Below are 56,394 nucleotides of genomic sequence, written 5' to 3' on the forward strand. Positions count from 1 at the left end.
TTCTGTGATCAATACAGATGGATGGAGAGGCTATGATGGTTTAGTTGATATTGGTTTTGACAAACATTTAAGAGTGAATCATGGGAACAACGAATTTGCATGCGGGGAGCGTCATATTAACGGCATAGAATCATTCTGGGGATATGCTAAAAAGCGACTCGTCAAGTTTAATGGAATTGACAAAAAGATGTTTTATTTGCATCTTAAAGAAACGGAGTATCGCTTCAATCATCGGAACGGTAATTTATATCTCGATTTGCTTAAATTACTCCGTAACAATCCTCTTTAACTTCCTAAGCCCCTAATACAAATTTTAAAGGCTTTGAATCAAGAGGAAGCTGGTTTAAAGCCTTATCCGCATAACAAGAATGAGTTAAATAATAATTTAGGAAAAAGGCATGGATGGTTTATCACTTAACTCAATTTATTACACATCTGAACATCTAGCTTTTGCAGATAGTGTTAAACGTTTTGTTGAAAAAGAAATTTCACCCTATGTAAATGAATGGGATGAAGCAGGCACTTTTCCGCGAGAACTTTATCAAAAGGCTGCTAGCTTTGGTTTACTTGGTTTAGGTTTCGATGCAGAACATGGTGGAATTCCTGAAGCTGATGCATTTCATGTATTGCTTGCTGCAATTGAGATGGCAAAAGCAGCATCGGGTGGGGTTCATATTTCATTGATGATTCATAGCATTGGTACTCCACCGATTCATCACTTTGCACGTCCTGAGATTCGTGATGAAGTTATGCCGCAAATTATTGCAGGTGAAAAAATTTCAGCCCTAGCGATTACTGAACCGAGTGGTGGTTCCGACGTTGCCGCTTTAAAAACAAAAGCGGTTCGTGACGGGGATTATTATATTGTGAGTGGCGAGAAAACCTTTATTACTTCAGGTATTCGAGCTGATTATTATACGGTTGCAGTACGTACAGATCCGAATGGACAAGGTCCAAAAGGGATCTCGATGCTTTTGATGGATGCGCATAGCGAAGGGATTACAAAATCACCTTTAAAAAAGATGGGATGGTGGGCTTCTGATACAGCACACCTACATTTTGATGAAGTGAGGGTACCAGTAAGTCATTTGCTCGGTCAGGAAAATGCTGGTTTTAAAGTGATTATGAATAACTTTAATATGGAGCGTTTTTGGCTAGGAGCGATAGCCTATGGTTATGCATTGGTTTGCTATGAAGAAGCTTTGGAATGGGCACAACAACGTAAAACCTTTGGTAAGCGCTTAATTGATCATCAAGTGGTACGTCATAAACTTGTCGATATGGCTACGCAACTTACAGCTACTCGTGCTTTGTTGGAAGATACTGCATATCGTATGGGAAAAAAGGAACTGCAAGGTAGTGAACTCATTGCACAGATATCAATGCTTAAGAACGTTGCTACTCGTACGATGCAATTCTGTGCTGATGCTGCGGTACAGACCTTGGGTGGTATGGGTTTTATGCGAGGTATGAAGTCCGAACGCATTTATCGTGAAGTGAAGGTGAATATGATTGGTGGTGGTGCCGAAGAAATTATGAAGGATTTGATTAGTAAGCAGTTGCAATATTAATTGGTAAAAAAGGGGGTGATCACTAATTCATCCCCTTTTTAAATTATGTGGATTCAATCCACTCATGATTTAAAATCGCCCAACGCTCATGATCTTTCCATTCTTTACCACCAACGCGTAAATATTGGCGTGAAAACCCTTCTTTAACAAAGCCTGCTCCTGCCACAAGGTGAATGGAGGGGGAGTTTTCAGGTTGGATATTCGCTTCTAGTCGATGCAGGTTCAGTGTTTGAAAAGCTTCTTGTAAAATAAGTTGAAGCCCATGTCGCATATATCCAAGACCTATATATGGATAAAAGGCTTCATAGCCTATATAAGCAGAATGAAAGTGACCTCGAATGATATTCGATATATTAAAGGTTCCTACAATTGTATGGTTTTCAGTTAAACAGACAAAATAACGATATTCTTGCTGTAGGTATTGTTCAAAATCTGTAGGAGGATATGTCCATGGTTGATGTAGATGAACACTATTTTGGTAGGCTTTTTTGATTTCAGCTAAATCACTGAGTTGAGGCTTACGTAAATAGATCTGACTCATTTCAAAGCCATTTCCCAAACCATTTCAGTCAATTCATCAATTTTCACTTTACCTTCTGGTCGGTACCATGTGACTGTCCAAGAAATAGAACCACCGACTAAACGTCGCCAAATAAACGCATCATGTTTGACTTTGCCTTGAGTACGTAATTTTTCAATCACATCAAGCCAGACTTGCTCATATTCATTACGCATTTTCAAAAGGTATTCTTGTTTTTCTTTAGAAAGCGCAAACCATTCATGTACCAGTACTGCCATTGCCGCACCAGTATCACCAGTAATTGAAATCAATTCAGCTCTAATTAAATCACGCAATTGTTGTTCAGGATCATTTGAACGTTCAGCCGCTTCTTTAAGCCGTGCAAAGTTATAAATAATGGTTTGCTCCATCACAGTAGCTAGAATGTCATCTTTACTTTTGAAGTGATGGAAGAGACTACCTGATTGAATACCAATAAATTCACCAAGTTGGCGAACCGTGGTTTTATCATATCCTTGCTTATAAAACAGATAGGCGGCACCTAAGAGCAAACGTCCACGTGGGCTATCGTCAAAACATACGATTTTTGGTATTTGCTCAATTGAAGTTGCGATCATGCCTGTCCGTCTATCCCGTTTAATCAAAGTGTATTGTAACAAAATTCATTTCATGAATTGTCTTATCTTTTTATAACAAGCATTTGCTTGATTTTGTCTGTTTTTGCTAATACAGCATATCATTCTGCACTTTACAAACCAAGCACTTGCTTGGTAATGTTGTGTTGTTTTTAATAATAATGAGAAAGCTCATGACAAGCGTCAAGCAGGATGACCAAAAGTTAGTAAAAATTGGATGTGCTTCTGGGTTTTGGGGCGATACCAATACAGCTGCTTTTCAGTTGGTGCATTTGAGTGATATTGATTATCTGGTCTTTGATTATCTATCTGAAATTACTATGTCAATCATGGCTAAAGCAATGATGACTGATCCTAATCATGGTTATGCATTGGATTTTGTTAGTCGTGTGATGTCTCCACTGATTAATAAAATTGCTGAAAAGAAAATCAAAGTAATCAGTAATGCAGGTGGGGTAAATCCCTTAGCTTGTCGTGATGCTTTACAAAAAATCATTGATGAAAAGGGCTTAGATTTAAAAGTAGCTGTGGTACTTGGTGATGATGTATTGCCAAAGCACACCGAACTGCAGCAAAAAAATATCAAAGAAATGTTTAATGGTGAGCCTTTGCCTGCACATGTGGCGAGCAGTAATGCCTATTTAGGTGCTGTTGCTATTCGTGACGCTTTGGATTTGGGTGCAGATATTGTGATTACAGGTCGGGTGGTCGATTCGGCGGTTGTGCTTGCACCCTTATTGCATGAATACAAATGGTCACTGGATGATTATGACAAGTTGGCACAGGGCTCATTGGCAGGGCATGTGATTGAATGTGGTGCTCAATGTACAGGTGGGAACTTTACCGATTGGCGTTTAGTACAAGGCTTTGACAACATGGGCTTTCCAATTGTAGAAGTCAGTGCAGATTCCTCTTTTGTTGTGACTAAACCACAAGGTACAGGTGGTTTAGTGTCGACTGCAACGGTCGCAGAGCAAATCGTTTATGAAATAGGTAATCCACAAGCCTATTTACTTCCTGATGTAACAGCTGATTTTAGTCAAGTCTATTTAGAACAAGTGGGTGATGATCGAGTTAAAGTCACAGGTGCAACAGGTCGAGCACCAACTCAACAATATAAAGTGAGTGCCACTTATGCCGATGGTTATCGTGTTTTAGTCAGTTTCTTAATCGCAGGTCGCGAAGCGCCTGAGAAAGCACAAACCATTGCCAATGCCATTATCAATAAATGTGAGCGTGTATTGGCTTTACGTTCTGTTCCTCCATTTACAGAAAAATCGATCGAAATTTTAGGTATTGAAAGCACCTATGGGGCACATGCACGCATTAAAGAAAGCCGTGAAGTCGTGGTCAAAATTGCAGTCAAACATATGTTTAAAGAAGCATGTATGTTCTTCGCTTCGGAAATCGCACAAGCTTCTACAGGTATGGCACCTGCATTAGCGGGCATTGTCGGTGGTCGTCCTAAAGCTTCTGCAGTCGTGAAATTGTTCTCTTTCCTGATTGATAAAGATCAAATCAAGGTTGAAGTTGATTTTGCTGGTCAGCGACATCCTGTTGAGATTCCTACTGGCTCAGCTACACAGAATTTCGCTCCCCATCCAACTGGTGAAGTCGCAACTTATCAAGGCGATGAAATCGAAGTGCCTTTGATTGAGATTGCTCATGCTCGTAGTGGAGATAAAGGTAACCATAGCAATATTGGTGTGATTGCGCGTAAAGCAGAATATTTGCCGTGGATTCGAGCGGCGCTCACTGAAGCAAATGTTTCAGACTATATGCTGCATGTTTTAGATCCAGAAAAGTCAAAGGTCATTCGTTATGAATTACCTGCGATGAATGCACTGAATTTTATGTTGGAAAATGCCTTAGGTGGCGGTGGGATCGCAAGTTTACGCATTGATCCCCAAGGTAAGGCTTTTGCACAGCAATTGTTAGATATGCCAGTCAAAGTACCAGCGAAATTGTTAGAAAAATAAGTAAGGGATGTAAATCAAATGGGTTATCAATCAATTTTCAGAGCAGATGCATTTGACGACAAAGTGATTATCGTCACAGGTGGCGGCTCAGGTATTGGACGCTGTACAGCACATGAGCTGGCATCTCTAGGTGCTCAAGTTGTGATTACAGGTCGAAAAATTGAAAAGTTAGAAAAAACTGCAGCAGAAATTAGCGAAGATGGTGGAAAAGTCCATTTTATCGTTTGTGATAACCGTGATGAAGAACAAGTCAAAAGCATGATTGCTGAAGTCATTGAAAAATTTGGCAAGCTCGATGGTTTAGTGAATAACGCAGGTGGGCAATTTCCTTCGGCATTGGAAAATATTTCTGCTAATGGCTTTGATGCTGTAGTTCGCAATAACTTGTATTCTACATTCTATTTAATGCGTGAAGCCTATAACCAATGGATGGCTAAACATGGGGGCAGCATCGTCAACATGACTGCAGATATGTGGGGCGGTATGCCAGGTATGGGACATTCAGGTGCAGCACGCTCAGGTGTGGATAACCTGACTAAAACGGCTTCAGTAGAATGGGGTAAATCGGGTGTGCGCATCAATGCAGTTGCGCCAGGATGGATTATTTCATCAGGTATGGACAACTACAGTGGTGACTTTGCCAAAGTGATCATTCCAAGTTTGGCAGGTAATGTTCCGTTAAAACGTATGGGTACAGAATCTGAAATTTCTTCAGCAATTTGTTATTTGCTTTCTGATGCAGCGGCTTTTGTTTCAGGGGTAACTTTACGTATTGATGGTGCTGCATCTCAGGGAACACGCATGTATCCATTGGCAGATGCAACCAATAGCCAGTCTTTTAATGGTTTCCATCGTGCTTTTATTCCAGAAATTTTTAAAGACAAAGCTGGAGAATAAGAAGAATGACCATTCTCCAATCTGAAATTGCAGTCGGTAGTGAGCAATATCAACAAAACCGTGAAGCTTTGTTGAATCAAATTGCGGAAGTACGTGCAGTACAGCAAAAGAGTATTGATAAATCTTATGTGGCTAAACCAAAGTTTGATAAGAAAGGTAAAATTTTGCCGCACGAACGTGTGCGCTTACTATTGGATGCGGATTCACCTTTTGTCGAGTTATGTGGCTTAGTCGGCTACAACATGCATGATGATAAAGATGGTTCAGAAGCAGGTGGCGGTATTATTGCGGGTTTGGGCTTTGTTAGTGGTGTACGATGCCTAGTCTCTGCTAGCAATAGTGCGATCAAAGGTGGAACTATGTCACCGATGGGTGTACAGAAAACCTTACGCTTACAGAAAATCGCACTTGAACAAAAACTACCGATTGTTACTTTAACGGAAAGTGGTGGGGCAAATCTTAATTATGCCGCTGAAGTATTTACCTATGGCGGTATGACCTTTGCCAATCAAGCACGGATGTCTGCGGCAGGGATTCCACAAATTTCGGTGGTACATGGTAATGCCACAGCAGGTGGAGCATATCAGCCTGGTCTGTCTGACTATGTGATCGCGGTCCGTAAGCAAACAGAAATGTTATTGGCTGGTCCCCCATTATTGTTAGCAGCAACAGGTGAGGTGGCAACGGCTGAGGAACTCGGTGGTGCTGAAATGCATACACAGGTTTCTGGTGTAGCTGAATATTTAGCTGAAAATGATGCTGATGGAATTCGACTTGCTCGTGAGATTTTAGAGCATTTGAATTGGAAGGAACAAACCACTAGTCTAAATCAAAACTACAAAGAACCGCGTTTCGCGCCTGAAGAGTTGCTTGGCATTATTCCCAAAGATCCAAAGCAACCTTTTGATATGAAAGAGGTTGTAGCTCGTATTGTTGATGATTCAGATTTCCTTGAGTTTAAACAGGAATACGATGCTTTAACCATATGTGGTTGGGCGAAAATGGGTGGCGTACATATTGGCATTATTACCAACAATGGACCTATCACACCACAAGGTGCGGTCAAAGCAGCACAATTTATTCATCTGTGTGAGCAGACCAAACGACCACTTTTATTCCTGCATAACACTACAGGTTTTATGGTGGGAACAGATGCTGAACAGAACGGCATCATTAAGCATGGTTCGAAATTAATCCAAGCAGTTGCGAATGCGACTGTACCGAAAATCTCGATTATTGTGGCTGGTTCCTACGGTGCAGGCAACTATGCGATGTGTGGGCGTAGTCTCTCTCCAAGTTTTATCTTTGCATGGCCAAATTCACATGTTGCGGTAATGGGGGCAGCACAAGCGGGGAAAGTGTTGCGTATCGTCGCAGAAGGTAAACAGAAAGCTTCTGGAATGGAACCGAATCCACAAATGTTGGATTTCCTAGAGCAAAGCACTGCGATGAAATTAGAACAACAATCAACCGCTTTATTTAATACAGCAATGTTGCATGACGATGGGATTATCGATCCAAGAGATACGCGTAAAGTCCTGATCTTCTTGCTACAAACCATTTATGAAGCACAACAACGTGAACTCAATTCAACACGTTTTGGTGTATCGAGATTTTAAGCAATCTCCCCTAGCCCCTCTTTAAAAAGATTGGGAACTCCTCCCTTTGAAAAAGGGAGGTAGGGAGGGATTTAAGAATATGTAATTTTTAAGGAAAAAAATGAAATTTACCGCAGAGCATGAAGCATTACGTCGTACCGCACGTCAGTTTGTAGAAAACGAACTAAATCCATTTATTCCAGAATGGGAAGCAGCGGGACGCTTTCCGATTCATGACGTGTTTAAGAAAATGGCAGATTTAGGTTTGCTGGGTATTTGTAAGCCAGAAGAAAATGGCGGTTTGGGTTTGGATTATTCATATAACCTTGTTGTCGCTGAAGAATTAGGGCGTGCAGCATGTGGTGGTGTGCCACTGGCGATCGGTGTGCAAACCGATATGGCGACACCTGCACTTGCTCGTTTTGGTAGCAAAGAATTAAGAGAAGAATTTTTGAATCCTGCGATTCGTGGTGAATATGTGGCATCAATTGCAGTATCAGAAGTGCATGCAGGTTCAGACTTAGCAGCAATCAAAACCACTGCGAAAAAAGATGGTGATGATTATGTGATTAATGGCAGCAAAATGTGGATCACCAATTCATTGCAAGCTGATTTCTTCTGTTTACTTGCCAATACTTCAGATGACAAACCTCATGTCAATAAATCCATGATTATTGTGCCTGCGAAGACTGCGGGTATCAGTTTTTCAGAGCCGCTGAATAAATTGGGTATGCGTTCAACCACAACTGCTCAGGTCTATTTCGATAATGTTCGAGTGCCGCAGCGTTATTTGGTTGGTGCAGAAGGCATGGGTTTCATGATGCAAATGATGCAGTTCCAAGAAGAACGTATGTGGGCATGTGCCAATGCAGTAGGTGGTTTAGAAAAAGTCATACAACAAACGATTGATTACGCTAAAGAACGTACTACTTTTGGTCAGCCCTTGATTAATAACCAATATGTACATTTCCGCTTCGCCGAGTTAATGACTGAAGTTGAAGCATTAAAGGCGCTGACTTATCAAGCTTGTGAACAGCATATTGCTGGGGAAAATGTCACGATGTTAGCTTCAATGGCAAAACTCAAATCAGGGCGTCTCACTCGTGAAGTCGCTGATACTTGTCTGCAGTATTGGGGCGGCAATGGCTTTATGTGGGATAACCCTGCTTCTCAACTTTATCGTGATGGTCGCCTTGGTTCAATTGGTGGTGGAGCCGATGAAATTATGCTCGGGATTATTTGCAAGTTGATGGATATTCTGCCGAAGAAACAGAAAAACTAGCTACGTTGCTCTTGCAGCGTTAAAAATTGGCTCTAAATGCTCAAATATGAGCAAGGAAATAGCGAAATATATTTCGTCCTTGCGCAAGATATTCTGCGCATTTTCGCCAATTTTATGCCTTGCAATAGCTGCCTCGCCATACGTTTTTCTTATTGGATTTAGGACTTATAAAAATGCTAAATAATTTACAAGTGGATGAAAGTATCCAACTTGAACTACAAGGCAGTATTTTAACGATTTGGCTTAATCGACCTGAAAGTCGCAATGCCATGAGTCTCAATATGGTTAATGCGATTCAACAGGTCTTTACCCAAATAGCAGATGATGTATCGATTCGTGCTGTGATTTTACGTGGTAAAGGCGGACATTTCTGTGCAGGCGGTGACATCAAAGATATGGCAGCACTCCGTGAAGAGGCGGCGAATGTGGGTAGCTTACAGCCTTATGTTGATTTTAACCGTCGTTTCGGTGCCATGATTGAACAAGTTGATCAAGCGCCACAAACCGTGGTTGTGATATTAGAAGGTGCGGTATTAGGTGGAGGTTTTGGCTTGGCCTGTGTTTCTGATGTCTCGATTAGTCGTGACAATGCTCAGTTTGGCTTACCTGAAACAGGCTTAGGTGTTTTGCCAGCGCAAATTGCACCTTTTGTAGTGAAACGCATTGGACTAACTCAAGCGCGTCGTTTGGCATTGTTAGGTTCTCGTTTCAATGGTGAGACTGCTCAGAAGTTAGGTGTAGTACATGATGTAGTGCATGATGAAAATGAGCTTGAGCAGCTACTGAGCGATACAGTTCAACAAATCAAACGTGCTGCACCATTAGCCTCTCGCAATACTAAAGCTTTATTACATCGTACTTTGAATGAACCTTTAGATTCTCTACTCGATGATGCTGCACAGCAATTTGCGCAAGCTGTCGGTGGAGTAGAAGGTCAAGAAGGTACGATGGCATTTATTCAAAAACGTTTACCAACTTGGACTGAGCAATGATGAAATTTTCAAAAGTTTTAGTCGCAAATCGTGGTGAAATCGCAGTTCGAGTGATGCAAACAGCGAAAGCGATGGGCTATCAGACAGTTGCTGTATATTCAGATGCAGATGCGAATGCTCGCCATGTTCAAGTGGCTGATGAAGCTGTATACATTGGTGCATCTAAAGTCTCTGAGTCTTATTTGTCGATCACCAATATTATCGAAGCCTGCAAAAAGACAGGTGCCGATGCTGTTCATCCTGGTTATGGATTTTTATCTGAAAATACTGATTTCGCCCAAGCTTGTAGTGATTATGGCATCACTTTTATTGGTCCAAATGCCGCTGCGATTCATTTGATGGGTAGTAAGCGTTTGTCAAAAATTGCCATGATTGAGGCGGGTGTACCTTGTGTACCGGGTTATGAAGGTGATCGACAAGATATCGAATATTTAGCTGAACAAGCAGAAAAAATTGGTTTCCCTTTGATGGTGAAGGCATCTGCTGGTGGTGGTGGGCGTGGTATGCGTTTGGTTCACCAGTCTGCTGATTTACTCGAAGCTTTAAAAACAGCGCGTTCAGAAGCCGAAAATGCATTTGGTTCAGGTGAGCTGATTATTGAAAAAGCAGTGATTGCACCTCGTCATGTGGAAATTCAAGTATTTGGTGATACGCATGGCAATTACGTTTATTTATTTGAACGAGACTGTTCAATTCAGCGCCGTCATCAGAAAGTAGTCGAAGAAGCACCTTGTCCCGTGATGACACCTGAATTACGTCAGCAAATGGGCGAGGCTGCAGTTGCTGCCGCCAAAGCTTGCGACTATATCGGTGCAGGTACGGTTGAATTCTTACTTGATCACTCAGGTGAGTTTTATTTCCTTGAAATGAATACTCGTTTACAGGTTGAGCATCCAGTAACAGAAATGATCACGGGCCTCGATTTAGTTGAATGGCAACTCCGTGTCGCAAATGGTGAAACTTTACCTCTACAGCAGCATGAACTCACTTTAAATGGACATGCAATTGAAGTGCGTTTATATGCAGAAGATCCACGACAGGATTTTTTGCCTCAAACTGGAAAGGTACTCAATTGGAAACCTGCAGGCTCTGATGGAATGTTATCAAATGTTCGGATTGATCATGGTATGTTAGAACAGGGTGAAATTAGTCCGTTTTATGATCCAATGGTGGCGAAGATAATTGCTTATGGTAAAACTCGTCAGGATGCGATTCGTCTGTTAGCGCGCGCAGTAAATGATTGTGTGCTATTGGGTGTGAACAGCAATAAACAGTTTTTGGTGAATTTATTACGTCATCCGATTGTCGTGGCAGGTGATACCAATACCGCATTTATTCAACAACATTTTCAAGATGATGTCAGCCTACATCAACAAGGGCCAAGTTTGGAAAATCTTGCGGTTGCTGCAGCATTGTTCACTCAACTGAACCAAGCGAAAGTTTCATGGCAAACAGGTATTTCTGTGCCTTTCCCATTAAAACTAAAATGTGCTGATCAACAGCTATTACTTCATGTCCAAACAGATCATGATCAACTGATCGCTATGCTATGTGATCAGCAAGTCAAGATTAAGATTCTAGCGATTCAAGATACACAGATCATTTATGATGTAGATGGTATACGCCGTAAATTGAGTTATGTACTTGATCAAAATCAGCTTTATTTAGATACAGCGAATGGCAATCTCATAATAGAGAATAGCACTTACGCAGAACCTGAAGCGGTTGAAGTTATCGGTGACGGAAAGATTCGAGCGCCAATGGATGGTGCAATTGTGAATCTATTGGTCAACGCTGGTGATACCGTTACCAAAGGTCAAACTTTATTGATCTTGGAGGCGATGAAAATCCAGCAACAGATTAAATCTGATGTGGATGGTGTTGTTGATGAGCTCATTGGTCAAGTCGGTCAACAAGTGAAAAAACGACAATTGTTATTAAATGTCGCAGTTGCTTAAAGCTTATTAATTAAAAAGCTAGGTTTGACCTAGCTTTTTAATAATTTTTCTACAGTATTGAGTGAGCTTCTCGAATTTCCTTTTAATTCTTGTGTTGCAAACTCTGCCAAAGCTTGTTCATGTGCCAATAAATATTGCAGAAAGGTTTGAGTCTGAACATCAGCGTGTTGATTCATTCTCACAAACGTTTCCATAAACGGTTTGGTGCCCTGTTTTAGTAAATGCATCGCAACTTTCCATGGAAGCTTTGCCATCGCAATCCCTGATGCTTTGGCTTGTAATTTAATATGTGGTCGAATCTTTGCGGTATGACCATTTTCAATTAGAAAATTTTGTAACTTATGTAAAGTTTGAGTTTCTAATTGAGCCAAGACATTCCATTTATATTGTTGTTCAGCCGAGCGGGTATGCTTTGCTGCATTTAGAAAAATCAATTCACCTAAGATTTCAGATTCAAGTGCAGTATTTAAGTCATGTTTCAGTTTTGGGTAATTCACTCCATTGATTTCCAAAAAAGAAGTTTTTCGTGAGTTTTACTTTTACCTCAATATAGGTGAAAAAATTAGATGCTGAAATAGTCGCCATTTGTATATCAGATGGCATCACAATTAAGGAAACAGATTCGATCGCAAGCTTTCAAGACGTTGTTGATATTGCCTTTGCCATTCAGTTTCGGAAAGCTGAGACTTAAGCAGTTGCATTTCTTGTTGCAGTTGTTTGAGTGCCTGTTGATATTGATCCACTTTCTGTTGCTGCTGTTGTTCACGTTGTTGCTTAAATTGCAGGTCTAATTGCTCTTGTTGTGTGAGATAGCGTTGTTGTAATTCTTGTTTTAGACGTTGAGTTTCAGCAGTCGGTTGTCTCTCATCAAGTAGCTGAACAGCTTGTTCATAACGAGCGAAATTATCCTCTTGCTTCATTAATCGAGGATATTCTTGTTGAAGCGTTTCTAATGCAGCCAATCGTTGTTCGGGACTCAATTTTGTATTTTGTTTAAGTTCCGCATAAGCAAAACGATAATCCGCATATTCACGTTCTTGTCCAAAACCTAAAGCCGCTTCGTCTTTGCCTAGCATCTGTTCTCTAAGTTTCCAAATTGCATCAAAGCGTTCTTTAGGGGGTAGCGCCGTTGATAATACTGTAGTTTGCATTTGCTGTTCATATTGCGGCATACGCTTCAATAAATTTTGCACAGTTTGAGCGAATTTTTGATCAGGATAGGCATTAAGCGCTTTTGTTAATGCAGCATTGCAGTCATCTAAATGGCAACTGGCTCGGTATTGATTTAAAAACTGGTTAATATTGCCTGGATTTTTTTGCAAAGCCTGTAACTGTGTCTGTAATGATTGTTGCAATATCTCATCCTTACTTATGTTTTGCATATCATTTGAATTAGACACAGTGTGATTGGAGGACTGTTCATTTTTGGTTTGTTGCGTAGCAGCGGAAGAGGTGGTGCTCTTCCAAACTGCAAACGCAATTAAGACCAATAGAACAATAAGGCATGTGATCCATAGTCTTTTATTCATAATACTTCCTACTTAGGGACCGTAGTTAAAATGTCCCATCACAGGGAAGTGATCTGATAAATCCCAAGTCATATAAAGCGGATCTGCGGTAGAACGTAAAATACGAACATCATTGCGAGATTGAATAGGCTGACGATGTGTATTTGAAGAAACGACATAATCTAAATATTCAACCGTTGTTCCACCCGAACCAGCTGCGCCAGCTAGTTTGTTGACACGTGGGTCAAAAGTTGAAGCAGTGTAACCAGTACTGATTGGTGCAGTTGCATTAAGATTGGTCAGCATATCTTGATAATCTTGCGGCCATAAGAATTTATTTACATTAAAGTCACCACCCATTAATACCGCATCGAAGCTAGGAATATTCTGCTGATTAATTAATTGACGGATTTGTTTAAATTGGACTTGTCGTAATGCACGTGCTTCATCTGTATCGAAGGAAGCCGTGTGGGTGGATGTTACGTGATAAGCTTTTCCATTTTTGATGATCTCAGCATAAATTACACCTTTGTCAGCAAAACAATCTGTTCCTGTACAATCTGGATAAATCATTTCAGCTGTTTTTACGATTGGATATCGACTTAAAACAAGGACACCACTGTCATATAAGTTATAGCCTGAACCAACTGGAACATGGGTTTGATATGGATATTGTTGGGCTAGTTGATTCAGCATACTAGTCCGTGATGATGAAAATGCTTCTTGAAGCAAAATGACATCATATCCATTTAAATGATTTGGTAACTCTGCTAGGCGTTCGCTAATTTTGCTTGCAACCATAGGCAATCCATAAATATTGTATGACAGTACTTTTAATTCATCTGCGCTATTGGATACAGGTTCTTGCACTGTGTTTTGGTGAATTGTGTAGTGGAAATCATCATACCCACCCGTATATTCAGCTTTGACCGCAGCCTGAGCAGATAAGCCTGCATAAGTTGTATTAATTCGATGAATTGCACGATCAGAATACCATGGCGATGTCGTGGTTGCTGTTTGGATACCATGCTTAATCGTACTACCTGTCCAAGTTCCTGTCATGGTTTGTTTGAGCGTTACTTGTGAATTTCCACTCGTTACAACAGTGTCAAAATTATAGGTTTTACCTGATTTTATGCCTGAGTATCGATTCATTCGCAGCACGCGTTTAGTCTCATAGGGTGCGATTTGAGTCGCTTCCTGAGCCCACTCATTTCCAGCTTGTAAAATATGCGTTCCAGTTTGAGTGATTTGTACAGATACCGTTTGAGGTGTTGTATTCGTGACAAATACATAAGAATCAGCATATGCATTTTGTGCAGATACGCCACCTGCTAAAAGCATAACCCCAGCGGCAAATTTAAAGCTGTCCAGCTTCATCGTTCTTCTCCGTTAAATTTAATTATTTGTGAACAAACTCCTTTTCATAATCATTTAAATTTTCGTTTTTGAATATTTTTTGGGTTATGATTTGTTCGAAAATAATCATAATTGAAAAATATTTATAATTCATTTAATTTTTTTTACCATTCAATTGAATTTGTATGATTTATCTTGTTGTTTAAGCATATTAAAAACTGGATAAGTAGGGTTTGTTCTGAATAGTTGGGTTATTTGCAATACTTCAAAAAAGAAAATTATAGAATGTGGATTTTCGAAATTAAAAAAGCTCTGACAAATTGATCATTCATCAGAGCTTAATTTATGCGTTATGAATTATGCTTGATCAGCTTCTATGATTGCTGCGCTTGCTTGCTTAAGGCTATATAACAATTGACCAAGTAATACGTCTTTGTTGCTTAAAGTCACCATAACCATTGGGTGGTGGGGGGCAGGGATTGAGGTCAGGATCGCCTTACCATTTTCTGCATCTAAAGTAATACTTTGACAGCCAGTAAGTTGAATCTCTTTTAAAAAGGCACTCACCATAGCCAGAATAGAACTACTCACCGCAGCAAGCTTAGTACTATTATATGGATTCTTCTTGTAAACTGATGCCAATTCAAAACCATCTGTAGAGCAGAGCATAATATAATCAATGCCACGAATATTCATCAATATGTCATTGGCTTGAGCTTTAGCCAAATGGATCAACTCCTTTGGCGCTGTACGTTGTTGACTTGGAATGCTGAACATAATTCTTCTCTTTCAAAATGATTAATTCGTTGCTCTCAGATTGACTTCTAATGCTGCAATCAGTGATTCAATCATCAGCAGAATGTGTTCTTGTTTTCGGGCATCAATAAAAAACAGAGGATATTGATACTCATTTTGAATTAACCAATCTCGATAAATTGAAATCGGTTGCCCTTTATTTTCATCAACATGCGTGATGCCGATCGAAATATTTTGTGTATAGTCTTTAAAAGTATCTAAATAGCCTTCTAGCTCCTCTAGAGGAACTTTACTATTATGATCAACCAAGATAATTACACCCAAAGCACCTTGGCAAATAACTGGCCAAATGAAATCGAATCGTGCTTGTCCAGGTGTTCCATAAAGTCCAATTTTAACACCGTCATCTAAAGTAATTTCACCATAATCAATGCCAACAGTTGTTTGCATTTTATTATGTGCCTGACTGTCTGTATTAAATGCTTCGGTTGCAAGCACAGGAATTTCGGAGAGAGATTTAATCGCTTCAGTTTTACCTGCACCCATGCTTCCTGCAAATACAATTTTATATTGTTGAAGAATCATAGAATTCCTTATAGCCCAAATCGGCGTCGGATTTTGCCGAAAAACTTATTTAAAAAGCCTTGTTGTTCGTTAGAGGCTTTGGTTTCCTCTAATTTTAAATAATGACTTTCTGACGCTGGGATAACACCGCCATTATTTGAAATAATGCATGCGGAAATAAATTGTTGAACCGTTTGAATAGGGAGTTTGAGTTGTGTAGCAACCTGTGAAAGTTGAGCTCCTTGTATAAAACATGCTGAAAGTAAAAGTGCAATTTTTCGATCTGTGCTTTGATGTGGTTGAGGCCAATACTCAATTTTGTAATATTCGTTTTCTTTAGGCGATAGCTTTTGGAATTCAGAAGAATGCCAAAAAAGATTCCATAACCAGTCTTGTAAGTCATATTCGACTTTACGAGAAACCTTAGTAAAATCAGATGTAGTAGCAAATTTATAGTTAAAACTATGATTTGTTTGTGTATTTAATCGAGTTGGCTCTAACCATGCAATTTGGCTACGCGTATCAATGATGGCTAAAGTGCCATGATCATCAAAGATGTGTAATCTTGCATTTTCTGGATTAAACATTTCAGCAAGAAATTTTTCATTTATTGCATCATGTTCTATCTTCAATTCATTTTTGGTTTGTTGTGGTTGGTGACTAGCCAAATAACTTAATAATCGATGTTGAATCCAGTTGTTTAGTGCATCCCCTTGCTGAAATGGCAGATAAAGTGTGTTGTTTTCTTCTATCGTTGATGAATCGTGATGTCCTTTAGATACTTTTAAGCAGGGTAATTGTTTTTCTTTAATAATTCGTTGGATACCTTCAGTATCAAAAAAATTTTCATTTATTAGTAGCAAGTCTATATTTGGATCGGCGATGTTTATCCAATTAATGCCAAATTCATTCGGTATTGTTTTTCTAAGTTCTATTTTTAATTCCTCTGAAACTTTTAAACTTATACCTGAAATTGCGATATTAATGCAATGTCCATTCATAGTATCACTTTAATGTTTTATAAAAAATTGGACTGCACAAAATTAGTCATAATTAATGACTAATAATAGACCTCTCATATATTTTTATATTTTAATGGAATATAAAAATATACAAGAAGTCTAGTATATAAAGTAACTAGATAATACTAATTAAGCAAAATTTAATTCTTTTTCAAACGTTTTAAGTTCGTGACGTGCCATAGCAAGGTTTGACTTGCTGCGGTCTAAAACAAGATAAAGGAACAAATTGCCATTGCTTTCTAGAGGACGAATAAGGTGATAAGCCTTACCTAAAGTAATCAAAATATCTTCGATATCATCGTTAAGTTTCAATGAGTTAGCTACAGGACGCTTTGCGCGGATTACTTCTGTATTACCAGCTGCTGCTAGTTCTAAATCAATTGATCCCCCACCTTGAGTTGCTAGTGCTAAACCGCTTTCTGTTTCTACTAACGCTGCTGCAACGAACCCATCAATATTTGTTAAGCTTTCTAGTGAAATTTTAGCTATGATATTATCTCTACTAATACATCTTGTTTATGAATTTATATTCCCTACTTTTGTTTTAGATTATTCTTCAAAAGCAGTTAATATCATTATAGGAATCTATAATTAAATCAATTGGGCTTTAAAATAATTTAATTCACAAGATGGCTGTAAATTGACAATTTTTGTCAAGCTATCAAAATAAAATAATAATTGAGAACTATATTTTAATTTTATTGTGAGTTGTTTCACATAAATAAATAGGTTTAAGTAGGTTTTTTGATTGTAAATAAATGTAAATAGAATGTTGCTTAGACAAGCTTAAAGATTTTATCAGAAAATAAGTGTGCTTATAAGGTATTGATTCAGCAGGTAATAAATACCTGCTGAATCTTTCTGACGTGTTTAGTTGATCATTAATTGGCTGTATGAACAATACATAAATAGCAAAATGACCAATGCAACAAATGGTGAAACAATGTACGCCCATTTTGGCGAGTCAATCATGTTTGTTTCATTTTCTTCAGTAATGTCATTATGATGCGGTTGTGCTTGATTTACCATTTGATTGAACTCCTGCATGGTTGCTTCTAATGAAATATCTATTTGCTCAACTGGTTTTGAGCCAATTAACTCATTTAATTGAGCACTTGACCAAACCCAATCATCTGCCTGGCCAGAAAGATGTTCGATTTGTCCTAATAACAATTCTGACATCCCAATTTGACCAAAATGACCTGTTTGATCGAGTTGATTTAATTCATTGAGTTGAAGAACAAGAATCTCTGAAATACTTGTTTCTAAGTCATTGGGAGCTAGTGCTGACTGATTATGCTGTGAGGTCGTAAGATGCCTAGCAATTTCTTGTATATACAGAGGATCCGCAGTTTGGATTTCTTGATATAGTTTTTTAGCGTTTTGCTTCCAGAGACTGATTAGGCGAGCAAGTGCAAGAGCATTGATCTCCTGAATGAAGACAGCCTTTTCTTTTACCGAATACTGATTTAAGAGTTGAGGTTTTTGAATTTTTATTTGTTCAGCAAAATATTGGACTAGGTCAAACGCCATATTCGATTTCCTTTTATTTTAATCTAAAATTCTAAGGGACGGTTTTTTCTTACTTGGTTCAGCTACTTCCGTTGATGGAGCTGTTTCAGCAACATTGTTTGTTTCTACAGCATCATATTCGCTTGGGTCAAAGAATAACCCCTGACCATTTTCTCTCGCATAGATGCCCAAAACAGCCTGAATAGGAACGTAGATGTCTTTTGCTACACCACCAAAACGCGCTGAGAAAGTAACCGCTTCATTACTCATATGTAATTGATGAATAGCATGTGGCGCTAAATTCAAAACAATTTGACCATCTTTCACAAATTGTAAGGGCACTTCGGTATGCGGTTGGGTTGCATCTACGAGTAGATATGGTGTGAGTTGGTTGTCACAGATCCATTCATAAATTGCGCGGGCAAGATAGGGGCGTGTAGGGCTGAAATTCAATTGCTCTGACATAACTTATAAGCTTATTAAATCGTTGAAATTAACTCATTGTAGCTGTTTTTTTCTTGTGGTGTCATTGATTTGATAAATGCTGGTCTGTTGAAGACGCGGTGACAGTAAAGAAAAATAGGGCGGCAGTGCTGTTGGGGTAATTCAACCCCCATGTTTTTAAGTCGTAAAAAAATAGGGGCTAAGATACAGTCCAAAATCGAAAATGTTTCAGACATAAAAAAAGGGAAATGTTGAAATAAAGGCGTTAGCGAAATAAGCGTATCTCTAAGCTCTTTTTGTGCTTTTTGCTTAAGTTCTAAATTTAATGTGTCTGCATGTTTTAGCATGTGATCAGCAAGTTTGAACCAGTCTTGTTCGAAACGCCATATATATTGACGTTGTTCGGCTCTTGACATCGGTGCGTCAGCATACAGCTTATTTTGACGATATCGATCATCTAGATATTCTGAAATTACGGTAGCTGAAAATAGTTTTAGATTTTGTTCAATCAGCATTGGTAATTGATTGTAGGGATTAAGATCAGCGAGATCTTCATCTTCATGATCTGTGATAATGAGCTGATATTTGATTTGCTTTTCAGCTAATAAGAAACGAATCCAATGTGAGCGGAAATCATCTGCATGACTATACAACGTAATGCCTTGAACAGGCGTATTTTCAACCGATGACATATCACAAAACTAATTATATAAACGTTTTAGCATACTAAAAAAATCATACAAAAGCATCTTTGAATTCTTTTGTTTAATCTAAAATAAAAAACCTCGGAAAAATCCGAGGTTTTTGTCCAATTCGTAAAACGATTAACGTTTAGAGAATTGAGGACGTTTACGAGCTTTACGTAAACCAAGTTTCTTACGTTCAACTTCACGAGCATCACGAGTAACGAAACCAGCTTGACGAAGAGCAGGTTTTAAAGTTTCGTCAGCAGCGATCAATGCACGAGTAATACCGTGACGGATAGCGCCAGCTTGACCACCAATACCACCACCTTTAACAGTGATGTAAAGGTCATATTTTTCAGTTACTTCTAAAAGCTCTAAAGGCTGACGCACAACCATACGAGCAGTTTCACGACCGAAATATTGCTCTAAAGTACGATTGTTGATTACGAGTTTACCTGTACCAGCTGATAAGAAAACACGTGCAGTTGCGGTCTTACGGCGACCTGTACCATAGTTTGTAGCCATGTGCTGTATCCCTTAGATGTCCAAAACTTGTGGCTGTTGAGCTGTGTGAGGATGCTCAGCACCAGCATACACTTTCATTTTCTTGATCATAGCATAACCAAGAGGACCTTTTGGCAACATACCTTTTACAGCGCGTTGGAAAATTTCTTCTGGTTTGTGAGCAACTAACTTTTCGAAGTTAGTTTCACGGATACCACCAGGGAAACCAGTGTGGCGATAATATTTTTTATCTAGAGACTTGTTACCAGTTACTTGAACTTGTTCAGCATTGATAACAACGATGTAATCACCAGTGTCAACGTGAGGAGTATAAGAAGTTTTGTGCTTACCGCGTAAACGACGAGCGATTTCAGTCGCAAGGCGACCTAAAGTTTTGCCAGAAGCATCAACAACGTACCAGTCGTGTTGAACTTCAGCTGGCTTAGCGCTGAGAGTTTTCATTAACCACTACCTATTATAGTTGGTTTGAGCAAGGAATCGCCCAAACAAAAGGAGACCGAATTCTACATGAATTAATTGATCATCACAACAATAATCCTTTGGAAATGTCATATTTTGTGAATATTCGACCAGTTTTGTAATGTTCTTAAAATTAAGTGTCAGAAACGAATTTTAGCTTGTTAGGGACTCAAAACTGCCCTATTATTTTTATACCAAATATTTAAAAAATAGAAGTACTTATATGTTTTTTGGGGGAATTTGATGGACTCGTCGTTTTTTTTAAAAATTGCCATAGCTGTCTTACTTTTACAGTTAAGCATAACCCAAACACATGCTCGGAAGCTCTATAAATGGGTGGATAGAAATAGTATTACAAATTATTCAGAATTTCAGCCGAAGGAAGGGTCGACACGCAAACTTGAGGTTTTGGAAAGCCGTGGTAATGAACATTTTGATCCGATGATGGCTGTCACAGCTGAAATGAAACCTATCGAAATTCCAGTTGATCCGATGAATCTTCAGGGAACATCGAGTTCAGCTGCTGCAACTCAAACAGTGAAACCTTCGACTCAAACTGTTGTGAAACAAGGAGTGCTTGCTGCTCAGCCTTATACAACTCCAATGAACAGCACAGTTGTATCAAATGTAACTGAGAAGAAAGAATCACAGACTGAGCTTGTTCAACAAACTAGCGATAAAAAAGAAACTCCGATTAATCCTGTGGCTGATAAAGCTGCAAGTACTGTAGTTGTGACTGAGAAAACTGCGAATACAACGATCACTATTGAGAAAAAGGAAAAGCCACAAGCAATCGTGGTTGCTCAACCTGAGAAAAAAGATAAGCCTAAAATTAATCCATGGACGAGAACACCAACTTTCTCACCTTCTAACTTAGTGCCATCTAATTTGCCAAAAGTAAAAGCGCCTTGAGCAAGATAAATTCAATGTGTGAATACTTTTTAAAATTTTGCTCAAATTATTTTTGATATTTCACTGAGTACCAAAAATAAAGCAAATGCACTCAATCAAAATTTAATAGCGGTATATAATAGTTGGAATTGAAATCAAGTTAGGTCTGTAAGATGCTGCCGTTATATGTCACGTCAGGTGAGCCAGCTGGCATCGGTCCTGATATTTGTCTTAATTTGGCAAATAGAGAAGATCTGCGTCCCGTTGTCGTTTTAGCTGATATAGATATGTTGAAACAGCGGATAGAACAACTCGGGCTTGAGGTTGAATTAGTTCTATACTCAGGCCAGACTGAACCGAGTTTGAATGGTCAATTATACGTCGAGCATATTGCTCTTGCTAAACCTGTTAGTTTAGGCTGTTTAGATGCCGAGAATGCATCTTATGTATTAGAACAACTTCATCGTTCAGCTGATTATGCCTTGTCTGGAAAAAGCGTAGGTGTTGCGACAGCTCCTGTACAAAAGTCGATTATCAATGATGCAGGTATTGTCTTTAGTGGACATACTGAATATTACCAAGAGTTTGCTCACGTTGATCGTGTTGTGATGATGTTAGCAACTAAAACTTTACGTGTAGCATTGGCGACAACGCATTTACCATTACGTGATGTTCCAGACGCCATTACTCAAGAGCAATTGCATCAAGTCATTGATATTTTGATTCATGATTTAAAAACAAAATTTAAAGTTAACCAACCACGTATTTTGGTATGTGGGTTGAATCCTCATGCAGGTGAGGATGGTTATTTAGGACGTGAAGAGATTGATGTGATCAATCCTGTTTTGGAAGAGTATCGTGCTCAAGGTGTCCAAATGAGTCTGAGCTTACCAGCAGATACTTTATTTACCTCTGAAAATTTAAAAGATGCGGATGCAGTTTTAGCCATGTATCACGATCAAGGTTTACCTGTGCTAAAATCACAGGGCTTTGGTGAAGCAGTCAATATTACTTTAGGCTTGCCATTTATTCGAACTTCGGTTGATCATGGTACAGCACTTTCTCTTGCTGGTACTGGGCAAGCAAAAGCGTCTAGCTTGCATGTCGCAGTTGATTTAGCACTTGATCTCGCTCGTGATTGATTAACGAGCCAATTATTCGCATTGGAATTATTATGTATCAAATTAATGCCCTAAACCCTAAAGATGAAGGGCATCAGGCTCGAAAACGTTTTGGTCAAAACTTTTTACATGATCAACGTGTGATTGCCAAAATTGTACGCTCAGTGAATCCTCGTGCGGGCGATAATATAGTTGAAATTGGTCCAGGTTTAGCTGCTTTAACTTCTCCATTGATCGGTGAGTGCGATGCTTTAACCGTAGTCGAACTTGACCGAGATTTGGCAGCAGGTTTACCTGGTCGAGTACCACATCCTGAGCGACTCACTATTGTTGAAGCAGATGCTTTGAAATATGACTTTACCCAATTATTCCAAGAAGGGCGTCCGCTCCGCGTAGTAGGGAACTTGCCGTACAATATTTCAACGCCATTGCTTTTTCACCTCTTAGAGTTTGGCGATAAAGTCAAAGACATGCATTTTATGCTGCAGAAAGAAGTAGTGGATCGTATTACTGCCGAACCAAACACCAAAGAATATGGACGTTTATCTGTAATGATTCAGTATTACTGTAAACCAACGTTCTTATTTGAAGTGCCACCAGGTTCCTTTAACCCACCACCTAAAGTGACTTCAGCCGTGTTTCGTTTGGAGCCTTATGAGACGAAGCCAATTATTGCAAAAAATGAAAAAGCTTTGGCTCGCTTAGTTGGGCACGTCTTTACACAACGTCGTAAAACATTGCGTAATAGTTTGAAAGGTATGTTGGCTGAAGACGGCTTTGAGAAAGCTGGTGTAGATCCGATGGCTCGTCCTGAAACATTAAGTTTGGCTGACTTTGTGGCTTTATCTGACCAAATGGTGTCTTGATGTCTAAACGCTATAACTATGTGATTGGTGATGTGCAGGGTTGTTTTGAAGCATTAAAAGCACTTTTAAAAGAGATCCGTTTCGATCCTGATCAGGATTTTCTTTGGTTCGCTGGTGATTTGGTCGCGCGTGGTGAAAACTCGGTCGGTGTATTGCGTTTCGTCAAAAAACTTGCTGATCGTGGTGCTGCTGCTACTGTATTAGGCAATCATGATCTGACCTTGATTGCCTGTGCACGTGGGTTTAAGAAAATCAAAGACAAAGATCGGACTCAAGATGTAATTGATGCAATTGATGGTGATGAACTCATCGATTGGTTGCGTAAACAGCCATTAAGTTTGTCGCCAAATGACACTACGCTTATTACCCATGCTGGGATTCCCCATATTTGGTCAGCTGAAAAAACTGTGGAGCTTGCTCAAGAGGTGCAACACGCTGTCGGACATGAAGATCTGTGCGTTTTGGATGCTTTTCTGCGGGAAATGTATGGAGAGCAACCTGATTTGTGGACTGATGAATTATCGGGTGCTGAGCGTTTACGATGTATTACCAATTATCTGACTCGTATGCGTTTAACGGATATTGATGGACGTTTAGAGTTTAAATTTAAAGATGCTTTAGATGCTCCAATGCCTGAAGGGTTTAAGCCTTGGTTTGAATATGAGAGTTTGGCTGCGAAAACACACCATATTATTTTTGGGCATTGGGCAGCTTTACAGGGAAAAACAATTAACGCCAACATTCAGAATGTAGATGGTGGTTGTGTTTGGGGGCAGCGGTTGCTTGCATATCGTTTAGAAGATCAGCAGATCTTTGCGATAGATAATCCAATACAATAGTTTTTCTATATTTTATAAAATGCCCAGTATTTATCCGATATTGGGCATTTGTTGTTATGGTTTGTCAAAAAACTGTCACATCCTGATCATTAAAGTGTCAAAAAATATTTATAAGCTTTAAAGCATGAAAATAACGACACAAATGGATGGCGATATGCAAAGTACATACGCGACATCTCTTTTAGAGCAAGAACAGTTTCCTGAAAGCTTTAAGTTTTACTTTAAAAGGAAGCAACTTAAAAACAAACAAGATGAATTGTCTGAACTTCGAGATTTAGTTCGCCCACGTTTAAGAATCGCAATTGTTACTGAAACTTGGCCACCAGAAATTAATGGTGTCGCGATGTCGATGATGCAATTGTGTCAAGGATTACAAAGATTAGGGCATAAAATTTTATTGGTACGCCCGATCCAAAAAGAAGTATGTACAGAATTTCACCCTGATCAAGAGTGTTTAGTGCTGTCACAACCTGTACCCAAATACCCAAGTGTTCAGTTCGGTTGGCCACAATATCTTAAAGTTTCCAAAGCTTTTGAAAATTTCGCGCCAGATGTTGTGCATATTGTGACAGAAGGGCCATTAGGTTTAACGGCCTTACAAGCTGCGAAAAGTAAAAAAATTGCAGTCTCAAGTGGATTTCATTCAGCCTTCCATGATTTTAGTCGTTTTTTTGATTTGGCTTTTTTAGTCAAACCCATCCAGCGATATCTAACATGGTTTCATAACAGTACTGACGTAACCTGTGTCCCGAGTCAGTTTACTGAACAAGCATTACGTAGTTTTGGTGTGACATGTCCATTGGTGGTGGTTGGTCGTGGAGTAGATGTAGAAAAATTTTCGCCTAAGCATCGCTCTCAAAAACTACGTCAAAGTTGGGGGGCTGATACAGATACTCGCGTGATGCTATATGTGGGTCGTTTATCTCCAGAAAAAGAAGTAGATGTTCTCATTAAGAGCTTTCATGCATTGCAAGCTCAGCAAGGTTGCAATATTAAGTTTGTGATCGTTGGCGATGGTCCTGATCGTGTCCGTCTAACAAAATTAGCAAACTCAAAAGATATTATTTTTACTGGTAATTTGAGTGGACAAGATCTTGCCGCTGCTTACGCGAGTGCGGACGTTTTTACCTTCGCTAGTCAGGCAGATACGTTTGGGAATGTCGTTTTAGAAGCGATAGCAAGTGGTCTAGCCGTTGTTGCTTATGATTATGTTTGTGCTCATCAGCACGTCAAACATGGTCAGACCGGGTGGCTAACACCTTTGGGTAACACAACTGAATTTGTTGAATTAATCTGTAATTTACCTGCGATAACGCAATTGAGAGCAATGGGACAACTGGCAAGTGAAAGTGTTCAGTCGAATAGCTGGCAGTATCCCGTACAACAATTAGAACAAGCACTGTATCAGGTCGCAAAGGAGTCTCCCATGACCGTGACCTAAGCAATTCTCATTAAGAGGAGAAAAAATATGAAATTTGAAAATGCAAAAATAAAAATGCTCGATCTCGATTTAAAAGGCTGTGTTTACCTTAACCATCTATCACAGTCACAACGTATTGCACTATTTTTTAAAACGATTAGTCGTTTGGGAGATGGACCATTTTGGTATATCATGTTGTTGTCTGTTTGGACAATGCAGGGTGTGGCATACGGTCTGAATATACTCTATCTCGTTGTGATGGGTTCTATAGGGACACTCATTTATAAATTCTTGAAAAATAAAACGACCCGTCCTCGACCTTATCAAGTACATCAGGTGATTGTACTAGGTGAGCGACCTTTAGATCATTTTAGCTTTCCTTCGGGGCACACTTTGCACGCAGTGATGGTGACAATCACATTAGGTTATATACAACCACTTTTACTCATTCTGATGTTGCCGTTTACCATACTGGTCGCTTTATCTCGTATGGTGCTTGGTCTGCATTATCCGAGTGATGTGATTGTTGGTGCGATCATTGGTGCATCGGTAGCTAGCACAATTATCTTACTCGCGCCAAGTTTTAACGTGATTTTGTGATGTTTTTGATGGTCATCACTATCTCTTAAAACACATCATTTGTTAAAGTACGTTCAATAATCACATTCTATTAGGTTAACTCATGGGTTTACGTTGGACAGATACGATTGATATTGCGATTGAACTCACTGAAGCACATCCAGATGTGGATCCACAATGGATTCGTTTTACTGATTTACATGCATGGGTTTGCGCATTACCAGACTTTAGCGATGATCCGAATAAATCGACAGAAGGTTTGCTTGAAGCCATTCAAATGGCTTGGTTAGACGAAGTTCGTTAAAAATTTATCAGAAATCTCAGAACTTTTAGATATTCAAGCTGATTATTAACGATTACATCGGTATAATGCGGCAAATTTTTTTAGTTTACACATAATAGGAGTCAATCATGGCGATTGAACGTACTTTATCTATCGTAAAACCAGATGCAGTTTCTAAAAACCACATCGGTGACATTTTTGCTCGTTTCGAAAAAGCGGGTTTGAAAATCATTGCGACTAAAATGAAACACCTTTCTCAAGCTGATGCTGAAGGTTTTTATGCAGAGCACAAAGAGCGTGGTTTCTTTGGTGATTTAGTTGCTTTCATGACTTCTGGTCCAGTTGTTGTATCAGTTCTTGAAGGTGAAAATGCAGTTCTTGCTCACCGCGAAATCTTAGGTGCTACAAACCCTAAAGAAGCTGCTCCAGGTACGATTCGTGCTGACTTCGCTGTAAGCATTGATGAAAATGCTGCTCACGGTTCTGACTCAGTAGCTTCTGCTGAGCGTGAAATCGCTTACTTCTTTGCTGATAACGAGATTTGCCCACGCACTCGTTAATCCAAAGTATTCAAGCCAGATAAGTGGTATACTACTTATCTGGTTTTTTGTTTTTTATAGATTGAATTGTGTGGATAATGCACAATATTTTCTAGTGCTGATATCGTTTAGGTAAATATACATGAGTTCTGCAGTGGTCGTTTCATCAGAAAATTTGGATGAAAAACAACAGTCTGTTTCTACATCTGTCGTCCAAGCTGCCGATAAAAAAGTAAATTTACTTGGCATGTCACGTACAGAATTAGAAGCCTTTTTTGAAGAATTAGGTGAAAAGAAGTTTCGCGCTGGTCAAGTGATGAAATGGATTCATCAATATTTTGTTACTGATTTTGCTGAGATGACCAATATCTCGGGCAAACTTCGCGAAAAATTAGAAAAAATTTGTGAAATCAAAGCTCCTGAAGTTGTTCACCGTAATTATTCTAAAGATGGTACTCGTAAATGGGTTTTCCGTGTAGGAGATGGTGAGGGGTCTTTAGTTGAGACTGTACTCATTCCAGCAGAAGACAAAACGGGTGCACGTAAAACACTTTGTATTTCATCTCAAGTTGGATGTGCGCTTGATTGTTCATTCTGTTCAACGGGTAAACAAGGTTTCCAACGTGACTTAACACCTGCTGAAATTATTGGTCAGCTTTGGATGGCAAATTATTCTTATATGGAAGATGTGCCTGTAGCTGAGCGCGAAAGAACTGTAACTAATGTCGTAATGATGGGTATGGGTGAGCCATTACTCAATTATGATGCGGTGTTGAGTTCTATGCAGTTAATGCTAGATGATTTTGCATATGGGATGTCTAAACGTCGTGTAACTTTATCGACCTCGGGTGTAGTACCGAAGATTGACCAACTCGCACAAGATATTGATGTTGCTTTGGCAATTTCTTTACATGCGCCAAATGATGAGTTGCGTAACGAGTTAGTACCAATTAATAAAAAATACCCATTGGCACAGTTAATCGCTGCTTGTCAGCGCTATTTAGCCAAAGATGGTAATGAAAGCGCACGTCGTCATGTCACGATTGAATATGTCATGCTTGAAGGTGTCAATGATCAGCCTGAGCATGCTCAACAATTATTAAAATTATTAAAAAATCTACCAAGTAAAATCAACTTGATTCCATTTAATCCATTTCCGCATGCGCCATACGGTCGTTCAAGCAGAAATCGTATTATTGCATTCCAAAAAACTTTGTCTGATGCAGGATTTGTGTGTACGATTCGTCAGACACGTGGTGATGATATTGATGCAGCATGTGGTCAATTGGTTGGGCAAGTTGCAGACCGAACTCGCCGTGCAGAACAATGGAAAAAGAAAGTGGCGCAACGACAAGAAATATTGCGCACACAAGGATAATCTTAGGGGAAAAGCGTTGAATACAACTCGACTAAAAACGATTTTAGCTACTACTGTTGTGTTTACTGTATTAGGTTTGACTGCCTGCCAATCAACAACGTTAAGAAAAGATCCAGAAAAGGCAGTACAAGTCCGAACTCAACTCGCTGCTGAATATATTCGAACACGTGATTTGGATTCAGCGAAACGTTCCCTTGATCAAGCTTTAAAAATTGATCCACGTGATGCTACTGCCAATATGATGATGGGTGTTTTGTTGCAACAAGAAGGCAGTAAACCAAACATGGAGAAAGCAGAAGCTTATTTTAAGCGAGCAATCTCTTCAGAACCCGATAATGCCCAAGCTCGTAATAATTACGGTACATATTTGTATCAAATGCAACGTTATAATGAGGCGATTGAGCAATTTACCGTTGCAGGTGCGACGTTAGGTTACGAACAGCGTTACCAATCGTTGGAAAACTTGGGTCGAATCTATTTAAAACTGGGTGATGTTGCGAATGCTGAAAAATCATTCAAGCAAGCCTTACAAGCAAATCGAAATTCGACAATTTCAATGTTAGAGTTGTCCGAAATTTTCTATTTGCAACAAAATAATAGAGATGCATCGCAACTTTATGAACAATACGTTCGTAATGTCGGGCAGAAAAATCAAGGTGCTCGTGCACTTTGGATCGGTATACGCATTGCTCGAGCGAATGCGGATCAATTAGGAATGCAAGTATTAGTGAATCAAATGCGTGCTTTATTTCCTGATAGTCCAGAATATCAACGTTATTTGCAATTACAGTACAGTACTGAGGCCGTATGGAAATAAATCCAAATTCACATCAGCCAACTGGCTCAACCTCACCTTCGTCTACGTTAGGAAATATTCAACGACCAGGTGAGTATTTGCGTCAAATTCGTATTGCACAAAAGAAAGAACTTGAAGAGATTGCAAACGTTTTGAATATGCCTGTTAAAACGTTAACGGCATTAGAGCAAGATGATTATAAATCATTGCCAGAAGCAACTTTCATCAAAGGTTACTATCGTGCGTATGCCAAATGCTTAAATGCAGATGCGAGTGCGATCATTCAACGCTTTGATGAAATCTACGCAAACGATACCGGCTTAAAAGCAAATCACGCTTTGAATAACTCTCCAATTAAAATTATGGGGAAACTTTCAGGCTCTAAAAGTGTACGTAATCGTAAATGGCTAAAACGTTTATCGATTTTAGTTGCTGTACTTGTTTTGGGGTGGTTAGCTGTAATGGCTGTACAGAACTGGACCTCAAGTCAAAAAGATGAAGTTGATGTACCAAAAGTGACGAATTCAGATGTCGAAATTCTTCCAATGGGCAATACCGTAACTACATCAGGTGATCAGTTAGTGCTTGGTTTTAGCCGTCCAACATCAGTTCATATTGTTGATGCGACTGGTAAAGTATTGGCAACAGGTCGTCAATCATCTACATTGACACTCAGTGGTGAGTCACCATTCCAAATACGTTTGGATGATGCAACTGCTGTGTCATTGAGTTTAAACCAAGAGCAAATCTCCTTATCTCCATACACCGTTAATGGAAAAGCAGAATTCCGTTTGTCTCGTTAATGCCAATTAGAGTAGAGCTATACGATGATCGTGAACCCAATTAAGCGCCGCCCGACACGAAAAATTCGTGTTGGTTCGGTGTATGTCGGTGGTGATGCGCCGATCAGTGTTCAAAGTATGACAAATACAGAAACTTGTGATGTCGATGCCACAGTTGCACAAATTCAGCGTTGTGTAGATGCTGGTGCCGATATCATGCGTGTTTCAGTGCCATCTATGGAGGCTGCTGAAGCTTTCGGTGCGATTAGAAAACGCGTTTCGGTTCCTTTAGTTGCTGATATTCATTTTGACCATCGTATTGCTTTGGCTGTCGCGGATTATGGGGCAGATTGTCTTCGTATCAATCCAGGTAATATTGGCTCAGATCAAAAAGTGCGTGAAGTCGTTGCTGCTGCAAAACATCATGGCATTTCAATTCGTATCGGGGTGAATGCAGGTTCTTTAGAGAAAGATCTGCAAGTCAAATATGGCGAACCAACGGGTCAGGCATTGCTTGAGTCAGCGATGCGTCATATTGATATCTTAGATCGTTTAGACTTTCATGAATTTAAGGTTAGTGTAAAAGCATCGAATGTATTTTTAACTATGGATGCTTACCGTTTATTATCACAACAGATTGATAATCCTCTGCATCTTGGTGTGACTGAGGCAGGCATCTATCGTACTGGAACGGTGAAATCAGCAATTGCACTTGGTGGGTTACTGATGGAAGGCATCGGCGATACCATGCGTATCTCGCTAGCTGCAGAACCAGAAGATGAAATTAAAATTGGTTTTGATATTTTAAAATCATTAGGTTTACGTTCGAATGGCATTAATTTTATTGCGTGTCCAAGTTGTTCACGTCAAGAATTTAATGTTATTCAAGTGATGCAAGCATTGGAAGAGCGTTTGGAAGATATCCGCACACCAATGGATGTATCTGTGATTGGCTGTAAAGTCAACGGACCAGGGGAAGCTAAAGAAGCTGATATTGGTGTCGTTGGTGCGTCGCCGCGTTCACTAGTTTATCGCAATGGTGAAAAAAGCCATTTGATTGATACAAATCAGTTGGTTGATGAAATCGAGTCGATGGTTCGTCAACGTGTTCAAGAGCTTGAAGAAGCAAAATCTAAAGAAATTATTCGTAGTTCATCATGAGTTCAATTGTCGCTATTAAAGGTTTTAATGACACCCTTCCATCGCAAACTGCGGCATGGAGAAGTCTGGAACAACAACTTGCATCTTTGATGGATGCATACGGTTATCAGCAAATTCGTTTACCTATTGTCGAGCAAACTGGTTTATTTAAGCGCGCGATTGGCGATGCAACGGATATCGTTGAAAAAGAAATGTATACCTTTTTTGATAAAGGTAATCCGCCTGAATCATTAACCTTACGTCCTGAAGGTACAGCAGGTTGTGTGCGTGCAATGTTGGAACATAACTTACTTCGTGGGGCAACTCCACGTGTATGGTATGTCGGTCCAATGTTCCGCTATGAAAAACCACAAAAAGGTCGCTATCGTCAGTTCCACCAATTTGGTGTCGAAACTTTTGGTGTGGCGACACCAGATATTGATGCTGAAATCATCCTTATGACGGCGCGTTTGTGGAAGCGTATGGGTGTCGCGGATAAAGTTCAACTTGAGTTAAACACTTTAGGCGAAACTGATGAGCGTACAGAATATCGTAATGCATTGGTTGCCTTTCTCAATGAGCATAAAGATGCATTAGATGAGGATTCACAGCGTCGTTTGACTACGAATCCGCTTCGTATCTTAGATTCAAAAATTGAATCGACACAAAAAATTCTAGAAAATGCACCGAAGCTACATGATTTCTTGAAAGAAGACTCATTAAACCATTTCAACCAATTACAGCAATATTTAACAGATGCTGGCATTCAGTTTGTTATTAATCAAAAGTTAGTACGTGGTTTAGACTACTACAACAAAACTGTATTTGAATGGACAACAACCATGTTGGGTTCACAAGGTACAGTATGTGCTGGTGGTCGTTATGATGGTCTAGTTGGACAGCTCAAAGGTAAAGCAGATCAATCGGTTCCTGCAGTCGGCTTTGCGATGGGAATGGAGCGTTTGCTGCTTTTGCTTGAGCAAGTTGAACAAGCTAAACCAGTTCGTGATTGCGAAGTGTTCTTATTGGCTGAGCCTGCTTACCAAGCGAAAGCATTGGTATTGGCTGAACAAGTCCGTGATCAGTTAGAGGCAGTCAACAGTTCGATTCGTTTCAAAACGGGTTCTCAGGGCAGCATGAAAAGCCAAATGAAAAAAGCGGATCAATCTGGCGCGATCTATGCGGTGATTTTAGGTGAGCGTGAGTGGGAATCACAACAGCTTCTGGTTAAAGAGCTTGCGACAGGGGAACAATCTCAAGTTGCGGTCACTGAATTGACAGCATTTTTGCTCGAAAAATTTAAACAATAAATTGCACAATATTTAGGAAAAGGACAATCACATGAGCTTAAGTGATGAAGAACAACTCGACAGTTTAAAGTCGTTTGCCAAAAAATATGGTTCTGCCATGATTAGCGGAATTCTCATTGCCTTGATTGCCTTTTTTGGTTGGGAATATTGGCAAAAAAAGAATTTGGCTGAATCACAGAATCAAACAGCTAAAGTCCAAAAGCTCATGGACGAAGCTAAAGCGGTTGCGGGTCAACCCAATGCTTTTGCGACGGTATCAGAAGCTGCTGATAAGATTGTGAAAGATGATGCTGATTCAGTGCAAGCAATTCAGACGCAATTCATTTTGGCTAAGCTGGCATATGAAAAACAAGATTATGCCGCAGCTGAAAAAGCATTAAAGAAAGTCGAAAACTCAAAAGTTAAAGACGCAGGTTTAATGCAAATTGTGAAAATACGTTTAGCTGATTCTCAATTGGCTCAGAAAAAATATGATGAGGCTCTAAAAACTTTATCTAATGTTTCTGAACCTGCTTTTAAAGCAACAGTAGATGAGTTGCGTGGCGATATTTATGTTGCTAAAAAAGATGTTGAATCTGCACGTAAGGCGTATCAAAGTGCATGGAATAATGTACTTGAACGTAAGCAAGAACGTCAGCTTTTACAAATTAAACTCGAAAGTGTTGGCGTTTTAGTAGATGATCCTGATTTTGAACGCCCAATCTTAGATACTAAAGTGGATGAGTCTTAATGCAGAATATACTAAAACTCCCTTTGGCAATTGCAGTTGCTTCAGCCTTATTGGTTGGATGTTCGAGCAACAAAGTTAAAGAAGCAAAACCGAATCCTTTGCCAAAAATACAGCAAGAACAAAGTCTTAATCTTGTATTTTCACAAAGTGTTTCTTCAACGAATGCTGCTGAAGCATTACGTTTGCAATTGGACACAGATAATGGTGTGATTTTTGCGATTGATCCAGACGGTCAGGTTTCTGCTTACAAAGGTAAAGATCGACTTTGGAAAAGTAAAATTACCAAACAAGAGCTAACTGCTGGCGTGGAAGCTGCTGAAGGCATCGTGATTATCGGCAACCGAAAAGGTCAATTATTTGCTCTTGATCAAATGACTGGCGAACAAAAATGGACAGCACAATTGTCTGGTGCCATTTTATCTCCATCATTAATCCAATCAGGGCGTGTGATTACGATTGCAAATGACGGTACTGTTTTTGCTCATGATGCAGTTACAGGGCAGCAAGTTTGGGCCTATAAATTACCAAATGTTCAATTCAGTTTACGTGGTCAACCAGCACCAGTGGCATTAGATGAGCGAACAGTTTTAGTCGCTTCTGCAAATGCTTATGTTTATGGCTTGGATGTAATTAGTGGAGTCCCACGTTTCCAACGCCGTGTTGCAATCAGTGAAGGGCGCTCAGACATCCAGCGTTTAATCGACATTGTTGGTGATCCTGTTGTTGCTGGTCAATATTTGGTTACAACAAGCTTCCAAGGTCAAGTCACTGTCACTGACTTAGCGACACAACGTGTGGTGTGGAGCGAGGATGCAAGTAGTACCAATCGTCCTGAAGTCGCAGAAGATAAAGTTTTTATCTCAACTGTTGATGGCAAATTAAATGCTTACAATTTAGCGACAGGTGAGTTGGTTTGGCAAAATGAAGAATTACTGAATCGCCAACTGAGTAACCCAGTTGTACTTGGTCAAAACCTTGTGGTTGGTGATCTAGATGGTGTTTTGCATTTGATTGATCCAGCGTCAGGTAAACTAGTTGGGCGTGCAAAAACCAGCGGTGAAGTGCAGTCCTTACGTGTCATCAATGACCAACTTTATGTGGCAACACGAAAAGGTGCATTAAGCATTTGGCAGAATCGTTAATTTTTCCTACGCTTGTGTTAAAATGCTTAATTAGCAGTTGCTAATAAAAGAATGATCGGGGTATTTGTGTATACAAAACCCCGAATTTTTATTGTGATTTTTTAAATCACCAAAATCTTCCATACTGTTTCTAGAATGCTGTCATCAACGATGGCTCGTCTGAATTAAGGTTAATTTATGAAACCCGTTATTGCGCTCATTGGTCGTCCAAACGTCGGAAAATCAACGCTATTTAACCAAATCACAAAAAGCCGTGATGCTTTGGTTGCTGACTTCGCTGGTTTAACTCGTGACCGCAAATATGGTGACGCGGTTTATCAAAACAAATCCTTTATTGTGGTTGATACAGGTGGTATCGGTGAAAATGAGGGTGGTATTGACTCTTACATGGCGGAGCAGTCAAAAACTGCGATCCATGAAGCTGATATTATTATCTTTGTAGTTGATGCACGTGCTGGACTTTTAGCATCAGATGAGCAAATTGCCCGTGAACTACGTACATTGGGTAAAAAAGTTTACTTAGTTGCTAACAAAGTTGATGGTGTGCATGCTGAAGCAGCCCTTGTTGAGTTTTATAAGCTCGGTATGGGTGAGCCGATGCAAGTTGCTGCGAGTCATGGTCGTGGTGTTCAGCAAATGCTTGAAGAGGTATTAGCTGAAGTACCTGAAGATGAGAATCCAGAAGAGCATAATAAAAATACAGGTTTACGTTTAGCCATTATTGGTCGTCCTAACGTTGGTAAATCAACATTGGTCAACCGCTTACTTGGTGAAGAACGTGTAGTTGCATTTGACCAACCAGGTACGACACGTGACTCGATTTATATCCCATTTGAACGAGATGGTCGTCAATATACGTTGATTGATACTGCAGGGGTGCGTCGTAAAGGTAAGGTTGATGAAATGATTGAGAAATTCTCAATCGTAAAGACTTTGCAAGCGATGAAAGATGCACATGTAGTTGTCGTTGTAGTTGATGCTCGTGAAGGGATCGTTGAACAAGATTTACATTTGATTGGTTATGCGCTTGAAGCGGGTCGTGCGATGGTGATTGCCATCAATAAATGGGACAACATGACCGAGTACGATCGTAAGCAATGTAAACTCGATGTTGAACGTCGTTTCGATTTCATTCCTTGGGCAAAGATTCATTTGATCTCGGCTCTACATGGTACAGGTGTGGGCGAATTATACCCATCTATTCATCGTGCCTATGAATCTTCAAATCTGAAAGTATCACCAGCAAAATTAACGCAAATTCTAAATGATGCGACTGAAGCACATCAGCCGCCTTCAATTGGTGGTCGTCGTATCAAAATGCGTTATGCGCATATGGGGGGACAAAATCCACCAACGATTGTGATTCACGGTAATAAAGTGGATAAGACACCTGCAGATTACCGTCGTTATTTAGAAAACGTGTTTCGTAAGGTTTATAAACTGGAAGGTACCCCTGTAAAAATCGATTTTAAAACTTCTGAAAATCCATTCGAAGGGCGTAAGTCTCAAGTGGATGAGCGCGTTGCAGCACGTAAGCGTCGTTATATTCAGAAATTCAAAAAGGCTGAAAAGAAATTTAAGCGATAATTTTTTGAGTGTCATCAAAACCCAAATTTTAATTTGGGTTTTTTTTATCAATAAGGACATGATCGATGAGTCAGCGTAAGATTGAATTACATGTTCAAACGTTAGATAACATTTTAGATTTACAGCAAAGCGATTTTTCTGATTTTCGCTCATTTAATGATTATAAAAAACAACAGATTAAGCAGTTTCGTAATCAATTACTATCACAACATCTCGGATGTGATCTTAGTGATTTAGATTTTGCCAAACACGAGCATGGTAAACCTTATTTAACTTCTCATATGCTCAACTTTAACCATTCACATAGCAAAAAAAGCTATGTGTTAGGACTAAGTGATCAAATTCTGGATATTGGTGTTGATCTCGAGGAATTGGAACGCAAAGTGCGTTTTGATGCTTTTGCTAAACATGCTTTTCATCCCAAAGAATATGAAATTTGGCAACAGTTGGATGAAGATAGGGAGTACTGGTTTAAAGTTTGGACGACCAAAGAAGCTGTTTTAAAAGCTTCGGGTCTGGGTATCCGTTTGGATCTGAATACTCTGAATACAAATGTACATCCAGAACAGCAGGGAGGGATGTGTTCACATCCTTTAATTGGAACATTTGGTTATCAGAACTTTTCGTTGAATCAAAAAATTATATTGACTATAGCTTGGCGAGCTGAACTCTCTTGTAGAGGTTTCCAGTTTCCTGATATTCAGGTAATTCAACATGACTAAATACTAATTTAAAAATGATCACCTACAAAAAATGCCAGTGATAACACTGGCATGTTTAATCTGTATTTGTGGAAAACTTTAAGGAATATGATCTTCTTCAAATTCAGGTTTAACTTGAACAATAAAATCTTGACGGTTAAGACCACGCCATAATGCAAATGCTGTTCCGATATAAATCGATGAATAGGTACCAACGAATACACCGACAAACATGGCAACAGAGAATAAATGCAGACCATCACCACCAACAAACATCATTGCTAGAACTACAAGTAACAATGTCATTGAGGTATGAATGGTACGACGTAAAGTTTCTGTTAATGCGATATCAACAATTTCACGTGGTGTCGCACCGCGAATCTTACGGAAATTTTCACGAATACGGTCTGAGACAACGATGTTATCGTTAAGTGAGAAACCCATTACCGCAAGAATCGCTGCAAGTACGCTTAAATCAAATTGCCATTGGAATAAAGCAAATGTACCAATAATGATGATGATATCGTGGAATAACGATAATACAGCACCCATCGCAAGTTTGAATTCAAAGCGAATCGTCACGTAGATCAACATCAGAATCATCGCAAGCGCTAATGCACCCGCAGAGCGAATGTATAGCTCATTACCGACTTGACCGCCTACAGCATCAACTTTATGTACTTCAGCAGCATTGTTTGGTAACTGCACTGCTTTAGTAATCGTTTCACTTAGGTCTGCTACGTTTAAATCTTCTTGTACTGGCATACGTACAATTAGGTCAGTATTACTTCCTAAAGTTTGTACAACAGCATCTTTAAATCCAGCACGATCTAATGCTTGTGAAACTTGAGCAGGTTGAACTGCCTGAGCATAATTCAACTCAGCTGATACACCGCCTGTAAAGTCTAAACCGAGGTTTAGACCTTTCGTCGCAATAAAAAAGATACTTACGATGGTCAGCAAGATTGAGAAGATTGCAGCAGGTTTTGCTATCTTCATAAATGGGATGATTTTTGCATCATCAGGACGACCGTATTGTTTTGAGTCTTGTTGAGTCAGATCAGTCATATGAATCTCCTTAAATGCTCAACTTAGTCAAATTACGGCGTTTGCCATAAATGAGTTGTACGATCGCACGTGTTACTGTAATTGCAGTAAACATTGAACATACGATACCAATCATAAGCGTCACAGCGAAGCCTTTGATCGGACCTGTACCGATAGCGAATAAGATAAATGCAACAATAAACGTCGTTAAGTTCGAGTCAAAAATAGTGTTATAGGCTCGATCATAACCCGCAACAATGGCTTGTTTTGGAGAGGCACCCCACAGCATTTCTTCTCGTATTCGTTCACAGATCAGAACGTTTGCATCGACAGCCATACCGATACCAATCACGATACCTGCAATACCAGGAAGGGTAAGGGAAGCACCTAACCAAGACATAACAGTAAGAATCATCGCAAGGTTAAATACCAGAGCGAAATTCGCAATTACACCAAACAAGCGGAAGAATACCACCATCCAGATTGCAACAAGAATGAAACCAATCTGAGTAGATAACACACCTGCATCAATATTTTCTTGACCGAGGCTAGGACCAACCACACGTTCTTCCACGAAGTACATTGGCGCAGCCAAGGCACCTGCACGAAGCATCAACGCCAGTTCAGCCGCCTCCTGTGGAGAGTCAAGCCCCGTGATACGGAACTGTGAACCCAAAACGGCCTGAATAGTTGCGGCATTGATCACAACAGATTCAGTATACGGTGTGCGGACTTCTGTTTGAGTACCTGTAGCTGGATCAGTGACATAGCTAATTTTTTGTTTATTTTCAATAAACAATACAGCCATACGTTTGCCAACAGCATTACGTGTTGCATCTGCCATGAGCTTACCGCCAGCAGTGTCTAACGTAATATTAACTTCTGCACCACCAGAGTCTTGGCTAAAACCAGAACTTGCATTTTGAACGCGTTCACCTGTCAAAATACGGTTACGATTTAACAGAAGCTGTCGGCCACTATCCAGTGATTCATAGGCAAATAATTCCGTGCCTGGAGGAAGCGGCTGACCATTATATTTTCCTGTATATGGGTCAATATATTGATCATTACTATCAGCAACCAAACGGAATTCTAAGTTTGCTGTACGACCTAAGACACGTTTTGCTTCAGCAGTATCTTGAACGCCAGGTAACTCAACCACGATACGGTTGCTACCCTGAGTTTGTACCAATGCTTCAGCAACACCTAACTCGTTAATACGATTACGTAGGGTCGTTAAGTTTTGATTCACCGCGTAAGATTGAATTTCTTGACGACGAACATCTGTATAGTTGAGTTTTAGTAAAGCACCATCTGTACTTGCTAGTGCTTGCTGTGTGAACTCATTGCCATTTCGACGTAAGAAATCTGCTGCTGCATCACGGTCAGTTGTATTGGCAAACTGAACAGTAATGGTATTGTTATTCAGTGCTAAATTATTAAATTTGATTTTGTTGTCACGAAATTGACGACGCAGATCAGTTGCCGATGTTTCCATACGTTGGCTAATCGCTTTATCCATGTCGACTTCGAGCAAGAAGTGTACACCACCGCGTAAGTCCAAACCGAGTTTCATCGGTTTTGCACCAATCTTTTGCAACCATTCAGGTGTGGTTGGCGCAAGGTTAAGTGCAACCACGTAGTCTTCACCTAAATCACGACGTAGCACTTCTTTTGCTTTTAATTGAGCTTCTGAAGTGTCTAAACGTAATAATGCCGCATTGTTGGTGAAACTATTATCATGGCTACTGATGTTGGCAGCTTTCAGAATCTGCTCAGCTTTTTGCACAACCGTTTGATCAATTTGTGTACCTGCTTTTGCACCAGAAATTTGGACAGCAGGTTCATCAGGATACAGACTTGGAAGTGCATATAACGTACTGATCACGAGAACGACGAGAATCAGTAAATATTTCCATGCAGGGTAACGCATTCGTTTTCTTCTTAAATGAAAAAGTCGTGCTGAGGCACGACTATTTTATGATTAAAGGTTATTTAGTGTGCCTTCAGGTAATACTGAAATGACACTTGCACGTTGGATTTTTACTTCTACGCCACGGCTTAACTCAACAACAGCGAAGTCACCATCAAGCTTCGTGATTTTCCCCATTAAACCACCAGCAAAAACGATTTCACTTCCCACACCTAAGCTTTCGATCAAAGAACGGTGTTCTTTCGCACGTTTAGCTTGAGGTCTCCAGATCAAGAAATAGAAGATTGCAATAAAAACAGCAATCATCAATAAGTTTGCCATTAAGCTTGGGCCTTGAGCTGCTGCAGGAGCAGCGTGAGCGGTAGAAATGAAAAAGCTCATTTTAATTTCCTAATAAAAGATAAAGCGAAAAATTACGATTAAATTCCAATTCGTTTTGCAATGTACCTTGTCTTGCGTTTAGGCGCAAATCTTGATGCATTTACTTATACATTAATCTTCAGGGCAGGGTGGAACCTCTAAACCACGACGGGCATAAAAGTCCTGAACATACTCGTCAAACGTACCATTATCTAAAGCATCACGCATGCCTTGAGTAAGGCGTTGGTAATAACGTAAGTTATGAATCGTACCGAGCATCGATGCCAACATCTCACCGCACTTCTCTAAATGATATAAATAGGCACGAGTAAAGTTTTTACAAGTGTAACAGTCGCAATGAGGGTCTAAAGGCCCTTTATCATGACGATATTTGCTATTACGAATTCTTACCAGACCATCAGTGACAAAATAATGACCATTACGTGCATTACGTGTAGGCATTACGCAGTCAAACATATCAACACCGCGACGAACCGCTTCAACGATATCTTCTGGCTTACCTACACCCATTAAATAACGAGGTTTATCCTGAGGCATTTTGTTTGGTAAATAATCAAGAACTTTGATCATTTCCTCTTTAGGTTCACCTACAGAGAGACCTCCGATCGCATAACCATCGAAACCGACTTCGAGTAAGCCTGCAAGAGATTCATCACGCAAATCCTCGTACATACCACCTTGGATGATGCCGAATAATGCATTTTTATTCTTAAGTTCATCGTGGTGGTGGGTTTTACAACGTTTTGCCCATCGTAAAGAAAGCTGTAATGATTTCTGAGCTTCTTCATGTGTTGCTGGATAAGGTGTGCATTCGTCAAAAATCATCACGATGTCTGAATTTAAGACATGCTGAATTTCCATCGAAATTTCAGGAGATAAGAAAACTTTTGAACCGTCAATTGGAGAGCGGAAAGTCACGCCTTCCTCTTTGATTTTACGCATAGCGCCCAAGCTAAATACTTGGAAACCACCTGAGTCAGTCAAAATTGGTTTATCCCATTGAATAAACTCGTGCAGACCGCCGTGCTCTTTAATCACTTCTAAGCCAGGGCGTAAATATAAATGGAATGTGTTACCCAAAATAATTTGTGCTTGAATCTCTTCAATATCACGAGGCAACATGCCTTTTACAGTACCGTAAGTACCAACAGGCATAAATACAGGTGTCTCAACAACACCATGTTCTAAAGTGAGTCGACCACGACGCGCGCGCCCCGACTGACCTAATTTTTCAAATTGCATGACACCAATCCATCAAGGCGAAAAAACAGTTCGCTGATCAAAAACGGCTATTTTCCTTGATTATGGTGTGTAGTTCTACTACTAAATGTAGCTATAGAGAAAAAATAAAAAAGCCATTTCAAAACGAAGCTGAAATTGGCTTTTAAATGTTTAAATTTACTTTTAAAAATTTGGTCTATAGTCAAAATTTTCAGTCGCTAAATTATCTTTGAAAGGACGAATTTCTTTCTTCGACAGTGTCATTGTATTGATCAAATTATTTGGGAAAATCTGGATATGATTGTTGAATAACTCAACATTACGGTTAAAGATCGTAATAGCAGCACCGACATTTTCATTTTGTTCCTGAATATCATCCATCATTTTGCTGTAAAGCGTATCAGCTTTAAGCTCAGGATAATTTTCAACAACAACGTTGAGGCTGCGAATGAGTTCTTTGCTCATTTTTTCGATGCTTTGTAGTTGAGAAATATCAGTATCATTAACATTTAAATTAAGGATTTGCTGACGAAGCTCAGTTACTTTTTCTAAGGTTGATTTTTCAAACTCAGTGTAACGGCTCAAGGTCGTTTCTAAAGATTCAAGCGTTTTAACTTTTTGACGTTCAAAATTAGCCACTTCTGACCATGCACGTTTGGTCGCATTAAAGTAGCGTACAATCGTATTGCGAATATGAATGCCCCATGCAATCAAAAGAACAAAAATCCCCAAGAAAATAATTAAACCAGTCATGACCTTACCTCGTTATTGTTGCCTTAATGGAACAGCGTATATTCCATTTATCTTTGTTCTAAAAAGATTTATAGACTATTTATTGAATTAAATTAAGCATCAATTGTTGAAAACGCTGATATTCAGGCATCGTCATGGTTCGTAAATGACCTCTCAATGCTGGTATATCGTGGATTGCATCATGTTTACTCGTGATTCGGAAAAGGTCTTGTTCACCGAGATAACATAAAATCTGTTCTTCATGATGATAAATTAAATCACCTGAAAAATGTTCAAAAAAATCATGTAACTTGAGTGTCAAACTTGAGCTAATACTTTTTGCAAGTTGATGCTGATCTAGACCAAAAATATTGAGTTTCTGATTAATTAAAATATCACTGCTTTGCCATGAGCGAGTATACGGTTCAAAAAAACGAGAGCGCTGATCACTAACAGCAATGCCCAAATTCGGCATTTGAAAAACAAAAGCACCCCATAAATCTTTATGGATTTCTTTGACGATTTTTTTATCGCTATTGCCATCTTGCAAAATTGGCATTTCAGTTACGTAATGGTATTTAAAAATCAGGACTTGATGTTTAGTCGTTCCATCGTCCCAAACGGTAGAAGCATAATGTGTAATTTCATTTGATTCAGTTCCACGATTAAACAGTGGGAAAGATTGCTTCAATTTACTTATTACAAGTAATGGTTGCGCCTGAATCGGAAGATAAGCAGGGAGTTGTTGGAAGTTCAGACCATAACGAAGTTGAATCATTCTTTGTTCTAAATATTCAATCACTTGTTCAAGTGGTTGTTTTGACTCATAAAGCAGATAAGCAAGAAAACCTGTCAAAAAAGCACCCAAAAAACTCCAAATAAATTGTAGATGGGGGTGTAGAAAATATCCAAAGATTAAAGTACTTAGACTAATTGTTGCCAATAAATAAGGCAAAATATTAAAAAAACGCAGACTGTGATCTTCACGCCACGGATGCAAGGCATCTAATAATGCTTGATCCGTGTGTGATGATTGTCCCGCTTCCCACAGCCGAGCGATATTGCGAAAAACTTGAGCATTTTTTTTACGTCTTATATGTAATGCTTGTTTTACTGTATCGATCGGCATAAGCGTATTTAAATCAAACGATTAATTTGTCTATTAGCATAGCATCACCGTAACTAAAGAAACGATAACGTTCTTTAACTGCATGCTCATAAGCCGATAAAATGTTGTCTCGATTTGATAACGCAGAAACAAGCATTAAAAGTGTTGATTCGGGCAAATGGAAGTTGGTAATCAAACGATCGACGATACAGAATTGGTAGCCTGGATAAATGAAAATCTGAGTATCACCTGTCCATGCAGCAATTTTGCCATCATTTGCTTGAGCTGCGCTTTCCAATGCACGTGTTGCTGTCGTACCGACTGCAATCACTTTATTACCACGTGCTTTGGTTTCTAAAATAAGATCAATCGTGGATTGTGGAACATCACACCATTCACTGTGCATAATGTGATTGGTAATGTCTGTTGTACGAACTGGCATAAATGTGCCTGCACCGACATGCAAAGTCACAAATGTCTTTTGCACACCTTTTGCAGCTAATTTTTCTAATAAATCTTGGTCAAAGTGCAAACTTGCTGTTGGAGCAGCAACGCTAGCAATTTTTTCAGGATCGTGGAAAACCGTTTGATATCGTTCTGTATCAATTTCTTCTGCTTCACGATTGAAATAAGGGGGGATAGGGAGCTGACCGTATTGATCAAGTATCGATAAAATCGGTTGTGAAAACTCAACTACAAACAAGTTTTCATGGCGACCTTGTACTGTAACTGGAACTGAATCTTCACCGATATAAAGTTCTGCACCAGCTTTAGGTGAGTTACTTGATTTGATATGACAGTGAGCTGTGTGTGTGTCTAGCATACGCTCAACAAGAACTTCAATTGCCCCACCAGTTGCACGTTTACCTTTCAAGCGAGCCTTCATGACTTTGGTATCATTTAATACGAGCAAATCACCCTCGTTTAATAAATCCAAAATATCAGTAAAGCTATGATCATGGTAATGACCTTGATCATCGATATGAAGTAAACGCGAAGCGCTACGGCTTTCTAGAGGATAGCGAGCTATAAGTTCATCAGGAAGATCAAATGAAAAGTCTGAAAGTTGCATACATCTAAAACATTGCAGAAATTGTGCGTAGTATAGTCTTTTTTGTATTTTTGCGCTGAGCTGCTGATAACTTCCTAAGAAAAATAACTGAATGATTTAAAAGTGAACAATAAGTTAAAGATGGGGTTTGACAATAAAATCAAACAGGTTATCATACGCAACACAAAGCATCGCACTCTTCCCGAGGTGGTGAAATTGGTAGACGCGGCGGACTCAAAATCCGCTGTCAGAGATGACGTGTCGGTTCGAGTCCGACCCTCGGGACCAAGCGAAAGCTTACACAGATTTTTCAAAGCCCCAAGCCTTATATATCAAAGGCTTGGGGCTTTGTCGTTTCTGGCGTTTATGTTTTTTTACGGTATTTTTCGGGATTATTTGTTATATCTTTCCACCCGATTTCCACCCGACAACTTACATTTAAGGAACTAATTATTTTATGAGCGTATCGGTTTATCAGCGACCTAATAAAAAATGGAAAGCAGATGTCCTGGTGAATGGTGTTCGACGAACAAAAACTTGCAAGAGCAAGATAGATGCAACAAATTGGGGGAGAGCCGAAGAACGAGACTTGTTGTTAAATGCTTCTACTGAAGCTGCTATCAAGAAAAAAACTGTATTAACAGTACGTGAAGCACTGCAAAAATATTGTGATGAAGTTTCTGTACATAAAAAGACAGCCAAGAAAGAACAGAATCGAATTAAATATTTTAAGGAAAACCTTCCTAATGTTGACTGGCCACTCATAGCCTATAAAAGTGAGTTCATTAAACAATGGGAGGATTCAGTTATGAAGAGATCCATTCGACCGCTTAAAGCATCAAGTGTTTTGCGTGACTATTCATTGCTTTCATCCTTTTTCAATTGGTGTCGATTAGATAAGCATTGGATTAATTTCAATCCTGTCCAGGATATTCGTAAACCCAAGAAACCTAATAACCGTGAAAGACGTGTTGAGGAAGATGAGCTAGTAAAAATGCTTACTGCATTAAAATATAAACCAGGAACAGTTCCAGAAAGTAAAACACAAGAAGTTGGTTTAGCTTGGCTTATTGCAATGGCCACTGGTATGAGATCTGGAGAAATCGTAAATAGATTGCCTAAAGATATTCATTTAGAAAAACGTTATGTCCAACTAGATGATACTAAGAATGGCACAGCCAGAAAGGTACCATTAGATGATTTTGCGCTTCAGCTGTGGACGCTGGCCATGAAAATTGATCGAAAGGGTAGTCCAAAAGTATTTACCATTTCTGACTCATCACGAGACGCATTGTTCCGCAAAGCACGTAAACAAGCCGGTTTAGAAAATGCTGATCTAACTTTTCATGATTCAAGGCATGAAGCAGCTTCTTTAATGGCTAGACGAATAAAGAATGCCTTAACTTTGTGTAAGATTTTTGGATGGAAGGATCCTAAACAAGCTTTGACTTATTACAATCCAACTAATGATGAGATCCTGGAAGAATTAAATATGTCAGCAGGGTTAAGTAGATTATTGGCATGAAAAAAGCCACCTCTCGGTGGCATTTTTTTAATTGTAGTTCACATTGGATTTATCGAAGGCCATAGCGTATTTGATTACGTCTGTGGCTTTCCATCGAAGTGAAGTTCGTTCACCTTTGGGATCGGTTGGTAATTCTCTGCCAGGAGGGAAATATTTATTGCTCATTATATTTCGCTTGGTGTAATCCACCGTGTATTTAAAATAATTCGCAATGTCATGTTCATCCCATACCTGACATTCAATAGGAATAATTGGTTTTGAATCAATTTGCTTCATGATCTTTAGAAGCGTTTTTTCAATAATAGCGTCAATATTTACAGTCATTATTCACCTACACTGGATTAGCTACTGGAAGGCTATTAAATTCAACATTGTTATCGAACATTCTTTCTGCTAAATCAAAAGAAACTTGGATTTCCGCTTGTTTGGTTTCTAAGTTAGAATCGTTTTGCATAATTGCTCTCCAGTGGTTTTGTGACACATACAGAAGTGGCCGCTTTTGTATGTGTGTTTAGATTTAAAGTTGTTGAAATAAATGGTTGTAGAACTTTAGTCCTAGAATATTTATTCCCAATTTTTCAAATAATAAGCATTGATTTTCATAGTCAAGTTGATTCAATGCCCATGAAAAAGTCTCATATTTGTTATTCATTTCGGATAATCGATGAATCTTTTCCTGAATGTATCCTTCGTCATTCGGGAATTTTTCACGAAATACGTCTATGATTTTTTGACCGACATAATCTAAGTCATGCTGATTGGCCATTAGCCTTTCCTCATCGTCAATAAAAGGTAGTAGGGTCGGTGATACCATGAGAGCATTTGTATTCAAGTTGATGATGCTCCATAGCTAGGGTTTGAAAAGATCCAACATTTGACTGTTCGACGACGATCAGTCATTTCATTGTCTGCTTGAATATTTTTGACAACATCTGTTGGATATCGATTTGAGCTGACAGCTCGGTTAGATTCGATAAACTTGAAGCGTTGTGATGATTTGAGCAAAGTTTTCATCAACGTAATTTCAGGAAGCTTTTGGTACTGCTGGGCAGCAACTTTATAAACTTCATTCAAATTGATAGCGATCGTCTGTGCATCATGTTCATGATGATTAAGGCTGAATGGTGCAGATCTGCCACTTTGTAAGTATTCAAATGCTTCCCAGAATTGTTCTACCTCTTGGCAATCGCCATTCAGTTGGTCTACACGTTGTTGTGCCATTTCTACTAGCATTTCTTGTGCAAGGGCAACTTCTTCATAGTCTAAATAGCCATTAAGAACATGCTCTGCGATCGCTTCAATAAGAGCAGCTACTTGTGCATGGCATAAAGCAATACGTGTATGTGTAATACCTACTTTGTGATATTGATCTTCAATACTTTTTAGACGTTCTTGGTACGTGCTTAGGATCTGTTCTTCCATGCGTAAACATTGCGTCATGTATGTACATGCTTCTTCAAGCTCAATGCGGTCGAGAGAGTCAACAATTCGCTTGGTTTCTAATGACTGTCCTTTACGATCGAATGCTAAATGCAGTGTACGAGTTAAGATTGCTTCTGAAGCTGCAATTGCACTGTTCTGTGAAATCATGATGGCACCACGGAAGGGTGGTTCATACGTTTCATTACCAGCAGTTTTTAAACCTTTTGAGCGAATCGCACGGCCGTTAAATGCATCTTTGAGCTCATCCCAACTGAACTTTGCCTGTTTGACTGCATTGCCTTGAGCATCGTTACGGTCACCTTCAATCAATACGACTGGTAAGTTTGAGATTTGGGCAAAGTTACGATAAATCGCCACGTTTGTAGATTTATTAGCATCAAAACCTTCGTAATCCTTACGGCCGCTTAATTTCCATAAGAATTCGATTAAGCGTGATTTACCTGCACCAGCTTGACCAATAATTTCAATGAATGGATATGAACTATGCAAAGCGCGGATTTGCTCAGCAAAGTAAGTTCCTGTCCACCAAGCCAAAGCAATTAAACCTTTGCTTCCACGTACTCGATAAAAGTCTTTCCACCAAAAAGGTTTGAACTCCTTTTTAGGGTTTAAAGTAATCACTGGTGACTTTGCTAAGCTTTTGATTTCAAGACGTTTGATTTTGAAGAAATCATGTTCATTAATGTGGATAACTTGGCCTTTATGCACAGCATGTTTAGGAAAAATATAGGTTTGATATTCACTTGAATATCCAATGTAGTCTGTTGTTTTGACTTCTTTTAAACGTTCTGTTTTCCGTTTCATAAAGAATTCAAGTTGTTGATCTGTACCAGTCCACATTGCACCAGCCATAACTTCCATGGTTGCATCTTTAAATTTGCTACGGCTACCGATTTGGCTTGGTGTAAATTGGGTTTTCTTTTCTGCCCATTGGCTTTGTACATTGAAGTAATACCAAGCTTCGCCTGTAATCTCATTGCGTTCAAAATATAGAGGTTCGATCTGTGCATTACAGATCTCCGTCACTGCAGCACAGTCACGTAATGCTTGTTCACGTTTCTGTTGATCAAGTAAGTCATCAAAGCTTGGATCCTCTTCAATCTGATTCATACGTTTTGCGTATTTGTCGTAATCCAAGTTGAACCAGTAAAGACGGAAATTGTGATTAAAGAAAAATGTTTTGGTTCGACCTTCTTTGAAGTTGTAGATCAGTAAGCCAGCTTGTTCAGCAGTTTCTGCAATGAGTAATTCACCGTAATGACGATACTTTGCACGCTCTTCGCTGTGCAGTAAGTCGTGCATGAATAGATCATTCCAATCAAGGTTTTTACCTTTGACTTGGTAAGGTGGTAGAGCAGCTGAAGAAGCCCATTTTTCTTGTAAAGCACGAAGATGAAATTTTTTAATGGCATCTTTACCAGCTTTATCATTATCAAATGCCCAAATAAGTCGTGGCTTATCTTTTTTTAGCTCATGACAACGATCGGCAATCTTTTTGAGTAATAAAGATGGATAATTGCTAGTAGACATCGTAGCAATAGCTGGCTGGTTTGATTGGACTAATGCAATCGAGTTAAAAATTCCCTCTGTAATCCAAAATGATGAAGCATTGCATAGCTCATCAAGATCAACCATAGACCAGGCTAATCCTTCATATTTGCCAATAAAATTTGCTTTTTGACGACCAAAACGTTCAGGGCGGTCAATGAAACGTTCCCAATATACGCCTTCAGCTAATTTGAAGCGGACTGTCCCAGTATATAGACCAGGATATTTTAGTTCGTGGCTGAAGGTTTCTTGGGTATAAAGGCCTTTTAGTGGAGTGATATCCAAGCCACGGCCATGACGTAAATAAGCATCGGCAGCTGCGTGAGGATTTGCTTCAGTTTGGACAAACTCTTTGGACCAGTCTTTGAATAAGTCTTCACAAATATCTTTGACGTGTTCTTCATAACCACAATTATTTAAACGGCTACACTTCACCACGCGAGGTTTAATCGCATGTGTATAGCATTCTTTCTTGCTGCACTGTGGGCAGATGCCATGTCTATACCATTCTCCAACCTTTTTGAATTGGAAGATTTGATTTAGACGTTCATCTATGCGTCTTGATATATCTGACATTTAACACCGCACTGTTTAAGTTTATAACTGTTTGAGATTGTGAATATTTTGTTTGTCTTTGTAGCTTTTCATGCATACGAAAATGACTTTGTTTACAATCACTCATCCGTATTTTGGGGTTTAAATGCTGGGTGGTTTTCCAGCAAGAATTGACGGATGAAAACAGCTGGTGCTTTTCTTTGTTGAAAGGCTTCTTTGCGAATAGTTTCAAGTTGATCTTTAGTCCAACGTACCATTGTGGTTTCTGTGTGTTGCTTAGTTTGATCATTTGACTTGTTCATGCGAAAATCACCATTTATAGTTACTTGGCTATACAGTAACTCTAATCTAGTATTATTTATAGTGATATTCAAGTGCTTTTTTAGGAAAAAGTATGAAAAATGATGATTTTTCTAGCCGTGGTAGTCGACTTAGAGATGAGCGGAAACGCTTAGGGATACTTACTCAAGATGAACTTGCTGAAATATTAAACGTAAAAAAGAACTCTATCGTTCGTTATGAAAAGCACAATGCGCCATTAGATACAGATCAGTTGGATCTGTTAGAAGATCATGGCTTTAATATTCCATTTATTCTTTGGGGTACTGTTGATATTAAATCGAGCGATTTATCAGAACAAGAAGCGAGATTGGTTGAACTGTATCGACTAACTAAAGAAGATATGCGCCCTGGGCTTTTGTCTTTGATTGACACATATGCCAAACAATTCAATAAATAAGATCTACAAGAAATGAAATTAACTAACTTTCAAATAAAACTTGCTTGGATAGTTGGGATAGGATCAATCATATGTCTTTGGATTGCTTTCCCTTTTATCTTCAAAACATTATTAAGCTTTTATTCATTTCCAGAAAAATTCAATGAATTTGGTGCATTTGGAGATATTTACGGAAGTTTAAATACATTAATTTCGTCCATTGCATTGTGTGCAGTTGCTTTTTCGACTTGGTTACAGGTGACATCTTTAAAAGAGACTAGAAAAGCAAATAAAGATCAAGTCATACTCGCAAGAGAAGCTCATGATGAACAAATAAAAGAGTCAAGAAATGCTATTTTTACAAGTAAATTCTATTCTCTACTTCAATATAAAGATGCCAAATTAAAACATATCAATTTCACATCGATTGATGAATCTATAAAAAATACTGAAAAGCAGAATATCAGTGGATTTGAGCTTATGGAAACGTTAGCTCATACATTTTATCATGATATTTTGAGATATCATTCAACTAGTTATACAGATTTTAGCCTTGATGAATTACGAAATGATCTAATGAAAGTATCTAGCAAGCATGTTAGTAATTCTATTAGCAGCCTGATATCATTTTTTTATATACATTGTGAAATTGTTAAATTAATCGCAGATGCCGATATTAGTGATTCAGATAAAGAATTTTTTAAAAGTACATTTTATTCAAGTATGTTTCAGACAGAACAAATTTTCTTGTTTTGGATCAGTCCAATGTATGATTTCACAAAAATATTAAAAAAAGGATTTGTGTTTAATCAAATTGGATATGATGAAAACTTAAAAAAATATGCATTAAAATATTACGATGCTTCATTTTTTTCTGACGCAGCTTGGAAAAAGATTTTTGCAGAAAATAGTCAAAACAATGAAACCCAGCCTTAGCTGGGTTTTTTTCTTATTTGGCTTGAACTGCTCTGGATATGTTTCTTACTTGGTGATGTATCGTGTTGATGATTGCTGAAAATTCCTTTTCATTCAGTCGATCATCAACTTTCATTTTAGTCATTGCAAAAAGGAAACTTTCGAGGTTTTCCAAAGGAAATTCAATTTCTTCCAATATTTCTTCAGCCGACATTTTTCTTTGGCTGTTTATGTCTAACGTAGAGTGCATTTCTCCCCCTGTCTATTGATCATGGGCGTATTGTCTTAAAATTCATGTTAAAAATACAGTAGGGTACGACATCTTGTGTCGCTCCACTGTGTTGAACAATCTCAATTTATACAGAAACTTAGCTTGTACCAATCAAATGAGGAAGCTTAGGTCGTGTATCAAATATCCAGCATTTCACGGTTTTCTTCGTGATATTGCTATGCACTGGATGGTTGTGCTGCATGTAGACAGGGAAAGGGCTGCAACTATGCATCAGTATTGATGACAGTTGATTTCGAGGTGGCAGCCCTTCCATAGATTGATAAATTTGCATGAGATTTAGAGCCATAATATTTTGATTACGGCTATGGTTGAGTTTATCCATGCCATAGTTTTGGACTGATACCCAAAAGTCCTCAAGCATTTTGTTTTGTATCAAATTCTTGGATTCTATGGTTAAGCAATTTATCGGTAGGATCTCGCGGCAAAGGTTGGTTTTATTGTGCCAAATGACTTCTGCATTTTTCATATAGCCATTTTGGTCATAAAAGATCTGACTAACTGTGTAAAGTGGCCCACCAGATTTTAACTGAACTATTGCACCCTCATGGATCTGCTGACGAGTTTCCTCATCGTTATATAAAATCGCCAGCATTTGGTTAAAGGTGTTGATGTAGGCTTCTTTGATCTTGGCAGCAGCAGCTCCAGTAAAGCCCATGACCAAGAAAATAAAACCATCTTTGGTCATTTCAAACATTGGACGGTTTTCGCCTTTGGCATCTTTATATTCAACGAGCGTAAAATTGCGCTCGTTGAAATCAGATGAACAATCTAGGTTTTCGAGTTTGCGTAAAACGTCCTTATGTTGCTTCCCAAAAATCTCTGAAACCTTGAGGCTATCTGTTTTGACCTGCTGATCTTGGATAAACACAGCATTATCTAACTGCGCTAATGTCATCATGTTTAAGCCCCCCAAAATAATGTTGAGAAACTTAACCCAGCGACACTGATAAAAATGGCGGTGTCAAAGATGTTCTTCAGTAATTTTTTACGTTTGAGTTGACGCCGGCGTTGTTGGTATGCAGCCAAGTCCTTGATCGGGGAGTGTTCTTTTAGGTTATTTTGAGCGTGTGAATGCGTAGCAGTAAATGTTTTCATTTGCTGATTCCTGTTTGGCAAGTTGTAAACCTGACACCAAAACTTCCTACGGTAATGGTGACAGACTGAACAGGGGTAGGAATACCGTCCAAACAGTAACGGCCAGCCATACAGCTGCCCTGTCCAGCCTGCCAAAGAGCAGCAAAGCTGAATTTTACGCAAAAAAATAGCCCATAGACGGACTTTTTGCGTCTGTTTGAAAAATATTTCAGGTTCCTACGCCTGACCACAGATTTTGCTGTGGTGAAATTAGAGTATCTTAGATACTATTGAAGCGTCAAGACTTTATAATAATTTGTTTTTTGAAGGGGATTGGTGTGAGTGAAACTTTTATTAATAAAGCTGTATCTGAACATACGAAAGAACTGTTTGGTCTTATAAATGAGCGTGATAAAGTAATTAAAAATATTTCAAATCTAATTAACCATCCCATTTGGGATACTGAATTTTTCTCATCTAATGAGAAAGAAGTAATTTTGAATAGACTAGAAACTGTAGAAGTTTTGCTTTTGAAAGAAGAATTAAGTAGTAATACTAAAAATTTTTTTAAGCTACTTGTGTCGCATACTAATTATTTAAATGATGATCTTAATGCATTGTATAAACAAAAAGATAAAGCTGCAGTATCATATATAAATGTAAATAAAAATAATAAGTCCGGAGTTCCTTATATAAGCTCTATTAAAACAAAAATTCCTTATGAGCCAAATCAAAGAGTTTTGCTTACTAGAGTTAAATTTAGTATTGAATCTTTAATGGATGTCGCTAAACAATTTAATCAGTTGTATGAGGCGGTAAATAAGACATTGCCACCTTACTTAGAAGATTTAATGGCTCGAGTGAATGATGAGTTAGTAAGTTTTAGAAGATTAAGGAATATTGCAGATAATGCTAAAACGGAAAATATTTATGATAATGCTGTTACAAAATATCAGGGTTTAGAGAAGATTTATAGAAAATATTTTTATTTTTCAATAGGAATAATTTTAGTTGTTTCTATTTTACTACTTTTTTTAAAAAGTTATTTAGTAACAACTTACTTATCAAACTATGAATTTTGGGCAATTAAAGTTTCCACATTGCTGGTGGGTATTACTCTAATTAGCTATTTTTTAAAACAATCATCACACTATCAACGATTGGCCGATCAAAACTATCAGACTCAAGTTGAACTACAGGCATATCCAAGTTTTATGGAAAGTATTCCCACTGAAGAAGCCGCAAGTGTGCGTAAAGAGCTTGCGCTAAAGTATTTTGGTCGTGAAATTGATGGAACTACACATAAAGATATGAGCAACTTAATTGCTGATCAGATGAAGAGTACCACTGAGATGGTCAAGGCGAGTACGGAAGCTATTAAGAATTTAAAGGGGTAAGAAATGAAAACTTGGGAATGTTGTTATGTTGAGTTCTTGGTTAAGAACTCTGTAATTGTAGAAGAATTACCAAAAGGATATGCGGTATATGTGAAGTATTTTTTAGGAGATTTTTTATTGTGATATAAAGGCAACTTAGTTACTATTGCTCTTTAATATTTAAGAATAATTTTCAAGAAAAGGGTTTGGTGAATGGCAATCCAGCATATTATTGTTCATGAGATTAGACGGGTTAAAGAAGATAAAAAAAGTACAGAAACGTTAATTGCCAAGATTAAAGATACAGAGAATGATTTAAGTTCATTAAGTGGTGAGTTAGCAGCACAATTATTAAAGCTTTTTTCTAGTTCTAGTTTAATGGTTGGACAATTTTCTATAGGGTCAGATGCAGAAAAGAAACCTGCATTTGAACAAGGATTAGAAAATTTCTATTCAGGTGAAAAATGTTTAGACTTTGTTGAAATGACTAGAGAACTTGCCGAGTTTTTTAAAACTTTTCTTGTTAGTAATAAAACTATTACTGGTGGCTTTCTTGTTTTTTTTGAGTTTAAAGGCGATGAACATACCAAATTAGCTGTTGCTGTCATTAATAAATCGAATGCAACTGATATCGATCCCAATCTTGATTTTATTGCCAAGGAAATTTTGGATTTAGATAAGTTACATTTGGGTGCAACAATTAACATTACAGAATGGAGAGATGAATTTGCGGAGCGATATATTCGCTTTAAAAGTGGTCAGTCGGAAGAAGTGACAGAATACTTCCAAAAATTTATTGGCTGTGAAGTTGATAAAAAGGCTGCTGCTGAAGAAACTAAAAAACTGAGAGAAGCAATTGACAAATTCGCTAGCGAGAAGCTAAAACTTTCTCAAGAAGAGGTTGATCAGTATTTATCAGCAGCTTATGAATATATCAATGAGTGTATAAAAAAGGGTGATGATGTTGTTTTGGAAAATATTTCTAAACGTGTTTTTCCAGCAGCCAGTGATGCATTTTTTGAGTTTGCCAGTGATGGGCATAACTTATCAGGCATAATTAAGATTAATACTACAGAATTAAGAACCTTTATGAAATTAAGTAGTAAGCGAAAAGACCTTTCAATTACGTTTTCAAGAGAGCTACTGCACAATAAAATTAATTTTGAAAATGATATACTTAAAATCGATGGTTCATTGCTATCCGAAAGCTTAATTGCGGAGCTTAGAGCTGCATCACCTAAAAACGATCAAGATGAATAGATATGACCATGAATCCAGCACAAATTTATCGTGACATCTTTCTGTCTATGCCCGATAGACAGGAAAGTCGTGACCAATTTGTAAGTTGGATGGAACTTGACTCTACAAAACTAGCTCACTTAAAAACTTTAAATCATTACTCATTAGCTGATGGAAGTTTAAATGTCAAAGTTAATGGTAAATTGGGGACTTCTGGTGTAATTCTTGATCGAATTCAAGATAAACATTTTAATCCCGAATATGTTTTTGAAGTTAAATTAAACAAAACAAATATAAATTTCGGACATGATTTTATTGTTTGTAATAACTGGAATACTGTTCTTAAATACGATCATTATATTAAAAAAACTATCAAGAATATTTTTATGACCGAAAATTCAATTTATTTTGATTCCGGTTCATCTGATCCTAAATATAAAAATTACCTTGCAATTGGTGAGCTATATAAATTTATAAAGTTTTTATCAGTGGAGTCTAATGCTGATACAGATTCTATTTTTTATAATCGTAGTTATAAATTCAAAATTAGAGCTTGTGAAGAAGACCTAAATTATCCAATAGATACGAAAAGCATAGATAAATTTAAACATCAGGACATGCACAGAGAAGCAATTATTAATCTTATGTGTAAAGAAGTAGCGGCTTTTGTCAAAGATCAAACCGAAGATTTTAGATTTAGTTATCTGATTAGAAATATCAATCCTTTGATTACGAATATTAATCATAGTTATCAAAGTTATGTAGAGGATTATACCTTTGATAAGGTGCGTAAAGAGTATAATGAAAAGAAAACAGAATATATTAAAAAGCTAAATGATACCTTTGACTCAGTAGCAACAAAAATGTTTGCCATTCCTGCTGGAATTTGGTTTGCAACTGCCCAAATGAAAGTGATAGGTGAACCTAGTAATTATCTTTTTACTAAGAATTTCATTGTATTAATGACTGTTCTTTGTATGGTGTTGATAATGATACTAAATATTTTAGGACAACGTAGCACAGTCACTCAAATGAATTCTGAATACTCTCAAGTTTTTGACGCACTAAAATCAAAGTTTGAAGAAGAAGAATCTCAAATAAACAAGATTAAAAGTGAAATAGATCAGCGATATAATAAAATTTTAACCAATATTAGTATTTCAGTTATTGTCTGTGTTGCTTTAGCAATTTATACATCAGTACTTTTTTTTCAGAGTATTTAGTACCTGTATCATAAAAGCCCCGTGGGGCTTTTTTTAAGCAAAGTAGTAAAGGAATAATGTAATAGAAATAATAATCCCAATCATGATTCCGATAAGGGTTGGGTATAGCCACATGGATCCACCAGTTCAATTTTAGAGTTATGCTCATTGATTAATTTTTCTAGCTCTAATTTTTCATCTAAAGAAATTGGACCAGCAATCACGACTGTGAGCTGAGAAAGCTTCTTTAAACGAATGAAATGGAAGTCTAGAATTAACCATAAGACTATTAGGAATAATACAAAAAGAACGATGAGAAAAATTGGAAAATTTGTCATTTAAAAGTACCTTTTTGCAAGTTTTTCTTGTGTGTTTTTACATTCAACACAAAGTGTTATGGAACCGTAACGTTGACGTTCTACAGGGATGTCATTACCGCATTCCTCACATTCAGTAAGTGAAGGGCTGCTGTAGTCATTTGGAATCACTTGAACTTGATCCAATTGATTTTGTTGTGCGATATCAAATTTCTTAGACACGTGATACCTGCTTAGCTACTTTAGCTGGGGATTTTGGGAGATTAATTTCAGGATTTGGATTTGATGATGGTGAAAGCTCTGTATCCCAAGTAAGAAATCCTTGAGCTGTAAAGCCACAATGAAC

The 56,394-nt window shown here is 38.6% G+C and carries 62 protein-coding genes, 1 tRNA gene and 1 pseudogene (1 of these 64 only partly in view); 32 read left to right on the plus strand and 32 right to left on the minus strand.

Annotation, left to right across the window (positions count from 1 at the left end; translation table 11 throughout):
• Together MKL32_RS11525 and MKL32_RS11530 are read left to right on the plus strand one after the other, a co-directional pair.
• A pseudogene (locus tag MKL32_RS11525) lies at positions 1–289 on the plus strand (IS1595-like element ISAju1 family transposase); the annotation flags it as partial.
• A gap of 109 nt (positions 290–398) precedes the next feature.
• A complete protein-coding gene (locus tag MKL32_RS11530; protein WP_270900555.1) occupies positions 399–1,571 on the plus strand; it encodes an acyl-CoA dehydrogenase family protein in 1,173 nt (390 codons plus the stop codon).
• Positions 1,572–1,614: 43 nt separating this feature from the next.
• Here the strand turns inward: MKL32_RS11530 and MKL32_RS11535 are convergent, their stop codons facing one another.
• On the minus strand, positions 1,615–2,112 hold the full coding sequence (locus MKL32_RS11535; protein ID WP_270900556.1) for a GNAT family N-acetyltransferase: 498 nt from the start codon (positions 2,110–2,112) through the stop codon (positions 1,615–1,617).
• Positions 2,109–2,708 (minus strand): TetR/AcrR family transcriptional regulator, encoded by a 600-nt coding sequence (locus MKL32_RS11540; protein ID WP_004964166.1) that lies wholly within the window; start codon positions 2,706–2,708, stop codon positions 2,109–2,111. Before MKL32_RS11540 ends, MKL32_RS11535 begins: the two co-directional genes overlap by 4 nt.
• Positions 2,709–2,899: 191 nt before the next feature.
• Here MKL32_RS11540 and MKL32_RS11545 point away from each other — a divergent pair, with 191 nt between their 5' ends.
• The 6 genes from MKL32_RS11545 to MKL32_RS11570 all read left to right on the plus strand — a co-directional run bounded on the left by MKL32_RS11545 (position 2,900) and on the right by MKL32_RS11570 (position 11,432).
• Entirely contained in the window at positions 2,900–4,705 is a 1,806-nt protein-coding gene (locus MKL32_RS11545) for an acyclic terpene utilization AtuA family protein (protein ID WP_270900557.1), read from the plus strand.
• An 18-nt stretch (positions 4,706–4,723) separates the two neighbouring features.
• Complete coding sequence (locus MKL32_RS11550; RefSeq protein ID WP_270900558.1) at positions 4,724–5,602, plus strand: SDR family oxidoreductase; 879 nt, start codon at positions 4,724–4,726, stop codon at positions 5,600–5,602.
• 5 nt (positions 5,603–5,607) lie between these two features.
• Positions 5,608–7,221, plus strand: coding sequence for an acyl-CoA carboxylase subunit beta (locus tag MKL32_RS11555; RefSeq protein ID WP_270900559.1), 1,614 nt, complete (start codon positions 5,608–5,610; stop codon positions 7,219–7,221).
• A 100-nt stretch (positions 7,222–7,321) separates the two neighbouring features.
• On the plus strand, positions 7,322–8,482 hold the full coding sequence (locus tag MKL32_RS11560; RefSeq protein WP_270900560.1) for an acyl-CoA dehydrogenase family protein: 1,161 nt from the start codon (positions 7,322–7,324) through the stop codon (positions 8,480–8,482).
• A gap of 173 nt (positions 8,483–8,655) precedes the next feature.
• Complete coding sequence (locus tag MKL32_RS11565; protein WP_270900561.1) at positions 8,656–9,474, plus strand: enoyl-CoA hydratase/isomerase family protein; 819 nt, start codon at positions 8,656–8,658, stop codon at positions 9,472–9,474.
• A complete protein-coding gene (locus MKL32_RS11570; protein WP_270900586.1) occupies positions 9,474–11,432 on the plus strand; it encodes an acetyl/propionyl/methylcrotonyl-CoA carboxylase subunit alpha in 1,959 nt (652 codons plus the stop codon). Before MKL32_RS11565 ends, MKL32_RS11570 begins: the two co-directional genes overlap by 1 nt.
• A 29-nt stretch (positions 11,433–11,461) precedes the next feature.
• On the opposite strand, the gene MKL32_RS11575 is transcribed toward MKL32_RS11570, so the two are convergent.
• The 12 genes from MKL32_RS11575 to rplM form a co-directional block, all read right to left on the minus strand.
• Positions 11,462–11,929, minus strand: a complete 468-nt coding sequence (locus MKL32_RS11575) for a hypothetical protein (protein WP_270900562.1) — start codon at positions 11,927–11,929, stop codon at positions 11,462–11,464.
• A gap of 111 nt (positions 11,930–12,040) precedes the next feature.
• A complete protein-coding gene (locus MKL32_RS11580) occupies positions 12,041–12,961 on the minus strand; it encodes a lipase secretion chaperone (protein ID WP_075696797.1) in 921 nt (306 codons plus the stop codon).
• A gap of 12 nt (positions 12,962–12,973) precedes the next feature.
• A complete protein-coding gene (locus MKL32_RS11585) occupies positions 12,974–14,320 on the minus strand; it encodes a sphingomyelin phosphodiesterase (protein ID WP_087539370.1) in 1,347 nt (448 codons plus the stop codon).
• 336 nt (positions 14,321–14,656) lie between these two features.
• Positions 14,657–15,076, minus strand: coding sequence for a roadblock/LC7 domain-containing protein (locus MKL32_RS11590; RefSeq protein ID WP_005402056.1), 420 nt, complete (start codon positions 15,074–15,076; stop codon positions 14,657–14,659).
• Between the two features lie 21 nt (positions 15,077–15,097).
• The gene (locus tag MKL32_RS11595) at positions 15,098–15,640 is read right to left on the minus strand and encodes a GTP-binding protein (protein WP_004909026.1); all 543 of its coding nucleotides are present in this window, start codon (positions 15,638–15,640) and stop codon (positions 15,098–15,100) included.
• A gap of 8 nt (positions 15,641–15,648) precedes the next feature.
• On the minus strand, positions 15,649–16,620 hold the full coding sequence (locus MKL32_RS11600; protein WP_087539371.1) for a hypothetical protein: 972 nt from the start codon (positions 16,618–16,620) through the stop codon (positions 15,649–15,651).
• Positions 16,621–16,770: 150 nt separating this feature from the next.
• Positions 16,771–17,130 carry a hypothetical protein gene (locus MKL32_RS11605; RefSeq protein ID WP_087539373.1) on the minus strand — a complete coding sequence of 120 codons (360 nt, stop codon included), beginning with the start codon at positions 17,128–17,130 and terminating at the stop codon, positions 16,771–16,773.
• Between the two features lie 381 nt (positions 17,131–17,511).
• Positions 17,512–18,174, minus strand: a complete 663-nt coding sequence (locus MKL32_RS11610) for a hypothetical protein (protein WP_087539375.1) — start codon at positions 18,172–18,174, stop codon at positions 17,512–17,514.
• 18 nt (positions 18,175–18,192) lie between these two features.
• Positions 18,193–18,618: a ClpXP protease specificity-enhancing factor gene (locus MKL32_RS11615; RefSeq protein WP_004964140.1), complete on the minus strand. Its 426-nt coding sequence runs from the start codon at positions 18,616–18,618 to the stop codon at positions 18,193–18,195.
• A 14-nt stretch (positions 18,619–18,632) separates the two neighbouring features.
• On the minus strand, positions 18,633–19,289 hold the full coding sequence (locus MKL32_RS11620; RefSeq protein ID WP_005402060.1) for a glutathione S-transferase N-terminal domain-containing protein: 657 nt from the start codon (positions 19,287–19,289) through the stop codon (positions 18,633–18,635).
• Between the two features lie 132 nt (positions 19,290–19,421).
• A complete protein-coding gene (gene rpsI / locus MKL32_RS11625; RefSeq protein ID WP_004909015.1) occupies positions 19,422–19,808 on the minus strand; it encodes a 30S ribosomal protein S9 in 387 nt (128 codons plus the stop codon).
• Between the two features lie 12 nt (positions 19,809–19,820).
• Positions 19,821–20,249, minus strand: coding sequence for a 50S ribosomal protein L13 (gene rplM / locus MKL32_RS11630; RefSeq protein WP_004909012.1), 429 nt, complete (start codon positions 20,247–20,249; stop codon positions 19,821–19,823).
• A gap of 261 nt (positions 20,250–20,510) precedes the next feature.
• On the opposite strand from rplM, the gene MKL32_RS11635 reads away from it, so the two are divergent.
• The 17 genes from MKL32_RS11635 to MKL32_RS11715 all read left to right on the plus strand — a co-directional run bounded on the left by MKL32_RS11635 (position 20,511) and on the right by MKL32_RS11715 (position 36,392).
• A complete protein-coding gene (locus MKL32_RS11635; protein ID WP_212388093.1) occupies positions 20,511–21,179 on the plus strand; it encodes a hypothetical protein in 669 nt (222 codons plus the stop codon).
• A 152-nt stretch (positions 21,180–21,331) separates the two neighbouring features.
• Positions 21,332–22,300: a 4-hydroxythreonine-4-phosphate dehydrogenase PdxA gene (gene pdxA, locus MKL32_RS11640; RefSeq protein WP_270900563.1), complete on the plus strand. Its 969-nt coding sequence runs from the start codon at positions 21,332–21,334 to the stop codon at positions 22,298–22,300.
• A gap of 32 nt (positions 22,301–22,332) precedes the next feature.
• A complete protein-coding gene (gene rsmA, locus MKL32_RS11645) occupies positions 22,333–23,145 on the plus strand; it encodes a 16S rRNA (adenine(1518)-N(6)/adenine(1519)-N(6))-dimethyltransferase RsmA (RefSeq protein WP_004950303.1) in 813 nt (270 codons plus the stop codon).
• Positions 23,145–23,984 carry a symmetrical bis(5'-nucleosyl)-tetraphosphatase gene (locus MKL32_RS11650; protein ID WP_039047059.1) on the plus strand — a complete coding sequence of 280 codons (840 nt, stop codon included), beginning with the start codon at positions 23,145–23,147 and terminating at the stop codon, positions 23,982–23,984. The genes rsmA and MKL32_RS11650 overlap by 1 nt, the downstream gene beginning before the upstream one ends.
• Before the next feature lie 124 nt (positions 23,985–24,108).
• Positions 24,109–25,425, plus strand: a complete 1,317-nt coding sequence (locus MKL32_RS11655; protein WP_171191619.1) for a glycosyltransferase family 4 protein — start codon at positions 24,109–24,111, stop codon at positions 25,423–25,425.
• Between the two features lie 27 nt (positions 25,426–25,452).
• Positions 25,453–26,004 (plus strand): phosphatase PAP2 family protein, encoded by a 552-nt coding sequence (locus tag MKL32_RS11660; RefSeq protein WP_039047057.1) that lies wholly within the window; start codon positions 25,453–25,455, stop codon positions 26,002–26,004.
• 82 nt (positions 26,005–26,086) lie between these two features.
• Complete coding sequence (gene iscX / locus MKL32_RS11665; RefSeq protein ID WP_004652532.1) at positions 26,087–26,287, plus strand: Fe-S cluster assembly protein IscX; 201 nt, start codon at positions 26,087–26,089, stop codon at positions 26,285–26,287.
• A 107-nt stretch (positions 26,288–26,394) separates the two neighbouring features.
• The gene (ndk, locus tag MKL32_RS11670; protein ID WP_004908995.1) at positions 26,395–26,826 is read left to right on the plus strand and encodes a nucleoside-diphosphate kinase; all 432 of its coding nucleotides are present in this window, start codon (positions 26,395–26,397) and stop codon (positions 26,824–26,826) included.
• 121 nt (positions 26,827–26,947) lie between these two features.
• Entirely contained in the window at positions 26,948–28,183 is a 1,236-nt protein-coding gene (gene rlmN, locus MKL32_RS11675; RefSeq protein ID WP_004950309.1) for a 23S rRNA (adenine(2503)-C(2))-methyltransferase RlmN, read from the plus strand.
• 16 nt (positions 28,184–28,199) lie between these two features.
• On the plus strand, positions 28,200–29,000 hold the full coding sequence (gene pilW, locus MKL32_RS11680) for a type IV pilus biogenesis/stability protein PilW (protein ID WP_004908991.1): 801 nt from the start codon (positions 28,200–28,202) through the stop codon (positions 28,998–29,000).
• Positions 28,991–29,782: a helix-turn-helix domain-containing protein gene (locus MKL32_RS11685; RefSeq protein WP_004908989.1), complete on the plus strand. Its 792-nt coding sequence runs from the start codon at positions 28,991–28,993 to the stop codon at positions 29,780–29,782. Before pilW ends, MKL32_RS11685 begins: the two co-directional genes overlap by 10 nt.
• Before the next feature lie 24 nt (positions 29,783–29,806).
• Positions 29,807–30,922: a flavodoxin-dependent (E)-4-hydroxy-3-methylbut-2-enyl-diphosphate synthase gene (ispG, locus tag MKL32_RS11690; RefSeq protein ID WP_004908985.1), complete on the plus strand. Its 1,116-nt coding sequence runs from the start codon at positions 29,807–29,809 to the stop codon at positions 30,920–30,922.
• Positions 30,919–32,211 (plus strand): histidine--tRNA ligase, encoded by a 1,293-nt coding sequence (gene hisS, locus MKL32_RS11695; protein WP_039047056.1) that lies wholly within the window; start codon positions 30,919–30,921, stop codon positions 32,209–32,211. Before ispG ends, hisS begins: the two co-directional genes overlap by 4 nt.
• A 31-nt stretch (positions 32,212–32,242) precedes the next feature.
• Entirely contained in the window at positions 32,243–32,941 is a 699-nt protein-coding gene (locus tag MKL32_RS11700) for a YfgM family protein (RefSeq protein WP_004950316.1), read from the plus strand.
• Positions 32,941–34,083: an outer membrane protein assembly factor BamB gene (gene bamB / locus MKL32_RS11705; protein WP_125318472.1), complete on the plus strand. Its 1,143-nt coding sequence runs from the start codon at positions 32,941–32,943 to the stop codon at positions 34,081–34,083. Before MKL32_RS11700 ends, bamB begins: the two co-directional genes overlap by 1 nt.
• A gap of 177 nt (positions 34,084–34,260) precedes the next feature.
• Positions 34,261–35,670 (plus strand): ribosome biogenesis GTPase Der, encoded by a 1,410-nt coding sequence (gene der, locus MKL32_RS11710; RefSeq protein WP_004908978.1) that lies wholly within the window; start codon positions 34,261–34,263, stop codon positions 35,668–35,670.
• A 65-nt stretch (positions 35,671–35,735) separates the two neighbouring features.
• Positions 35,736–36,392 carry a 4'-phosphopantetheinyl transferase family protein gene (locus MKL32_RS11715; protein ID WP_004908977.1) on the plus strand — a complete coding sequence of 219 codons (657 nt, stop codon included), beginning with the start codon at positions 35,736–35,738 and terminating at the stop codon, positions 36,390–36,392.
• 78 nt (positions 36,393–36,470) lie between these two features.
• On the opposite strand, the gene secF is transcribed toward MKL32_RS11715, so the two are convergent.
• The 7 genes from secF to queA all read right to left on the minus strand — a co-directional run bounded on the left by secF (position 36,471) and on the right by queA (position 43,865).
• Complete coding sequence (gene secF, locus MKL32_RS11720) at positions 36,471–37,439, minus strand: protein translocase subunit SecF (protein ID WP_004908975.1); 969 nt, start codon at positions 37,437–37,439, stop codon at positions 36,471–36,473.
• Positions 37,440–37,449: 10 nt separating this feature from the next.
• A complete protein-coding gene (gene secD, locus MKL32_RS11725) occupies positions 37,450–39,351 on the minus strand; it encodes a protein translocase subunit SecD (RefSeq protein ID WP_004964104.1) in 1,902 nt (633 codons plus the stop codon).
• 51 nt (positions 39,352–39,402) lie between these two features.
• Entirely contained in the window at positions 39,403–39,732 is a 330-nt protein-coding gene (yajC, locus tag MKL32_RS11730) for a preprotein translocase subunit YajC (protein ID WP_004908970.1), read from the minus strand.
• 111 nt (positions 39,733–39,843) lie between these two features.
• Complete coding sequence (gene tgt / locus MKL32_RS11735) at positions 39,844–40,974, minus strand: tRNA guanosine(34) transglycosylase Tgt (RefSeq protein ID WP_004908968.1); 1,131 nt, start codon at positions 40,972–40,974, stop codon at positions 39,844–39,846.
• Positions 40,975–41,136: 162 nt separating this feature from the next.
• On the minus strand, positions 41,137–41,706 hold the full coding sequence (locus tag MKL32_RS11740; RefSeq protein ID WP_270900564.1) for a LemA family protein: 570 nt from the start codon (positions 41,704–41,706) through the stop codon (positions 41,137–41,139).
• A gap of 79 nt (positions 41,707–41,785) precedes the next feature.
• Complete coding sequence (locus MKL32_RS11745; RefSeq protein ID WP_270900565.1) at positions 41,786–42,814, minus strand: hypothetical protein; 1,029 nt, start codon at positions 42,812–42,814, stop codon at positions 41,786–41,788.
• Positions 42,815–42,827: 13 nt separating this feature from the next.
• Positions 42,828–43,865: a tRNA preQ1(34) S-adenosylmethionine ribosyltransferase-isomerase QueA gene (queA, locus tag MKL32_RS11750; RefSeq protein ID WP_004908961.1), complete on the minus strand. Its 1,038-nt coding sequence runs from the start codon at positions 43,863–43,865 to the stop codon at positions 42,828–42,830.
• 180 nt (positions 43,866–44,045) lie between these two features.
• On the opposite strand from queA, the gene MKL32_RS11755 reads away from it, so the two are divergent.
• Together MKL32_RS11755 and MKL32_RS11760 are read left to right on the plus strand one after the other, a co-directional pair.
• Positions 44,046–44,132, plus strand: a tRNA-Leu gene (locus MKL32_RS11755).
• Positions 44,133–44,301: 169 nt separating this feature from the next.
• Positions 44,302–45,369 carry a tyrosine-type recombinase/integrase gene (locus MKL32_RS11760; protein ID WP_194598226.1) on the plus strand — a complete coding sequence of 356 codons (1,068 nt, stop codon included), beginning with the start codon at positions 44,302–44,304 and terminating at the stop codon, positions 45,367–45,369.
• Positions 45,370–45,396: 27 nt separating this feature from the next.
• On the opposite strand, the gene MKL32_RS11765 is transcribed toward MKL32_RS11760, so the two are convergent.
• The 5 genes from MKL32_RS11765 to MKL32_RS11785 all read right to left on the minus strand — a co-directional run bounded on the left by MKL32_RS11765 (position 45,397) and on the right by MKL32_RS11785 (position 49,217).
• Positions 45,397–45,693 carry a hypothetical protein gene (locus MKL32_RS11765; RefSeq protein ID WP_151839291.1) on the minus strand — a complete coding sequence of 99 codons (297 nt, stop codon included), beginning with the start codon at positions 45,691–45,693 and terminating at the stop codon, positions 45,397–45,399.
• Between the two features lie 7 nt (positions 45,694–45,700).
• Complete coding sequence (locus MKL32_RS11770; protein WP_270900566.1) at positions 45,701–45,823, minus strand: hypothetical protein; 123 nt, start codon at positions 45,821–45,823, stop codon at positions 45,701–45,703.
• A 63-nt stretch (positions 45,824–45,886) separates the two neighbouring features.
• Complete coding sequence (locus MKL32_RS11775) at positions 45,887–46,135, minus strand: hypothetical protein (protein ID WP_270900567.1); 249 nt, start codon at positions 46,133–46,135, stop codon at positions 45,887–45,889.
• A gap of 62 nt (positions 46,136–46,197) precedes the next feature.
• Positions 46,198–48,936 (minus strand): toprim domain-containing protein, encoded by a 2,739-nt coding sequence (locus MKL32_RS11780; protein ID WP_270900568.1) that lies wholly within the window; start codon positions 48,934–48,936, stop codon positions 46,198–46,200.
• Between the two features lie 98 nt (positions 48,937–49,034).
• Positions 49,035–49,217, minus strand: a complete 183-nt coding sequence (locus MKL32_RS11785; RefSeq protein ID WP_270900569.1) for a hypothetical protein — start codon at positions 49,215–49,217, stop codon at positions 49,035–49,037.
• Positions 49,218–49,309: 92 nt separating this feature from the next.
• Here MKL32_RS11785 and MKL32_RS11790 point away from each other — a divergent pair, with 92 nt between their 5' ends.
• Together MKL32_RS11790 and MKL32_RS11795 are read left to right on the plus strand one after the other, a co-directional pair.
• Positions 49,310–49,654, plus strand: a complete 345-nt coding sequence (locus MKL32_RS11790) for a helix-turn-helix domain-containing protein (protein WP_270900570.1) — start codon at positions 49,310–49,312, stop codon at positions 49,652–49,654.
• Between the two features lie 12 nt (positions 49,655–49,666).
• Positions 49,667–50,569: a hypothetical protein gene (locus MKL32_RS11795; protein ID WP_270900571.1), complete on the plus strand. Its 903-nt coding sequence runs from the start codon at positions 49,667–49,669 to the stop codon at positions 50,567–50,569.
• Positions 50,570–50,582: 13 nt separating this feature from the next.
• On the opposite strand, the gene MKL32_RS11800 is transcribed toward MKL32_RS11795, so the two are convergent.
• From MKL32_RS11800 to MKL32_RS11810, 3 genes are all read right to left on the minus strand, one after another.
• Positions 50,583–50,798: a hypothetical protein gene (locus MKL32_RS11800; RefSeq protein WP_270900572.1), complete on the minus strand. Its 216-nt coding sequence runs from the start codon at positions 50,796–50,798 to the stop codon at positions 50,583–50,585.
• A 118-nt stretch (positions 50,799–50,916) separates the two neighbouring features.
• Positions 50,917–51,738: a Rha family transcriptional regulator gene (locus MKL32_RS11805; protein ID WP_270900573.1), complete on the minus strand. Its 822-nt coding sequence runs from the start codon at positions 51,736–51,738 to the stop codon at positions 50,917–50,919.
• Between the two features lie 2 nt (positions 51,739–51,740).
• Positions 51,741–51,935: a hypothetical protein gene (locus tag MKL32_RS11810; RefSeq protein ID WP_270900574.1), complete on the minus strand. Its 195-nt coding sequence runs from the start codon at positions 51,933–51,935 to the stop codon at positions 51,741–51,743.
• Positions 51,936–52,252: 317 nt separating this feature from the next.
• Here MKL32_RS11810 and MKL32_RS11815 point away from each other — a divergent pair, with 317 nt between their 5' ends.
• The 3 genes from MKL32_RS11815 to MKL32_RS11825 all read left to right on the plus strand — a co-directional run bounded on the left by MKL32_RS11815 (position 52,253) and on the right by MKL32_RS11825 (position 55,752).
• A complete protein-coding gene (locus tag MKL32_RS11815; protein ID WP_270900575.1) occupies positions 52,253–53,311 on the plus strand; it encodes a hypothetical protein in 1,059 nt (352 codons plus the stop codon).
• 192 nt (positions 53,312–53,503) lie between these two features.
• Positions 53,504–54,550, plus strand: a complete 1,047-nt coding sequence (locus tag MKL32_RS11820) for a nucleoid-associated protein (protein ID WP_270900576.1) — start codon at positions 53,504–53,506, stop codon at positions 54,548–54,550.
• A gap of 2 nt (positions 54,551–54,552) precedes the next feature.
• Entirely contained in the window at positions 54,553–55,752 is a 1,200-nt protein-coding gene (locus MKL32_RS11825) for a hypothetical protein (RefSeq protein WP_333724624.1), read from the plus strand.
• Positions 55,753–55,832: 80 nt separating this feature from the next.
• Here the strand turns inward: MKL32_RS11825 and MKL32_RS11830 are convergent, their stop codons facing one another.
• The 3 genes in view from MKL32_RS11830 to MKL32_RS11840 are tightly spaced (each overlapping or abutting the next) and all read right to left on the minus strand, a layout consistent with a single transcriptional unit that may run on beyond the window.
• A complete protein-coding gene (locus tag MKL32_RS11830; RefSeq protein ID WP_151839278.1) occupies positions 55,833–56,069 on the minus strand; it encodes a hypothetical protein in 237 nt (78 codons plus the stop codon).
• Positions 56,070–56,270 (minus strand): TraR/DksA C4-type zinc finger protein, encoded by a 201-nt coding sequence (locus tag MKL32_RS11835; protein ID WP_270900578.1) that lies wholly within the window; start codon positions 56,268–56,270, stop codon positions 56,070–56,072. It abuts the gene before it with no gap.
• Positions 56,263–56,394 carry the 3' portion of an ogr/Delta-like zinc finger family protein gene (locus MKL32_RS11840; protein ID WP_270900579.1) on the minus strand. Its footprint extends 120 nt past the window's final position, so the window shows 132 of its 252 coding nt (coding positions 121–252); its start codon lies off the right edge, out of view; it ends in the stop codon at positions 56,263–56,265. Before MKL32_RS11840 ends, MKL32_RS11835 begins: the two co-directional genes overlap by 8 nt.

This window comes from Acinetobacter sp. AOR34_HL (genome assembly GCF_027854795.1).
GTDB classification, from domain to species: Bacteria; Pseudomonadota; Gammaproteobacteria; order Pseudomonadales; family Moraxellaceae; genus Acinetobacter; species Acinetobacter junii.

What these genes read in the sequence shown, in the direction of transcription:
- MKL32_RS11530 (WP_270900555.1), top strand. Translation starts at nt 399, where the DNA reads ATGGATGGTTTATCACTTAACTCAATTTATTACACATCTGAACATCTA.
- MKL32_RS11535 (WP_270900556.1), bottom strand. Translation starts at nt 2,112, where the DNA reads ATGAGTCAGATCTATTTACGTAAGCCTCAACTCAGTGATTTAGCTGAA.
- MKL32_RS11540 (WP_004964166.1), bottom strand. Translation starts at nt 2,708, where the DNA reads ATGATCGCAACTTCAATTGAGCAAATACCAAAAATCGTATGTTTTGAC.
- MKL32_RS11545 (WP_270900557.1), top strand. Translation starts at nt 2,900, where the DNA reads ATGACAAGCGTCAAGCAGGATGACCAAAAGTTAGTAAAAATTGGATGT.
- MKL32_RS11550 (WP_270900558.1), top strand. Translation starts at nt 4,724, where the DNA reads ATGGGTTATCAATCAATTTTCAGAGCAGATGCATTTGACGACAAAGTG.
- MKL32_RS11555 (WP_270900559.1), top strand. Translation starts at nt 5,608, where the DNA reads ATGACCATTCTCCAATCTGAAATTGCAGTCGGTAGTGAGCAATATCAA.
- MKL32_RS11560 (WP_270900560.1), top strand. Translation starts at nt 7,322, where the DNA reads ATGAAATTTACCGCAGAGCATGAAGCATTACGTCGTACCGCACGTCAG.
- MKL32_RS11565 (WP_270900561.1), top strand. Translation starts at nt 8,656, where the DNA reads ATGCTAAATAATTTACAAGTGGATGAAAGTATCCAACTTGAACTACAA.
- MKL32_RS11570 (WP_270900586.1), top strand. Translation starts at nt 9,474, where the DNA reads ATGAAATTTTCAAAAGTTTTAGTCGCAAATCGTGGTGAAATCGCAGTT.
- MKL32_RS11580 (WP_075696797.1), bottom strand. Translation starts at nt 12,961, where the DNA reads ATGAATAAAAGACTATGGATCACATGCCTTATTGTTCTATTGGTCTTA.
- MKL32_RS11585 (WP_087539370.1), bottom strand. Translation starts at nt 14,320, where the DNA reads ATGAAGCTGGACAGCTTTAAATTTGCCGCTGGGGTTATGCTTTTAGCA.
- MKL32_RS11590 (WP_005402056.1), bottom strand. Translation starts at nt 15,076, where the DNA reads ATGTTCAGCATTCCAAGTCAACAACGTACAGCGCCAAAGGAGTTGATC.
- MKL32_RS11595 (WP_004909026.1), bottom strand. Translation starts at nt 15,640, where the DNA reads ATGATTCTTCAACAATATAAAATTGTATTTGCAGGAAGCATGGGTGCA.
- MKL32_RS11600 (WP_087539371.1), bottom strand. Translation starts at nt 16,620, where the DNA reads ATGAATGGACATTGCATTAATATCGCAATTTCAGGTATAAGTTTAAAA.
- MKL32_RS11610 (WP_087539375.1), bottom strand. Translation starts at nt 18,174, where the DNA reads ATGGCGTTTGACCTAGTCCAATATTTTGCTGAACAAATAAAAATTCAA.
- MKL32_RS11615 (WP_004964140.1), bottom strand. Translation starts at nt 18,618, where the DNA reads ATGTCAGAGCAATTGAATTTCAGCCCTACACGCCCCTATCTTGCCCGC.
- MKL32_RS11620 (WP_005402060.1), bottom strand. Translation starts at nt 19,289, where the DNA reads ATGTCATCGGTTGAAAATACGCCTGTTCAAGGCATTACGTTGTATAGT.
- rpsI (WP_004909015.1), bottom strand. Translation starts at nt 19,808, where the DNA reads ATGGCTACAAACTATGGTACAGGTCGCCGTAAGACCGCAACTGCACGT.
- rplM (WP_004909012.1), bottom strand. Translation starts at nt 20,249, where the DNA reads ATGAAAACTCTCAGCGCTAAGCCAGCTGAAGTTCAACACGACTGGTAC.
- MKL32_RS11635 (WP_212388093.1), top strand. Translation starts at nt 20,511, where the DNA reads ATGGACTCGTCGTTTTTTTTAAAAATTGCCATAGCTGTCTTACTTTTA.
- pdxA (WP_270900563.1), top strand. Translation starts at nt 21,332, where the DNA reads ATGCTGCCGTTATATGTCACGTCAGGTGAGCCAGCTGGCATCGGTCCT.
- rsmA (WP_004950303.1), top strand. Translation starts at nt 22,333, where the DNA reads ATGTATCAAATTAATGCCCTAAACCCTAAAGATGAAGGGCATCAGGCT.
- MKL32_RS11650 (WP_039047059.1), top strand. Translation starts at nt 23,145, where the DNA reads ATGTCTAAACGCTATAACTATGTGATTGGTGATGTGCAGGGTTGTTTT.
- MKL32_RS11655 (WP_171191619.1), top strand. Translation starts at nt 24,109, where the DNA reads ATGAAAATAACGACACAAATGGATGGCGATATGCAAAGTACATACGCG.
- MKL32_RS11660 (WP_039047057.1), top strand. Translation starts at nt 25,453, where the DNA reads ATGAAATTTGAAAATGCAAAAATAAAAATGCTCGATCTCGATTTAAAA.
- iscX (WP_004652532.1), top strand. Translation starts at nt 26,087, where the DNA reads ATGGGTTTACGTTGGACAGATACGATTGATATTGCGATTGAACTCACT.
- ndk (WP_004908995.1), top strand. Translation starts at nt 26,395, where the DNA reads ATGGCGATTGAACGTACTTTATCTATCGTAAAACCAGATGCAGTTTCT.
- rlmN (WP_004950309.1), top strand. Translation starts at nt 26,948, where the DNA reads ATGAGTTCTGCAGTGGTCGTTTCATCAGAAAATTTGGATGAAAAACAA.
- MKL32_RS11685 (WP_004908989.1), top strand. Translation starts at nt 28,991, where the DNA reads ATGGAAATAAATCCAAATTCACATCAGCCAACTGGCTCAACCTCACCT.
- ispG (WP_004908985.1), top strand. Translation starts at nt 29,807, where the DNA reads ATGATCGTGAACCCAATTAAGCGCCGCCCGACACGAAAAATTCGTGTT.
- hisS (WP_039047056.1), top strand. Translation starts at nt 30,919, where the DNA reads ATGAGTTCAATTGTCGCTATTAAAGGTTTTAATGACACCCTTCCATCG.
- MKL32_RS11700 (WP_004950316.1), top strand. Translation starts at nt 32,243, where the DNA reads ATGAGCTTAAGTGATGAAGAACAACTCGACAGTTTAAAGTCGTTTGCC.
- bamB (WP_125318472.1), top strand. Translation starts at nt 32,941, where the DNA reads ATGCAGAATATACTAAAACTCCCTTTGGCAATTGCAGTTGCTTCAGCC.
- der (WP_004908978.1), top strand. Translation starts at nt 34,261, where the DNA reads ATGAAACCCGTTATTGCGCTCATTGGTCGTCCAAACGTCGGAAAATCA.
- MKL32_RS11715 (WP_004908977.1), top strand. Translation starts at nt 35,736, where the DNA reads ATGAGTCAGCGTAAGATTGAATTACATGTTCAAACGTTAGATAACATT.
- secF (WP_004908975.1), bottom strand. Translation starts at nt 37,439, where the DNA reads ATGACTGATCTGACTCAACAAGACTCAAAACAATACGGTCGTCCTGAT.
- secD (WP_004964104.1), bottom strand. Translation starts at nt 39,351, where the DNA reads ATGCGTTACCCTGCATGGAAATATTTACTGATTCTCGTCGTTCTCGTG.
- yajC (WP_004908970.1), bottom strand. Translation starts at nt 39,732, where the DNA reads ATGAGCTTTTTCATTTCTACCGCTCACGCTGCTCCTGCAGCAGCTCAA.
- tgt (WP_004908968.1), bottom strand. Translation starts at nt 40,974, where the DNA reads ATGCAATTTGAAAAATTAGGTCAGTCGGGGCGCGCGCGTCGTGGTCGA.
- MKL32_RS11740 (WP_270900564.1), bottom strand. Translation starts at nt 41,706, where the DNA reads ATGACTGGTTTAATTATTTTCTTGGGGATTTTTGTTCTTTTGATTGCA.
- MKL32_RS11745 (WP_270900565.1), bottom strand. Translation starts at nt 42,814, where the DNA reads ATGCCGATCGATACAGTAAAACAAGCATTACATATAAGACGTAAAAAA.
- queA (WP_004908961.1), bottom strand. Translation starts at nt 43,865, where the DNA reads ATGCAACTTTCAGACTTTTCATTTGATCTTCCTGATGAACTTATAGCT.
- MKL32_RS11760 (WP_194598226.1), top strand. Translation starts at nt 44,302, where the DNA reads ATGAGCGTATCGGTTTATCAGCGACCTAATAAAAAATGGAAAGCAGAT.
- MKL32_RS11765 (WP_151839291.1), bottom strand. Translation starts at nt 45,693, where the DNA reads ATGACTGTAAATATTGACGCTATTATTGAAAAAACGCTTCTAAAGATC.
- MKL32_RS11770 (WP_270900566.1), bottom strand. Translation starts at nt 45,823, where the DNA reads ATGCAAAACGATTCTAACTTAGAAACCAAACAAGCGGAAATCCAAGTT.
- MKL32_RS11775 (WP_270900567.1), bottom strand. Translation starts at nt 46,135, where the DNA reads ATGGCCAATCAGCATGACTTAGATTATGTCGGTCAAAAAATCATAGAC.
- MKL32_RS11780 (WP_270900568.1), bottom strand. Translation starts at nt 48,936, where the DNA reads ATGTCAGATATATCAAGACGCATAGATGAACGTCTAAATCAAATCTTC.
- MKL32_RS11785 (WP_270900569.1), bottom strand. Translation starts at nt 49,217, where the DNA reads ATGAACAAGTCAAATGATCAAACTAAGCAACACACAGAAACCACAATG.
- MKL32_RS11790 (WP_270900570.1), top strand. Translation starts at nt 49,310, where the DNA reads ATGAAAAATGATGATTTTTCTAGCCGTGGTAGTCGACTTAGAGATGAG.
- MKL32_RS11795 (WP_270900571.1), top strand. Translation starts at nt 49,667, where the DNA reads ATGAAATTAACTAACTTTCAAATAAAACTTGCTTGGATAGTTGGGATA.
- MKL32_RS11800 (WP_270900572.1), bottom strand. Translation starts at nt 50,798, where the DNA reads ATGCACTCTACGTTAGACATAAACAGCCAAAGAAAAATGTCGGCTGAA.
- MKL32_RS11805 (WP_270900573.1), bottom strand. Translation starts at nt 51,738, where the DNA reads ATGATGACATTAGCGCAGTTAGATAATGCTGTGTTTATCCAAGATCAG.
- MKL32_RS11810 (WP_270900574.1), bottom strand. Translation starts at nt 51,935, where the DNA reads ATGAAAACATTTACTGCTACGCATTCACACGCTCAAAATAACCTAAAA.
- MKL32_RS11820 (WP_270900576.1), top strand. Translation starts at nt 53,504, where the DNA reads ATGGCAATCCAGCATATTATTGTTCATGAGATTAGACGGGTTAAAGAA.
- MKL32_RS11825 (WP_333724624.1), top strand. Translation starts at nt 54,553, where the DNA reads ATGACCATGAATCCAGCACAAATTTATCGTGACATCTTTCTGTCTATG.
- MKL32_RS11830 (WP_151839278.1), bottom strand. Translation starts at nt 56,069, where the DNA reads ATGACAAATTTTCCAATTTTTCTCATCGTTCTTTTTGTATTATTCCTA.